Genomic DNA, 57,171 nt, shown 5'->3' with positions numbered 1-57,171 from the left:
CGAGCTGCCCGCGTTCATCGGCGCGTCCCTCGGCCGCCTGGAGCGGGCCGCGCGGGAGGCGTGCGGGGGCGTCGCGGACGCGCCGTTCGTGCAGTACTACGCGGAGGTCAGCCAGGAGAGCGACGGGCCGGCCGAGTCCTGCGTACCGGTCGTGGACGCGGCGGCGGCGCGGGCGTGGGCGGAGACGAACGGGCACGGCGGGCGGTCGCGGACGGTGCCGGCGGCGCGGCTCGCGCTGACCCGGATCACCAAGGCGCAGGTCGAGCACCCGCAGATCAACTCGGCGTACGAGGCGGTCGAGGCGTGGATCGCGGAGCGGGGCCTGACGATCGCCGGGCCGTGCCGGGAGGTCTACTTCGCGGACTGGGACGCGGCGGGCCCCGAGGACGAGGTGTGCGACGTCGCGTTCCCGGTGCGGCAGGGGTGACCTGCGCTTATGCCTGAGGGGGAGCCCGGGTGGCCCGGGCTCCCCCTCCTGCGTGTGGCGTGCGCTGCTCAGCCGATGCGGGTCAGCTTGGCTCCGAAGGGCGGTTCCTTCAGGTCCTCCTCGAGGGCGACCGGCACCTTCACCGCACCCTCGGACCCGTCGCCGACGCGCAGGACGCCGACCTCGGTGCCCGCGTTCGCGGTGTGCGGCACGGGCTTGCCGTTGCCGCCGACGGCCAGGTCGACGGTGAGGCCGGGCCAGCCGACCGCCGAGACGTCCTCCGTGGCGACGACCGGGGTGGTGCCGCCGAGGCCGTCGTCGACGTGCCCGACGACATCGCCCTTCTTCACCACGGTGCGGGTCTCCAGGAGTTCCTGGGCGCGCAGGATCAGGTCCTTGCTGCGGGCGGTCGCGGTGTCGATGATCGGCGGCAGGTGCTGGCCGAAGACCGCGCCGATGATCAGCTGCCGCTCGCCGTCGATCTCCTTCTCCGCGGCGAAGAGCAGGTTGCCGCCCGCCTTCGTCGTGGAGCCGGTCTTGATGCCGACGACGCCGAACAGCGGCACCAGCTTGTTGAAGTTCCGCTCGTCCTGCGGGCGCTGGGACGTCGTGGAGTCGAACCTCGGCAGCCGGACGATCTCCTTGAACAGCGGGATCTCCATCGCGGCCTTGCCGAGCTTCACCTGGTCGACGGCGGTGCTGACGGTCGTCTCGTCGAGCCCGGACGCGTCGGTGTACGTGGTGTTCTTCATGCCGAGGTCCTTGGCGGCGGCGTTCATCTTCTTGACGAACGCGTCCTCGTCACCGCCGCTGTCCCAACGGGCGAGCAGCTTCGCGATGTTGTTCGCGGACGGCAGCATGACGTCCTTGATGGCTTCCTCGACCGTGATGACGTCGCCCTCCTTGACGTCCACCACGGACTCGTTGTCCTTCTCGCCGCTCTCGAAGTGGTCGGCGGCGGCCTTGTCGACCTTCAGGGTCTCCGTCGCCTTGTGGTCCTGGAGGATCAGATAGGCCGTCATGACCTTGGCGACGCTGCCGATCGGGATCGGCTTCTCGTCCCCGTACGTGCCGAGGCTGCCGATGCCGTCGACGTCCACGACCGCCTGCCCCTCGGTGGGCCACGGCAGGCTCGGCTTGTCGCCGTCGAAGGTGTACTTCTCGTCGGCGGTCAGCGCGAGCGTCGGCGTGGGCAGCGGACGCACGGTCTGTACGACTGCGAACACGATCAGGAGCAGCAGGACGAGCGGCGTCCAGATCTTCACGCGGCGCACGGCGGTACGCAGCGCCGTCTCCGGCGGCTTCGGCCGGTTGGTCAGCTCGGCGAGCAGGTCGAGCGGCGGCTTCGGCGGCAGGGGCTGCTGCGTGGTCCGCTCCGGCGTGGTGACGGAGGGGGCCTCGGGGGGCAGCTCGGCGGCGGCAGCGGTGGCGGCAGCGGCAGTCGCGGGCTTGGCCGGGGCCGACTTGGGGGCCGAACTCGGCTTCTCCGGCTGCCCGTTGGACGCCTTGGGCTTCGGCTCGTCGAGCGGCTTGAGCGCCACGAACTTGCTGGTGCGCTCGGACTCGGTCTCGGCGGCGGGCTTTTCGGCGTCGGGCTTCGCGGTTGCGGGCTTCGCGGTTGCGGGCTTCGCGGTTGCAGGCTTCTTGGCGTTGTCGCCGTCGCTCGGCTCGTCGGCGTCGGCGTCGGCGTCGGCGTCGGCGTCGGCGGGCAGCTTGAGCATGGCCGTCGGGCTGTCGACCTTCGGCTGCGGGGCCTTGAAGACGGCGGTCGGCTGGTCCACGGGGCCTGCGGACGCTTCCGCCGCGGGGTCGTCGTCCGGCTCGTCGTCCGGGTCCGCGTCGCCCTCGTCGTCGGTGGAGGGGTCGTCGGCGTCCTCGTCGCCCGAACCGGCTTCGTCGTCCTCGGCGGGGCTGTCCTGCTCGGAGGCCTCGGCGGCGGGGGCGTCTTCGGCGTCGGTGTCGTCGGCGTCGGCGTCCGCGTCGACGTCGGCATCGGCGTCTTCGGGCTCGGGCTCGGGCTTGTCGGCCGGCTCGTCCTCGGCTGCGGGTTCGGAGGCGTCGTCGGCGTCGGACTCGGCCTCGTCCGCCTCACCGGCCTCCGAAGCCTCAGCCTCCTCCGAAGCCTCGACCTCCTCGGACACCTCAGACGCCTCGGACGCCTCGGACGCCTCAGCCTCCCCCTCAGCCGCCTCCGGCTTCTCCTCGGGCTCTTCCGAGGCCTCGGCCGTCTCCTCGTCCTCCAGTGGCCGAGAATCGCCGTTCCCGTCCTTCTCGTCGGATCCGGCGACCCAGGCGGCAACCGCGGCGCGCAGGCGGGCGTCCTTGGAAGAGTCGGCCTCCCCCGCACCCTCCGACTCCGACTTCGACTCCGAGACCTCCGGCTTCGCGGCCTCGTCCTCGGCGGACTCCCGCTGCTTCGTGACGGCGATCCGCGGATCGGCGGGCTTCGTCACCGCTTCGCCCGAGGACTTCACCGCACCGTCGCCCGAAGAACCGCCCGAGGACATCCCCGAAGACTTCTGCTGCCCCGACGTGTCGGGGGTCTCGCCCGCCACCCATGCCTCCTCGAATACGCCTTGCGCCCGTGCTGCGCGCTACGCCAGTGCCCCGCGGGTGACCCCGTAGGACGGATTCGGTGTCCGAACCATGTACCAGTGTCCTGTGTGCGGGATTGACCCACCGGCTAGACGAGAACGACATACCTGCCGGTTCCATTACGAACCGGACACGCACTCTCGACAGACCAATGTGAGAGGGGTCACCCTGTCATTCATCCACGCGGGGAGGCATGGATGGGCAGGAGCCGCAGAACAATTCCGGAGGAGCTTCTGCTGCTCGCTCTGGACCCGACGACGGGTACCACAGCGCAGCCGCAGTCGCTCGACCTCGGTCTGGCCGGAGCACAGCTAGTAGAGCTGGCGCTGGCCGGACGGATAGCCCCAGACGGGGATCGTATCGCCGTGGTCGTTCCACGGCCGACCGGAGATCCGACTCTGGACTGTGCACTGGAACTACTCCGCAGGCGCGGAGCCCCGGTGCGCGCGGTCCACTGGATCGGCGGGCCCCGGCTGGGGCTGCGCCAGACCTATCTCTCGCATCTGGAGCGGTGCGGCATGGTGCATGCCGTGGCGGGCCAGATGTGCGGAGTGCTGCCGACGACTCGCTACCAGGCGACGGACACGGCGATCAGCCGGGAGATCAGGGCCCGGCTGGACTCAGCGATCCGCACCGGCGTACCACCGGACCCGCGGACCGCGGCGCTCGCCGCGCTGGCCCATGCGGTCGGCCTCGGCAAGCACCTGTATCCGGGCAACGAGGGACGATCGTCCCGCTCCCGGCTGCGGGATCTGATCAGGCACGACCCGATGGGCGGTCTCGTGGCGCACGCCGTCATGGACGTCCAGAACGGAGTGGCGGCGCAGCCCCGTCGCTCGCCGGCCGCGGCCCGCAAGGCGGACCGTGCCGCCGCACCGGAGGCCGGAGCCAAGGGCATTCCGATGCAGCCACGCCGGGGTTCGATGGCGCGGGCCGTCGCCCACTGAGGCACAGCCCGTAGCGCGCAGCACCACAGCCCCATGCACCACACGCACCACCCGCACCACACGGCACGACCCGCACCACACGCACGACGCATGCGACAACCGCAGCACCCGCGCCACTCCGCACCGCAGTCCCTGAGACCGGTTCGGGAGCCGCTGAGGAGCGCGGGGCGATGACCGGCCGTCAGGGACGACGGGCCGGCCACCGCCCCGCGCTCCCGCATGTCCGCACCCGCTGCCCGTACGGGCCGGCCGCACCGGCCGCCCGCACCCGCACAGCACGTACGCAACCGGCCGTGGCCTCCGGATATCGGCTGTTTCCCAGCGCTGCGCCACTCGTTGGTGGCACTCTGCTGAGCAGTAGATACGCAAAGTAGAGGCAGTACGCAGCCGGAGGTGCACGTCCCGTGGCGTCCAATGTCAATCCCACCGTCAGGCGACGCCGTTTGGGCCAGGAGCTGCGCAGGCTCCGCGAGCTCAAAGGCATGACGGCGGAGGAGGTGGCGGACAAGCTGCTCGTCTCGCAGTCGAAGATCAGCCGCCTGGAGAACGGTCGGCGCAGCATCAGCCAGCGGGACGTCCGCGACCTGTGCGGCGTGTACGAGGTCGAGGACCACCGCGTCGTCGAGTCGCTGATGCAGATGGCCAAGGACAGCCGGCAGCAGGGCTGGTGGCACGCCTTCGGCGACATCCCGTACAGCGTCTACATCGGTCTGGAGACCGACGCGGCCTCGCTGCGGGTGTACGAGCCGCAGGTCGTGCCCGGACTGCTGCAGACGCGGGCGTACGCGGAGGCGCTGATCGCGGGCGCGCTGCCGGAGACCGCGAACACGGACATCGAGAAGCGCGTCCAGGTGCGGATGCGCCGCCAGGAGCGCATCAACTCCGGCGAGGCCCCGCTCAGGCTGTGGGCCGTCCTCGACGAGGCCGCGCTGCGCCGCCGGGTCGGCGACCGGCAGCTGATGATCGAGCAGTTGGAGCACCTCGTCGAGATGTCGCACCAGCCGCACGTCACGGTGCAGGTCATGCCGTTCACGATGGGCGCGCACCCGGGCGTGAACGGGCAGTACGCGATCCTGGAGTTCCCGGACGCCGCCGACTCCAGCGTGGTCTACATCGAGGGCGTCACCAGCGACCTCTACCTGGAGAAGGCGAACGACGTGCAGAAGTACAGCGTCATGTACGAGCACCTGCGCGCCCAGGCCCTGAATGTGGACCAGACCCGGGAATTCATCGCAGAGGCGGCCAAGTCCTACGCGCGCGAACAGGTCTGAACAGCCCGGAACAGCTCTGCCGAACTCGCCTGAGCGGGCCGGTAAGGGGCACATTCGGAAGGGCCGGTTCTGTGGGTGCGGCAAGGTACACCCTCGCCTCGTCAACAGGGAAGGCCAAACCGGAATATGCCATCCGGTCGAGTGAACGCCCCCCTCGCACCCGGATGTTGGCGAGTAGCGTCGATCACGCCAACATGAACAAGCCGTTGGCATCGCACCCCCACTTATCCGGCGATACGCAAGCGGAGCAAAAATGGCAATTCAGCAAGGCGCGACGGACACCTGGACCAAGTCCTCGTATTCCACCGGAAACGGCGCATGTGTAGAGGTCAAGTCCCCGGCGATGCACGCGATCGACGTGCGTGACTCGAAGGTCCCCGAGGGCCCGTCGCTGGCGTTCGCCCCTGACTCCTGGAGCGCGTTCGTCGGACAGGTCACGCGGGGTTCGTGGGACGCCTGATCCGCAGCACGACAGCACCACCGGTACAACGAGTACCACCAGCACGACAGCACCACGTGAAACAACAGCACCACCAGCACCACAGAAGAGCCCTCTCGACTGGTCCGCCGTCCCGGCCGAGGGGGCTCGGCCTTTCCCGCACCCCGTGAGCCCTACCGCAGCTGGTCCACGTAGAGGTCCGTGCCCGGCACCGTGGGAATGAACGGCGCGGCCAACTCGACCCTCCCCAGGCCCGATTCGGCCACTTCCTCCTCGCGCCCGGCGAAGAGTTCCGGCCAACAAGGGCGCGGGTCGGACTGCAGGAACCACAACAGCGTCACCCGCTCGTCGACGCCCTCGACCTGCTTCACGTACGACATCCGGTCGCCCGGCAGCGGGGTCGGGCGGAACAGGACGGTCATCGCGGCCGGGGATCCGGCGAGCTTGCCGGGCAGATGCTCCGAGCGCAGCCACTCCACCAACTCGGCGCGCTGCTCTGGCCCTTCGGCGTCGATCACCTCCAGGACGAGGCCCTGGTACGGGTGGTCGAGGGCGTGGAAGTCGCGCGGCCCCGAGGCGCCGTCGCGGTAGACCGTGCCCAGGTGGTCCTGGAACGACGTGAAGACGTGCGTGCGGTCCTGGTGGACGCGGCCGTCCCGGTTGAGGCGCTTGTTGATGCCGACGGTCCACCGCATGTGGTCGTCGTAACGGCCCTCGGTGATCCAGTACGTGGACAGATAGCAGCCGGCCGTGACGGGCCGGGCGACCGCCGACTTCTCCGGGCGGCGCAGCAGTTGCAGATCCCGGGTCGCCACCCAGCGGCGGCCCGCGTACATCCACGGCATGGCCATCGCGCCGGCGTAGTAGTGGTCGTCCTCGTACCAGCGGTTGTAGGCGTGCTCGTGGCCCGGGTGCGGCTCGACCATCGTGATCAGGGCGTGCCCGGGGCGCACGCCGTACGGCCCCACCGCCGCCAGCTCCGCGTAGGTCTCGCTGCAGGTCTCCTCCGCCATGACGCTCCCCTTTCCTCCTCCGTGCGACGCGCATACTCTGACGCCCCGTCAGGAAATCCACCAGAGTCAGGCCGTAGTCAGGGCCGAAGCCGCGGAGGCGCCGATGCTGCTCGACGGAAAGACCGTGATCGTCTCGGGGGTCGGCGCCGGACTCGGGCACGAGGTGGCCGCGGCCGTGCTGCGCGAGGGCGGCAACGCCGTACTCGGCGCCCGCACGGAGGCCCGGCTCGCGGAGGCCGCCGCCGCGCTCGACCCGGGCGGCCAGCGGGTCGCGCACCGCCCCACCGACATCGCCGACGAGGAGCAGTGCCGGGCCCTCGCCGGGCTCGCCGTGGAGCGGTTCGGGCGGATCGACGCGCTCGTCCAAGTCGCCGCCCTGGACACGCACTTCGGCGGCCTGGAGGACGCGGACTTCGCCGCCTGGCAGGGCGTCGTCGACGTGAACCTGCTCGGCAGCCTGCGGATGGCGCGCGCCTGCCTGCCCGCCCTGAAGGAACGCGGCGGCGCCCTCGTCCTGGTCGGCACGCAGTCCTCGGTGGCGGCGCCCACACAGGTGCGGCAGGCGGCGTACGCGGCGTCGAAGGGGGCGCTCGTCTCCGCGATGTACTCCCTGGCGCGCGAGCTCGGCCCGCACCGCATCCGGGTCAACACCGTCCAGCCGGGCTGGATGTGGGGCCCGCAGGTCGAGGCGTATGTCCGGTCCGCGGCGCGTGCCGAAGGGGTTCCGGAGGAGGCGGTGAAGGGGCGGATCACGGCGCGGATGGCACTGCCGGAGCCGGCCACGGACGGGGACGTGGCCGATGCGTGCGCGTTCCTGGCCTCCGACCGGGCGCGGGCCGTCACGGGACAGTCGTTGCTGGTCAACGCGGGTGAGGTGATGCGGTAGGCGCGGCCGCCAACTGCCTTTCCCCGCCCTGAAGTTGTCCATGTACATGAACGGAGATCCTCAACTGGAACGATTTTACTCGTACTTGACTCTCCAGCCGGTTGTCCGCGCCGCTCGCCCGTACCCAGGATGAGCGCACTCGGCGACCCCTGGAGTGAGCATGAACACCCTCGACTGGGCCGTGCTCGGCGGCTACTTCTTCGTGATGGTCGGCATCGGACTGTGGTCGAAGACCCGCGTCCACAACGTCGCGGACTTCTTCACCGCACGCGGCCGCATCCCCTGGTGGCTGTCCGGCATCTCGCACCACATGTCCGGCTACAGCGCCATCATGTTCGTCACCTTCGCGGCCGTCGCGTACGACTACGGCATCACCGTCTACTTCTGGTGGCCGCTCACCATCGGTATCGGCGTCGGCATCGGCGCGTTCGTGTTCGCGGCGCGCTGGAACCGGCTGCGGGCCAAGCACGGCGTCGACTCGCCGCTCGCCTATCTCGCCGTGCGCTACAACCTGCCGACGCAGCAACTCCTCGCGTACAGCGGGGCGTTGCTGAAGGTCGTCGACATCGCCGCCAAGTGGGTGGCCATCGCCGTGCTGCTGCAGGGCTTCGCGGACATCCCGCTGGTCTGGGGCATCACGCTGACCGGCGTGTGCACCATGTTCTACATGGCGTTCGGCGGGCTGTGGGCCGATGTCCTCACCGACTTCGGGCAGTTCGTCATCCAGGCCGTCGCCGGGATCGCGATGCTCGTCGCCGTGATGGCGCACCTCGGCGGGGTCTCCTCGCTGTGGACCATGTGGGACGAGCTGCCCGCCTCGCACAGCGACCCCGTCAACGGCACCGTCACCAGCGGCCTGATCATGGCGTTCCTGCTGGTCAAGACCTTCGAGTACAACGGCGGCATGTGGAACCTGGCGCAGCGCTACATGGCCTCGCCGTCCGGCAGCCGCGCCCGGAAGTCCGCGCTGCTGTCCAGCGCGCTGTGGCTGCTCTGGCCGCTCGTCCTGTTCATCCCGATGATCGCCGCCCCGCTGATCGTGCCCGACATCGGCAACGCGGAGCGGTCGTACATCATGCTCGCCCAGGAGCTGCTGCCGTCCGGCCTCATCGGGCTGCTGCTCGCCGGGTTCTTCTCGCACACCATGGCGATGGTGGCCTCCGACTCCAACGTGATCACCGCGGTCATCACCCGGGACCTGGCGCCCGTCCTCGTACCGAAGGTGCGGCGGTTCACGGAGCGGCAGAAGCTGCTGTTCGCGCGGATCACGACCGTCGCGTTCGTCGCGGTGTCCATGTCGATCGCGCTGAGCGCCGACCCGAACGGGTTCATCATGACCGTCGTGGTGAGCGTCGTGGCCGCGACGATGGGCCCGATCTCCATCCCGCTGATGCTCGGCCTGCTCCCCTGGTTCCGGCGCACCGGCCCGACCGCCGCGATGGTCTCCTGGGCCGGCGGCCTCGCCGTCTGGGCCTGGCTCTACTGGGGCGCCGAGGGCACCAGCGAGACGGTCACGGTCGGCGCGCCGGTGCTGACGTCGCTGGTGTTGTACGTGGGGGTCGGCCTGCTCAAGCCGGAGGGGTCGCCCGCGCGGGCGGCGCTGGTGGAGTCGTTGAGTTCGGACCCCAGCGAGGAGGGCTCCCGGGACTCCGCCCCGGACCCCGTCTCGCGCTGAGCACGCCTTCTCCCGAGCCGCTGATGTCGCAGCCCCGCGCCCCTGACGGGCTACGCCCTCGGGTAGCGGGCCAGCCACCCGGGCGAGGAACCCGCCGGGCCGTGCAGCGCCGGGCCCTGCGTCATCTCCATCGCGAAGTCGTCCGCCAGCTCGAGGATCGCGGCACGGCCCTCCAGCTCGGACAGCCACCCGGGCGGCAGGGCCGTCTCGCCGTGCAGGGCGCCGAGCATCGCACCGGTCAGGCACGCCACCGCCGACGAGTCGCCGCCCTGGTTCACGGCCAGGCGCAGGCCGTGCCGGATGTCCTCGCAGACCGTCGCGCAGTACACCGCCGCCCCGAGCACCGCGTCCGCCGTGCCCTCCTCGGCCAGCGACTCCACCCTGGCCGGGGTCGGCAGGCCCTGGCGGACCGCGCCGAGCGCCTGCTTCAACGCGTCCGTCACCGGCTGGTGGCCCGGCCGGCCGGCGAGCAGGGCCAGGGCCCGCTGCACCGCCGCGTCCAGGGACTCGCCGCGCGCCAGGGCATGCACGATCAGCGCGTGCGCGCCCGCCGCGAGGTACGCCGAGGGGTGGCCGTGGGTCTGCGCGGCGCACTCGACGGCCAGCTGCAGGACGAGCTGCGGCTCCCAGCCGACGAGCAGCCCGAACGGCGCCGACCGCGTGACCGCCTCCGGGCCGCGCTCGGCCGGATTACGGGGCGACTCCAGGGTGCCCATCGTGTCGTCGCCGAAGCCGGTGAGGCAGGCGCGGGGCGGCTCGCGGCGCGCGTACAGCCACTCCTCGCGGGCCAGCCAGCCGTCCTCCTTGCGGCGCTCGTCCGGCCCCCACTCGGTCTGGGTGAGCGCCCAGCGGCGGTGGGCACGGTGGATGTCGGTCGGCGGGTGCCAGGCGCCGGTGTCCCGGCGGACCTGGGCGCGGATCAGTCCGTCCACGGTGAACAGGGCGAGCTGCGTGGCCGCCGTGATCGCGCCGCGGCGGCCGTACGCGGGTGCCAGGTCGGTGAGGCCCTCCGCGCCGTGCTCGGTGCGGATCGCCTCCAGGTCGAGCTGGGCGACGGGGGCGCCGAGGGCGTCGCCGAGGGCGGCGGCGAGGAGGGAGCCGCGGACGCGGCTGCGGAAGTCCTGCTGTTCGGCGCGGCCCCAGACCGCTGTCACACCTGCGCTCACCGCGCCTCCTCCCCCGACCGTACGAGTGCTCCGCAGCACTGTAATCGACTCGGAACGACCAGTTCAGGCCCTTCCGCAAGACCTCCACGCACCCCCAGGGGGCTCCGCCCCCGGCCCCCCGCTCCTCAATCGCCGGAGGGGCTCCCGGGGGGCCGTCGTTCGGCTTCCCCGTCGCCCCGATAGGGGCGCGGGGAACTGCGCGAGCAACCACGACGGCGCCGCAGGCTTTCGGGAAGGGGCGGGGAGGGGAACAGATCGAGCCCGAAGGGCGAGACGAATCGGACGGATTCGAGGCCCGACGGGCCTCAGTCGACGTCCACCACAGGCAGCAGCTCCGGCAAGTGCCCGTCCGACGCCTCCGCCGCCCGGCGGCGTTCCTCCGGCACCTCCCCGTACAGCGTCGTCCGCGCCCGCGCAGGCCGCCCCGCCGCCGAGGCGATGGCGACGAGGTCCTCGATCGACCGGTACGAGCCGTAGGAGGAGCCCGCCATCCGGGAGATGGTCTCCTCCATCAGCGTCCCGCCCAGATCGTTCGCCCCCGACCGCAGCATCTCCGCCGCCCCCTCCGTACCGAGCTTGACCCAGCTGGTCTGGATGTTGGGGATGTACGGGTGGAGCAGCAGCCGGGCCATGGCCGTGACCGCGCGGTTGTCGCGGGTGGTCGGGCCGGGGCGGGCGATCCCGGCCAGGTAGACGGGCGCGTTGGTGTGGATGAACGGCAGCGTCACGAACTCGGTGAAGCCCTCGACGCCGCGTGCGAGGGCGTCCCGTTGGATGCCGGCCAGTGTCCGCAGGTGCCCGAGCCAGTGCCGGGGCTGGTCGACGTGCCCGTACATCATCGTGGACGAGGAGCGGATGCCCAGCTCGTGCGCGGTGCGGATCACCTCGATCCAGGTGGCCGTCGGCAGCTTGCCCTTGGTGAGGATCCAGCGGACCTCGTCGTCGAGGATCTCCGCGGCCGTCCCCGGGATGGAGTCGAGGCCGGCCTCGCGGGCCGCGGTGAGCCACTCCCGTATCGAAAGCCCGGTGCGGGAGGCGCCGTTGACGACCTCCATCGGCGAGAAGGCGTGCACGTGCAGGCCCGGCACGCGTTCCTTCACGGCCCGCGCGATGTCGAAGTACGCGCTGCCCGGCAGGTCCGGGTGGATGCCGCCCTGCATGCACACCTCGACCGCGCCGACGTCCCACGCCTGCTGGGCCCGGTCGGCGACCTGGTCCAGGGACAGGGTGTACGCGTCGGCGTCCGTGCGGCGCTGGGCGAAGGCGCAGAAGCGGCAGCCGGTGTAGCAGACGTTGGTGAAGTTGATGTTCCGCGTGACGATGTACGTGACGTCCTCGCCGACGACGGACTTGCGCAGGTCGTCCGCCACCCCGCACAGCGCGTCGAGGGCGGGCCCGTCCGCGTGCAGCAGGGCGAGGGCCTGGTCGTCGGTGAGCCGGGTCGGGTCGTCGGCGGCGACGCGCAGGGCGTCCCGTACGTCGGCGTCGATGCGGGAGGGGACCATGCCGGGGGCGGCGGCCTCGCGCAGGGACTCCCAGTCGCCGTACACCTCGTCGAAGTCGTCGCGGCGGTCCGCCGTACGGCCCTCGGTGTCGATGGTGCGGTGCAGGTCGGTGCGGCCGGTCGGGGTGAAGGCGTCCTCGGGCTCCTGCCAGGGCAGGCCGCGCACCTCGGCGTCCGGGTTCGCGAGGCCGGTCTCCGGGTCGGCGAGGGCGCGGACGTGCGGCAGGACGCGCGGGTCGATCCACGGCTCGCCGCGCCGGATGAACTCCGGGTAGACCGCGAGCCGTTCGACCAGCCGGAAGCCCGACTCGGCGGATTTCGCGGCGAGTTGTTCGATCTGCGGCCAGGGCCGCTCCGGGTTGACGTGGTCGGGCGTGATCGGTGAGACGCCGCCCCAGTCGTCGACGCCGGCGCCGATGAGCCGCGCGAACTCCGCGTCGACCAGGTTGGGCGGGGCCTGCAGGCAGGCGGAGGGGCCCATGATGTGCCGGGCGACGGCGACGGTCGCGACCAGGTCGTCCAGCTCGGCGTCCGGCATGCCGCGCATCGCCGTGTCCGGCTTGGCGCGGAAGTTCTGCAGGATCAGCTCCTGGATGCCGTGGTAGGCGCGGGAGATCCTGCGCAGCGCGAACAGCGACTCGGCGCGCTCCTCGGGGGTCTCGCCGATGCCGAGCAGCAGCCCGCTGGTGAGCGGCACGGAGCTGCGCCCGGCGTCTTCGAGATGCCGCAGCCGTACCGCGGGAGCCTTGTCCGGCGACCCGTAATGCGGCCCGCCGGGCTCGCTCCACAGCCGCTCGGCGGTGGTCTCCAGCATCAGCCCCATGGACGGGGAGACGGGCTTGAGCCGCTGGAAGTCGGTCCAGGACATCACGCCCGGGTTGAGATGCGGAAGCAGCCCGGTCTCCTCGAGGATCCTGATCGAGATGGCACGTACGTACGCGATGGTGTCGTCGTAGCCGTGCGCGTCCAGCCACTCGCGGGCCTCGGGCCAGCGGTCCTCCGGCTTGTCGCCGAGGGTGATGAGCGCTTCCTTGCAGCCGAGTCGGGCCCCGCGGCGGGCGATGTCGAGCACCTCGTCCGGCGACATGAACATCCCGTGCCCGGCCCGGCGGAGCTTGCCGGGGACGGTCGCGAACGTGCAGTAGTGGCAGCGGTCCCGGCACAGTCGGGTGAGCGGCACGAACACGCTCTTCGAGTACGTCAGCACCCCGGGCCGCCCGGCCGCCTCGAGCCCCGCGTCCCGCACCCGCGCGGCCGACGCGGCGAGGTCCTCCAGATCGTCCCCCCGCGCCTGCAGCAGCACGGCCGCCTCGGCCACATCGAGCGCGACCCCGTCCCGGGCCCGCTTCAACGCTCTCCGCATGGAGTTGGCGGTGGGTACTCGACCTGCTGGGGCACCGTACTGATCCGTCATGACCCGAGGATACGAGCGGGGTGTGCGGGTGGGAGGGGCCGGTGAGTATGGGGAGTTGCACACGGGGTTGAGGAATGAACGCGGGGAGCCGCCTCAGGCCGCGTCGTGACCGTGTGCGGTGAAGGTGACTTCGGTGCTCTCGTCGTCAAGGGCGATGTTGAGGGACGCGTCGAGCGCACGGGCCAGCTTGGCGAGGAGAGGCAGCGTCGGGACGGTGTCGGAGCCCTCGACGCGGGAGATCTTCGCCTGAGTCAGACCGGCGCGCTCCGCCAACTCGGCCTGTGTGAGCCCGAGTTCGGACCGCCGTACGTACACGGCCTGGGCGAGCGCCATCGAAAGGCGGATCTCGCGCCGCGCCTCGGCCACGTCCTCCGGCTCCCCGAGCCCCTCGGCCGTCTTGCGCTCCTGGAGCGTCTTCCACCGACTGTGCGCCATCAGACCTCTCCCTTCTCGATCACTCGCACGAACTCGTCATGAGCAGGGCCGTGTTCGGCCGCGCAAGCCTTTTGTGCTCACGTACGCCGTCGCCGAGGTGCCGCGCAAACGGCTCCCCCAATGTCGCCGCGTGCTCCGCGAGCAGACCGACGTATTCGTCGATCTTGAGGAAGTGCTTGGCCGGAAGCGCCTCCAGCCAGGCGCGCACCTCGGGTTCGATCTCGACCGCGTACAGCTGAGCCACACCCACCACTCTATATGTCGCGAACGACATAATCACCCTCGCCGCCGAGCCCACCCCCTGCCGTGTGACCCCGGGCACTCTGGTCCAATGAGGACATGGAGACGCCGAATCGCACCGCACTCGTCGAAGACCTCATGGAACGTTTCCCGCACGTGCCGCGGGAGGCCGTGATCAAGGAGGACCTGCTGCGCGGCGGCATGGCCTTCGACGAGTCCGCTCTGTCCGGGGGTGACGACGGCGACGTCAAGCCGAAGTCGTACTTCATCTTCTCCTTCGACCACCGCACCCTGCCCGAGCTCGGCCAGGCCGCCCTGAACCGGCCGCCGGAGGAGATCGTGCTCACCGGCGGGCCGTACGAGCTGCGCCGCACCGTCGTCTCGGTGCGGGTGAACCCGGACTCGCCGTACCGCGTCAAGGGCGGGGAGGACGGGTCGCTCGGGCTCTACCTCGACGGCAGGCGGATCTCGGACGTCGGTCTGCCGCCGATGCCCGAGTACTACCGGCACAAGCTGTCCAACGGGAAGTCCGTGATGGAGGTGGCCCCGACGATCCAGTGGGGCTACCTGATCTATCTGACCGTCTTCCGGGTGTGCCAGTACTTCGGCGCCAAGGAGGAGTGCCAGTACTGCGACATCAACCACAACTGGCGCCAGCACAAGGCCGCCGGCCGGCCGTACACGGGTGTGAAGCCGTCCGACGAGATCCTCGAAGCCCTGGAGATCATCGACAAGTACGACACCGCCAAGGCGTCCACGGCGTACACCCTCACCGGCGGGTCCATCACCTCGAAGGTGGGCGGCAAGGACGAGGCCGACTTCTACGGGAGTTACGCCAAGGCCATCGAGGAGACCTTCCCGCGCCGCTGGATCGGCAAGGTCGTCGCGCAGGCCCTGCCGCTCGACGACGTGAAGCGGTTCCACGACTACGGCATCCAGATCTACCACCCGAACTTCGAGGTCTGGGACAAGCGGCTGTTCGAGCTGTACTGCCCGGGCAAGGAGCGGTACGTCGGCCGCGAGGAGTGGCACAAGCGGATCCTCGACTCCACCGAGGTGTTCGGCGCGCGGAACGTCATCCCGAACTTCGTCGCCGGCGTCGAGATGGCCGAGCCGTTCGGCTTCCAGACCGTCGACGAGGCCATCGCCTCCACGCAGGAGGGGCTGCGCTTCTTCATGTCGAACGGCGTCGTGCCCCGGTTCACCACCTGGTGCCCGGAGCCGACCACCCCGCTCGGCAAGGCCAACCCGCAGGGCGCGCCGCTGGAGTACCACATCCGGCTCCTGGAGACCTACCGCGCGACGTTGGAGGAGTACGGCCTGACTTCCCCGCCCGGGTACGGCCCGGCGGGCCCCGGGCGTGCGGTGTTCTCCGTGAGCTCGTTCATGGACAGCATCCCGGAGGGCGCGGAGGCCGAGGCCGCCGCCTCCTGACGCACGGGCGGTACGGGTGTCCGTACCCGTACCGCCCCCTTCCCTTGCCGCCCCGTTCACGGCTCAATACCAGGGTTGCGTACGCCACTTCGTACCGTCCGCCCCTGGGGAGCCGCCATGTGCAGCAAGGACGTACCGCCCACGACGCGCCGCATCGACCGGCGCGCCCTGCTCGTGACCTCGGCAGCGACCGCGCTTACGTTGAACGGCGTGAGCTTCGCGAGCGCCGAGAACCGTGAGGGACAGCAGGGACAACAGGGCGACGAGACGCGGACCGTGCGCGGCACCCTGCCGCCCGGCTCCCCCGACTTCGTCTACGTGCCCGTGGAAGTCCCGGGCGGCGTACGGGAGTTGCACGTCTCGTACCGCTACGACAAGCCGGCCGTGCCGCCCGGCACACAGGGCAACGCGCTCGACATCGGCCTGTTCGACGAGCGCGGCACCGGCCTCGGCGGGGCGGGCTTCCGCGGCTGGTCCGGCGGGGCCCGCAGCGAGTTCTTCGTCCGCGCCGACGACGCGACGCCCGGCTATCTGCCCGGCCCGGTCCGCCCCGGCACCTGGCACATCGCGCTCGGCCCGTACACGGTCGCGCCGGAGGGCCTCCCGTACGAGATCACGGTGACGCTGCGGTACGGCGCGCCGGGCGTCACGCCGCGGCCGAGCTATCCGCCGGAGCGGGCGAAGGGGCGGGGGCGGGCCTGGTACCGGGGTGACTGCCACATCCACTCCTGGTACTCGGACGGGCGCCGCACCCCCGGCGAGATCGCCGCGCTCGCCCGCGCGGCCGGGCTCGACTTCATCAACAGCGCGGAGCACAACACCCAGTCCGCGCACGCCCATTGGGCCGAGCATGCCGGGGACGACCTGCTGATCCTGCTCGGCGAGGAGGTCACCACCCGCAACGGGCACGTGGTGGCGCTCGGCACCGACCCGGGCACGTTCGTCGACTGGCGCTACCGGGCCCGCGACAACCGCTTCGGCCACTACGCCGACGCGATCCGCCGCGCCGGCGGCCTCGTCGTGCCCGCCCACCCGCACGCCACCTGCATCGGCTGCAACTGGAAGTTCGGCTTCGGCGAGGCCGACGTGGTCGAGGTGTGGAACGGCCCGTACACGCCCGACGACGAGGTCTCCCTCGCCGACTGGGACTCCACCCTGGAGGCGGCCGGGCGCGGCGGCCGCTGGATCCCGGCGATGGGCAGCAGCGACGCACACCGCGATCCGGACCGCGTCGGCGGCCCTCAAACGGTCGTCCTCGCCGAGGAGTTGAGCCGTACGGCGATCCTCGCGGGGCTCAGGGCCGGACGGTCGTACGTCGCCGAGTCGGCGGCGGTCTCCGTGGACTTCGCTGCGGTCGGCGGCCGGGGGCGGCGGGCCGGCATCGGGGAGCGCCTCGACGTCGACCGGGACGCCCCGGTCACGGTCCGCGTGGACGTCTCGGGGGCGCCGGGCTGCGTGATCCGGCTCGTCACCGACCAGGGCGTGCTGTTCACGGGGCCCCCGCTCCCGGCGTCGGGCTCGGGCAGCGCCGAGTGGCGGACGACGCCCGCGTACGCCTCGTACGTACGGGCCGAGGTGCGGCATCCGGCTGCTGCGGCGGGGCTGCCGGGGCCGCTGGCGGCGTTCACGAACCCGGTGTTCCTGGGCGGGGTGTGACGCCGTCATGTGCCTGCGGGGTGTGAGGCGCTCACTCGACCGGTCGTAGATCACGCCGCTCACCAGGCCTCACCCGCCGTCCGGCGCGGAGGATCGTCGCAGGGCGCCCCTACGTCGACGGCACCCGGCGCCCGGCGACGAAAGCGAGTCGGTGATGCTGGTCAGCCGTGTCTCACGGAGACTGCTCGGCGCCCTGTGCGTCTGCCTGGCCCTGTTCCTCTCCGCGGGCGCGGTGCACGCGCTGAGCGGGGGGAGCCCGAAGAACGCGGACCGGACGCGCGCGGCCCCCGACGCCCCGGGCTGGGAGCGGACCGAGAACGGCGGGAAACGTCTCTCCCTCGGCAGCTTCCGGGCGCCGGAGGCACCCGAGTGCGAGGTCGGGGCGTATCTGACGGATCTGTACGACGTGCACCCCGAGTCGAACGAGTTCTCCGTCCGGGTGTGGATGTGGTCGCTCTGCCCGACGAAGGAGGCGGACCCGCTGTCGACGGCGACCTTCCCGCAGGGCTACAGCCCGTGGAAGAGCGAGCCGGAGCACACGAAGGTCAAGGACGGCTACTACACCCTGATCGGGTTCGACGGGAAGTTCCGGCACTACTTCGACCGCAGGAACTTCCCGTTCGACGAACACGTCCTGGACGTCACCGTCGCGGCGGCGAAGAACGAGAAGACCTTCCGGATGGTCCCGGACAAGGAGAAGGGGCAGATCGGCTTCAGCCCCGAGATCGACACCCCCCGATGGGACATCAAGGGCTTCTCGGTGACGACCGAGACCCGGAACTACGCCACCGACTTCGGCGACCGGTCCAACTCCACCGGGGCGAGCTCCGACTTCAGCGAGGCGGTGCTGCACATCAAGGTCGCGAGCTCCGACACGAAGGTCTTCTGGGAGCTGGCCGGGCCGATCTTCATCGTCTTCCTCATCACGCTGCTCACGTTCCTGCTGACCTCCGCCGAGACCAGCGCGTTCGCCGGGCGGATCACCGCCCTGGGCGCGTCCCTGTTCGCGGTCCTGGTCAACTGGGGCAAGCTCAGCGGGCTCATGCCGGCCACGGCGGGCTTCTCGATGCTGGGCAAGCTGCACCTGCTGACCATGGCGTACGTGCTGGTCGGCATCGGGATCACGGTGCTGTGCTGGCGCTGGTCGGCGCAGGACAAGAAGAAGGAGAAGGTCAAGCGGCTCAACCACCTCGGCATCGCCATCGGCGTCGTCTTCTACGTGGGCATCGCCGCCTGGCTGGTCGTGGGCGCGGCGACGTCCCCGGCGTCCTGAACTGCCGCGGCCGGGGCGGACGCCCCGGATCAGCCGGATCGGCCGGATCGGCCGGATTTGGTGGTGCCCGCCCGGGCGCGGCAGGCTGAGCCCATGATTTTCATCGCCGTACGTTTCACTGTGCACGCCGACCGCGCCGACGAGTGGCTCGACCTCGTCGCCGACTTCACCTCCGCCACCCGGGCCGAGCCGGGGAACCTGTTCTTCGACTGGTCGCGGTCCGTCGACAACCCGAACCAGTTCGTGCTGTTGGAGGCGTTCGCGGACGGGGACGCGGGGGCCGCGCACGTGCAGTCCGAGCACTTCAAGGCGGGGCTTGCGGCGATGGCGGAGGCGGTCGCGGCGAAGCCGGAGATCATCAACGTCGAGATCCCCGAGGCCCAGGGGTGGGGCGAGATGGCGGAACTCACCCCGAAGCACCCGGCCTAGGCAGCTTCCCCCCGCCGACAGGGTCCCGCACCCCCGTGCACCAGTGCTGTCACGGACCCGGCCCCGCCCTGCTGCACCGGCCGCTCGAACTGATGGAATGGCCGAAACAAGTCGCCGTGCGTACCGCGCATCAGCCCGCTGGGCGGCGCGAGCAGGGGCACGGCAGGAGCCAGACCGGCAAGGGGGAAGTATGGCGCGAGCAAGGGCGCAGAGCCTGCGGGGGGCGGCTGTGGCCGTGGCCTCCGGGGCCGATCCGCGTCAGGTGGCGCAGGAGGAGCTTCGGCGGCACGCCACAGGCGCGGCCGGGACACCGGGCGAGGCGGCGGAGCCGTACGAGCCTCAGCAGGACGGCATCGATCCCGCCGACTTCCCGGCCGCCCGTGAACAGGGCGGTTCGATCGCCACCGTGATGGTGCAGAAGACCGTCTCGCTCGACGAGGCGGGTGAGGCGCTCAACCGGAGTGAGCAGCAGCGCGAGGGCAGGGAGAAGGTCCATGCCATCTGCCCCATGGTGCTGCCGAAGGGCCGCTCCTTCCTGAGCATGCTGCCGGTCCTGTCGCTCCTGTTGATCGGTGCGGTGGGCACGGCGGCCGTGGCGGCAGCGGACGACTCGCCGCTCACCAACCCGCTGTTCGGCCTGCACTACTGGGTGATCGCCGTACTCGCGGTCGCCTTCGTGTGGTGGCGGCAGGGCATGGTGATGGTCCCGGACGGCTGTCAGGCGTTGATCACCCGGTTCGGCAAGCTGGAGAAGGTCGTCGGGCCGGGCCGGGTGACCCTGATCAGTCCGTGGAAGCGGGTGTCGTACATCGTCAACACCACGCGTGAGTACCCGTTCAACGCGCCGGTGCGCGAGGCGCCGACCAAGGGAGGCGTGAACGCCTCGATCGACCTCTTCATCCAGTTCCGGATCAGCGACCCGACCGAGTTCGTGTACACCCTCGGTGCCGTGCGCGGCTTCGAGGAGAAGCTCAGCAACGCGGTCAGCGAGACCATCCGCAGCCTGATCTACGAGCAGGAGGCCGCGGGGATCTACGACATGGTCGGCGAGGACACCAGCCGCCTCCTGGACCAGCTCAACCAGCAGTTCCGGCCCGCGGTCGAGCTGACCAACGCCAACATCACACACGCCGAGCCGTCCGACCGCGCGTACCGCATGGACCTCGCGGCACCGGAGATGGTGCGGATGGCGAAGGAGGCGTACACACACGAGTACGCGCTGATGCTCCGCAAGGAGCAGGACGAGGGCGACCTCACCAAGGAACTGGCCACCAGCCACGAGACGTTGTCCGCGATCCAGGCCGACATCGCCCAGTACCAGGCGCAGATGGACACGGCCGTGGAGCGCGAGACCAACCGCGCCGAGGCCACCGCCCGCCAGCGCTATGTGCAGGCCGAGTCGGAGGCGAAGGCCAATGCCGCGCTTCTCGAGGCGCAGGCGCTCGACATCCGGGCGGTCACCGCGGCCGAGGCCCCGGAGATCCTCGAGTACCGCTACCAGCAGCAGATCCTCGACACCCTGGAGCAGGTGGCCGACCACCTGCCGCGCCTGGTCAGGATCGGCGGCGCGGACGGCGGTGGCGCCGCAGGCGTCGACTACCTGCAGCTGGCACGGGAGTTGGTGGGCGAGCACGGGGACGAGCTCTTCAGCGATTCCGACATGGCGGCCGTACGGGCCCGCCTGGCAGAGGTGACCGAGCGGATCGCCGGGCGCCAGAGCGAGATCGACGCGCTCCTCGCGGCGGAGCGGCCGACCGTGCCGTCGACGGACGCCCCGTCCGGACCGGCGGCGGCTCCGGTGCTGCCCGAGGCCGCCCCCGTGATCAGTGAGGCCTCGGGCGTGATGCCCGAGACCGCTCCCGTGCTGCCTGAGATCAGCGACGACTTCGAGGAGGCCGGCGAATGAGCACCGCCCGTAGCGACCGCAGGTCGGTCATCTCCGAGGCCGTGGCGCCCTGGAGCCAGATCGCCCAGCTCCTCAGGGGCGGCGAGGCCGGCACCCTGATCCCCGTCATCATCCCCCGCAACAGCCGCCGCCTGTGGTGGATGCTGCCGCTGTGGCTCGGCCTGTTCACGCTGCTCAGCGGCGTGATGCTGACGCTGCGCGAGGCAGGCTCGGGCGGCCTCGCGGACGCCGCGTACGGCGCGCTCGCCGGCCTCTGCTACGGGGGCGGCGTGCTGCTCCTGTTGATCGGTGCGCTCTGGTGGTGGCGCTCCTCGATCGTCGAGATCGAGCAGGGCACCCACGGCGTACTGACCCGCTACGGCGCCGTCAACCGCACTCTGGACGCCGGCCGGCACTACCTGTGGCATCCCTGGTCGCGGGTGGACTTCGTGGTCGACGTGGCCACCGAAATCCCGTATTCCGCCCCGGTGATGGCGTGCCCGACGCGGGAGAACGTGCCGCTGCGGTCGATCGAGTTCTTCCTCAAGTTCCGCATCACGGACGCGGTGCTGTTCGTCCGCACCATCGGCGCCGGCAACTTCGACCTGGTGCTTTCCAGCGCCGTCCAGGACGCCATCCGCCAGCGGGCCCGCCTGATGCACACCGAGCGGGCCTACGACCTGCGCGGCTCCGACGTCGCCGACATGCAGGACCTGCTCAACCGCCAGCTGGACCGCTACGGCGTCCGCATCACCGGCTGCAACATCCCGGACGTGCAACTGCCCGCGCAGTACCAGCAGCACCTCGCCACCCGGGAGCGGGTCGCCAAGGAGCGTACGGCCTACGAGCAGGAGTGGGGCCTTACCCGCAAGCGGCGCATCGACAGCCTGGGCATGGACATCGAGCGGGCCAAGAAGGTCCGCGACGCCCGCATCGTGGAGGTGAAGGCGGCGCTCAACCAGGCCCGCGAGCAGGTCGCCCAGCTCCTGGAGGAGCAGGAGACCAACGCGCAGCGGGTCCGCTTCGAGATCGAGACGCGCGGCCGCAGCGGACTGATCTCCGCGGAGAACGAGGCCCGCGCCCAGCGGGCCCTGGCGCAGGCCTACCGCGACAATCGTGCCGTGCTCCAGTACGAGCTGGCCCGGCGGCGCCTCGAAGTGGGTGCGGAACTGGCCTCCAAGGCGCCCAAGCCGGTCGTCGTCCGCACCGACGGCGGAGGGGGCGACAACTCGGCGCTCTCCACGCTGATCGCCGCCCAGCTGCTGCCCCGGATGGCCGCGCCGGCTACGGGCCCGGATGCCGCTCAGGCGCTGACCCGGTACGTCGACGGCAACGGTTCGCAGGCCGGGGCCTGACCCGTCCACCGCACCACCGCCCGCTGCCCGGTCCCGTTCGCGGGGCCGGGCAGCGGCGCGGAGACCTCGGACACGACATGCATCAGACCGACGCCGTCGCGCGCGAGCGCCGCACTGAAGTGGGGCGGCCTGCGGCTCCATGGCGGGTCGGTGGCAACGCGGCCGGCCCCCGGGGAAAACCCCGGAGGCCGGCCGATGCGAGCGGGAGAACGGTGGCTCAGTCCTCGACCACCAGCGCCGGCGTCTCCTTCGTCAGGATCTCGCCGCGGAAGAATGCCGGGCTCTTGCGCTGCATGACCAGCATCAGGACGAGCCCGAGCAGCAGCAGCCCCACGCCGATCACGAAGACCGAGCCGACGCCGAGGACGGACGAGCCGCTGCCGTAGGCCGGGTCCCACATGTCCTTCAGGGTCTGAACGAAGACCGCCGCGAGCATGAGGCCGCCGAGGCCCGGCAGCAGACCCTTGACCAGCAGGCCCCGCACCGAGCCGCGCAGTTCGCGGCGGAAGAACCAGACGCAGGCGAACGCGGTGATCGCGTAGTAGAAGCAGATCATGAGGCCGAGCGCGTAGATCGTGTCGACCAGGACGTTCTCGCTGAGCAGGGTCATCACCGAGTAGAAGACTCCCGTCGCGACGCCCGCCGCGATCGTCGCGCGGCCCGGCGTCTGGAAGCGCGGGTGCACCTTCGCGAAGGAGGCCGGGAAGGCCTGGTACGTGCCCATCGCCAGGGCCGTACGGGCCACCGGGATGAACGTCGTCTGGAGGCTGGCCGCGGCCGAGGCGAGGACCGCGACGAAGAGCAGCACGCCGAGGCCGCTGCCCATGATCGGCTCGGCGAGCACGGCGAACACGTTGTCGGCGGTGTCCGGGTTGCCGAGGCCGGTGCCCTTCTCGCCGATGCCCGCGTACATCTGGGTGGCGACGGCGACGAGCAGGTACGAGGCGACGATCACGACGATGGCGAGCATGGCGGCCCGGCCGGGCGTCTTGGCGCTGCCGATGCTCTCCTCGTTGACGGAGAGGCAGGTGTCCCAGCCCCAGTAGATGAAGATCGAGAGGGAGAGTCCGGCCGTGAAGGCGGCGAACGACTCGACGCCGAAGGGGTTCATCCAGGACCAGGAGAAGTCCAGGGAGCCGGCGACCTCGTCGGACTTGGTGACGGCCATGACGACGAACAGGGCGAGCACCGCGAGCTGTAGGCCCACCAGGGCGTACTGCACCCACTTGGTGGCGGTGATGCCGCGGTAGCTGATCGCGGTGGCGGCGGCGACGAAGACCAGGGTCGTCAGGATGTGGACGGCCTTGTTGCCGTCGAGGGCGGCCACGGCGTCGCTGCCGGTGACCTCGCCGGCGAGCAGCCAGAAGAAGGACGTGGCCACGCCCGCCAGGTTGGAGAGGACCACGACGGTGGCGATGAGCAGGCCCCAGCCGCACATCCAGCCGACGCGCGGCCCGAAGGCCTTGACGGTCCAGGTGAAGGAGGTGCCGCAGTCCGGAACGGCCTTGTTCAGCTCGCGGTAGGCGAACGCGACGAGCAGCATCGGCAGGAACCCGGCGAGGAAGATCGCGGGCATCTGCAGCCCGACCTCGCTGACGGTCGGGCCGAGCGTGCCGGTGAGGCAGTAGACCGGGGCGACCGTGGAGATGCCGATCGCTGAACCGCCGAGCAGGCCCAGCGAGTTGCCGTTGAGGCCCTTGCCCCGGACTCCGTCCCGGGCGCTGCTGTCCTGAGGTGTGCCGTCTGCGGCGGTCACGCCCCGTACCGTGTCTCCGCCCTGGGGGCGGGTTTCCAGCTGCGTCATGAACAGGACGTTAAGTGCTGCGGTTTCCACATCCGGAGGTTGTAACTCCGGGCAACCGTCCTTGATTTGAGCCATACAAACCGGAAGTCGACCATCGATTCCGAGGTCATTTACGCGCGGTAACCCGCCACATCCAGGTTTACTCCTGCGATTCCACGATGCGGGAATCGCAGGAGCACCCCAAATGTCCGTTTCAAAATTTTCCGTCCGTCGATTTCGCCGTCACCCGGCGGACACCCTCGGTCACCACACGATGGACTGCCACTCGCTGTACGCGTGCAGCGCGTACGAGCCCACGTCCCGGCCCACGCCGCTCTGTTTGAAGCCGCCGAACGGGGCCTCCATGTTGCGGCCCACCGTGTTCACGCCGACCCCGCCCGCCCGCAGCCGCCGGGCGAGCCGGAAGGCGCGGGACACGTCGCCGGACCAGACGTAGTCGATGAGGCCGTAGTCGCTGTCGTTGGCGAGACGCAGGCCCTCCTCCTCGTCGTCGAAGGGGATCACCACGACCACCGGGCCGAAGATCTCCTCGCGCGCGACCCGCATGTCGTTGCCGCAGTCGGCGAGCAGCGTCGGGGCGACGTAGAAGCCGCGGTCCATGGCCGGCCGCTCGCCGCCCGCGACGACCCGGGCGCCCTCCTTCCGGCCCAGCTCCACGTACGCCTCGACCCGGTCCCGGTGCGCCGCCGAGATCACCGGGCCGACCACGGTGCCCGCGGCGCGCGGGTCGCCGACCTTCATGAACCCGATGTAGCCGGCCAGCCGCTCGATCAGCTGCTCGTAGATCCCGCGCTGTGCGAGCACCCGCGTCGGCGCCGTGCAGATCTGCCCGCTGTAGAAGGCGTACGTCGTGCCGATGCCGCGCACCGCCGAGTCCAGGTCGGCGTCGTCGAGCACGAGGGCCGCGCCCTTGCCGCCCAGCTCCATCAGCTGCCGCTTCATGGACCGGCCGCACACCTCGGCGATGCGCTGTCCGACGGCCGTGGAGCCGGTGAAGCTGACCATGTCGACGTCCGGGGCGTCCACGGCCGCCTCGCCGACCTCGGCCGACGTGCCGGACACGACGTTGACCACGCCGCGCGGCACGCCCGCCTCCTCGAGCGCCCGCGCCATCCGGTACACCGACAGCGGGTCCTGCGGCGCCGGCTTCACCACCACCGTGTTGCCCATCGCGAGCGCCGGCGCGACCTTCCCCGCCGGGTTGGCCCACGGGTTGTTGTACGAGGTGATGCAGGTGACCACGCCGACCGGCTGCCGTACGGCGAGGGCGCCGAGGACGCTCGCCGGGCCCATCGGTCCGGCCTCCGTGACCTGCGGCGCGAGGGCCTCCTCGACCGGTTCCAGGGCGCCTTTCGCGTACCGCCGGAAGCGGGCCGCGGCGACCGCGACCTGCATGCCGCGGGCCGTGCCGGTCGTCGCGCCGGTCTCCGCCTGCGCGATCCTGGCCGACTCGGCCGCGTCCCGCCGGATCAGCTCGGCGGCCCGGTCGAGGACACCGGCCCGCTCCTCGGGGCTCGTGCGCGACCAGGTCTCGAACGCCTCCCGGGCCGCGGCCGCCGCCGCGTGCACCTGCGCCCGCGAGGCCTCGGGGGCGAGCCCGACCACGTCCTCGGTCGCCGGGTCCACCACCTCGTAGTGCCCACCGTCCGGCTCGACCCACTCGCCGCCGACGAACAGGCGCTCCCGGAGCGTCACTTGGTGCTCACCGTCCTGGTGTCGGTCCCGGAGCGCAGCACCTTGCCGGGGACCGCGCCGGTCACCACGTCCTCGCGGATCGCCTCGACGCCGTTGACCCACACCGCGTGCACGCCGATCGCCTTCGAGTCGAGGCGCGGGCTGTCGCCGGGCAGGTCGTGGACGAGGGTGGCCTTGCCCGCGTCGATCTTCTCCGGGTCGAAGAGGACGAGGTCCGCGTGGTAGCCCTCGGCGATCCGGCCGCGGTCGACCAGGCCGAAGAGCCGTGCGGGGTCGTCGGTCAGCATCTTCACCGCCTGTTCCAGGGAGGCCAGTTTCCGCCCGCGCAGACAGTCCCCGATGAACCGCGTCGTGTACGGGGCCCCGCACATCCGGTCCAGATGGGCGCCCGCGTCGGAGCCGCCGAGCAGGACGTCCTCGTGCTCCCAGGTCTGCCGGCGCAGCTCCCAGGACGCCGGGTCGTTGTCGGTCGGCATCGGCCAGAGCACCGTACGCAGCTCGTCGTTGGCGCAGATCTCGACCAGGCACTGGAACGGGTCCTGCCCGCGCTCGACGGCGATGTCGCGTACGACGCGGCCGCTGAGGCCCGCGTTCTCCGTGCTGTAGGTGTCGCCGATGACGTACCGCCCGAAGTCCGTGAGCCGCCGGAAGACGCCCGCTTCCTTGGAGTCGGCGCGGCGCAGCATCTCGGCCCGTACGTCGGGGTCGCGGAGCTTGGCGATCCGCTCGGGGACGGGCAGGCCCAGGATGTCGCCCCAGCCGGGGATCAGGTTGAGGGCGCAGAACGTGCCGAGGGACATGTTCATCGGCGTGAGGATCGGCATGGTCAGGGCGACGATCCGGCCGCCCGCCTTACGGGCCCGCTCGCTCGGCACGAGCTGGCGCGGGACGCGTTCGGGGACGGCGGCGTCGATGGTCAGCACGTTCCAGTTGAGGGGCCGTCCGGCGGCGGCGGACATCTCGACGAACAGGTCGATCTCGTCGTCGCTGAACTGGTCGAGGCAGCCCGCGACGATCGCCTCCAGCTGGGTGCCCTCGTGCTCGGCGACGGCCCGGGACAGGGCGAGCAGCTCCTCGGCGTCCGCGTGCCGGGAGGCGACGGGCTGCCCGTCGCCGTCCGAGTGCGTGGACGACTGCGTGGTGGACAGGCCCCAGGCGCCCTCCTCCATGGCCTGGTGGAAGAGGTCGAGCATGGCCTGGAGCTGTTCGGGGCTCGGCTTGCCGCCGACCGCGTCCGCGCCCATCACGTACCGGCGCAGCGCGCAATGGCCCACCATGAACCCGGCGTTGACGGCTATCCGGCCCTCCAGGGCGTCCAGGTACTCGCCGAAACCGGACCAGTTCCAGGGCGCGCCCTCCTCAAGGGCGACCAGGGACATGCCCTCGACCTTGGACATCATCCGGCGCGTGTAGTCGGCGTCGCCGGGCCGCTCCGGGTTGAGCGGGGCGAGCGTGAAGCCGCAGTTGCCGCCGGCGACGGTGGTGACGCCGTGGTTGAGAGAGGGGGTGGCGTACGGGTCCCAGAACAGCTGGGCGTCGTAGTGCGTGTGCGGGTCGACGAAGCCGGGGGCGAGGATCTTGCCGGTGGCGTCCTCGGAGGTGCGGGCGTCTTCCGTGACGGTGCCGGGTTCTGCGATCACGGCGATGCGGCCGTTCCGGATGCCGAGGTCCGCGCGGTACGCGGGCGCGCCGGTTCCGTCGACGACGGTCGCGCCCTTGATGAGGTGGTCGAGCATGGGGTCCCTTTCTGTGTGTTTTTCCCCAGTCCCGCCCCTTCCCGAAGTCCTGGCGGACAGCTCCGGGGCTCCGCCCCGGCCCCCGGTTGTTCTTCGTCTGCCGCGCCGTCGTGGTCGCTCGCGCAGTTCCCCGCGCCCCTGAAAGATCAGCCCCTCCGGCGTTTGAGGAGCGGGGTCCGGGGCGGAGCCCCGATTCAGGGGCGCGGGGACTGCGCGACCAGCCACGACGGCGCCGCAGTCGAACGAGGTTCCGGGGGCCCGGGGCGCAGTCCCGGAGCAGTCCGCTGAGGACTTCGGGAAGGGGCGGGAAGGGGAACAGCTACGCGGACTGGCGGAAGCGGGTCGTGCGGTGGACCGGGTCCGTGTCGATCTTCGGGATCACGTGCTCGCCGACGAGGCGGATCGTCTGCAGCGTGTCCTCCTTGGAGATGCCGATCGGCAGGCCGAAGGACAGCTGGTCCGCCCCGGCCCGCTCCCAGCGCCGGCACTGCGCGAGCACCTCGTCGGGGTCGCCGCAGATCAACAGCTCCTCGGCGATGAGGAGTTCGATGATCTCCTCGTTGAACTCGGGCAGGGTCTCCGGCCACACCGGGAACCCCTCGGGCCGCGGGAACGTGTCGTGGTAGCGGAACACCAGCGACTGCAGGTAGTGCAGCCCGCCCTGTGCCGCGATCCGCACCGCCTCCTCGTGCGTGGGCGCGCAGATCGCCGTCGACGTGACCATCACGTTGTCGTTGACGTAGTCCCCGACCGGCTCGGCGTCCTTGATCGCCCCCTTGTACTGCTCCAGGACCCACTCCATGTCGGACACCTTCTGCACGCTGAAGCCGAGCACCCCGAGCCCCTTCTTCGCAGCCATCGCGTACGAGGGCGGGGACCCGGCGGCGTACCACATGGCGGGGTGGGACTTCCCGTACGGCTTGGGGAGGATCTTGCGGGGCGGCAGGGACCAGTGCTTGCCCTGGAACCCCTGGTACTCCTCCTGGAGCCACATCTTGGGGAACTCGGCGATGGTCTCCTCCCACACCTCCTTGGTGAAGTTCATGTCGGTGACGCCGGGGATGAAGCCGAGGATCTCGTGCGAGCCGGCCCCGCGCCCGGAGCCGAACTCGTGCCGCCCCTCGGAGAGGTGGTCGAGCATGGCGACCTTCTCGGCGACCTTCACGGGGTGGTTGACCTGGGCGAGCGGGTTGAAGATCCCGGACCCGAGGTGGATGCGTTCCGTCGCGTGGGCCAGATATCCGAGGAACACGTCGTTCGCGGAGAGGTGCGAGTACTCCTCCAGGAAGTGATGCTCGGACGCCCAGGCGTACTTGAAGCCGGACCGGTCCGCCTGGATGACGTACTCGGTCTCCTCCATCAGCGCCTTGTGCTCGGCGAGCGGGTCGGTCTCGGCCCGCTTGCCGACGTATCCCTGAACAAAGAGCCCGAATTCCAAGGAGGTTCACCGCCTCTACAGTTTCTGACGCATCGTCAGGTGCGACTGCGGTCGACTTTTCCACCGTGCACGGGAGCCGTCAATACCTGACAGCACGTCAGAAACAGGCCCCACGAGGCGTCATACGATGCTCACCCCGGCCAGCCACCCGCCGTCGATCACGAACGGCTGGCCCGTGATGTACGAGGAGTCCGGGCCGGAGAGGAACAGCGCCAGGTCGGCCACCTCCCGCGGGCGGCCCACCCGGCCGAGCGGCACGAGCTTCCGGTACAGCTCGTCCAGCGCCGCCGAGGTCGCCTCCGGGTCGGCGTCCGGGTCGAGCTGGGCGGGGTTGGACATCGCGGTGTCGATCGCGCCCGGGCAGACCGCGTTCACCCGGATCCCGGAGTCGGCGAGCTCCATCGCCGCGACCCGGGTGAGGCCGAGGATGGCGTGCTTGGTCGCCGCATACGTGCCGACCGCCGCCATGCCGGTCATCGCGGTGTACGAGGCGGTGTTCACGATCGTGCCGCCGCCCGCCTCGGCGATGGCCGGTGCGACGGCCCGTATCCCCAGGAAGCAGCCCACCTGGTTGACGTTCACGACCTGCATGAACTCCTCCAGCGGGGTGTCCACGAGGGCGTTGAAGCGGAGGATGCCGGCGTTGTTGACCAGGCCGTCGACCTTGCCGAAGGCGTCCTTCGCGGCGGCCACGGCGGCCGTCCAGTCGGCCTCGCTGCTCACGTCGAGGTGGACGTAGCGCGCCCACTGCTCCCCCAGCTCCTTGGCGACGGCCTCGCCCTGCTCGTCGAGGACGTCGGCCAGCACTACCCGCGCGCCCTCCTCGGCGAAGAGCCGCGCCTCCTGCTCGCCCTGGCCGCGCGCGGCCCCGGTGACGATCACGACACGTCCGTCCAGCTTGCCCATGACTGCTCCTAGTCGTTGAGGTGAGGCGCCACTTCGGCGCCGAACGCGGCCATCTGGTCGGTGAGTTCGCCGCACGAGCGGCTGCGGAAGCGGACCTGGATCTGCCGCACGCCCATCGCCCGGTACTCGCGCAGCGACTCGGCGAGCGCCTCCGGCTTCCCGGAGAGCGTGCGGCGGCCCACGTCCCAGCCGGGCTCGCCCACGTACAACGGCTCGGCGATCGTGCCGAAGGTGAAGGACCCGGCGAGCCCGGCGGCCTCGCGGAGCTGCCTGATCCGGGCGATCTTGGCGGGCAGTTCGGCACGCCGGTCGCCCTGCGGCAGCCAGCCGTCGCCGCGGGTCGCCGCCCGGCGCACGGCGGGCGCGGACGAGCCGCCGACCCAGATCGGCACGCGTTCCTGGTCGGGGCGCGGCCGCTGCCCGAGCCCGCTGAACTCGTAGCGCTCGCCGCGGTGTTCGGGGTACTCCTCGGGCCCGAGCGCGGCTCGCAGCGCGTCGACGGTCTCGTCGAGCACGGCCCCGCGCCCCTCGAAGTCCGCGCCGAGCGCCTCGAACTCCTCCCGCACGTGCCCGGCCCCGACGCCGAGGATCAGCCGGCCGCCGCTGAGGTGGTCGAGGGTCGCGTACTGCTTCGCGGTGACGAGCGGGTGGCGCAGGCCGACGACGGCGACGTGACTGAGCAGCCGTACGCGCTCGGTGATCCCGGCGAGGAAGGAGAGCGTGGCGACCGGGTCGTACCAGACGGTGCTCATCGCGCCGGCGAGGCGGTGCGGGATCGCGACGTGGTCGCAGCAGGCGATGTACGCGAAGCCGCTGCGGTCGGCGGTGCGGGCGAGGTCGGCGAGCTCGGCCGCACCCGCTTCGGCCTCCCACGGCTCGGCGTAGAGCGTGCTCTGGGACTGGATCGGGAGTTGGATGCCGTACGACAACGTGCCCTGCGGGAACTCTTGCGCCATGGCCGCACCCCTTGATCTGACGGTCCGTCAAGTCTCGTTGATGGGGGTCATCGTGAGGGCTGACGTCCCATCAGGCAAGGGGTCGCCCCTCAGGGGCGCGGGGAACTGCGCGACCAGCCACAGGCGGCCCGCAGCGGCCGACGAAGGCAGTCCCGGCAGACGCGTCTGCCCACACCGGTTTCGTCGCCGGGTGCGACCCGGCGGGGGTCGCTCGCGCGGTTCCCCGCGCCCCTTTGGGGCTCAGGCCGACGGCCCCCACAAGCCGTCCTTCGTCAGGCCGAGGAGGTCGATCGCGTTGCCCCGCACCAACTTCTCCACGACCGCCGGAGGCAAGTGCCCCATCTGCTCCTCCCCCACCTCCCTCGACCTCGGCCAGGTCGAGTCCGAGTGCGGGTAGTCCGTCTCGTACAGGACGTTCCCCACGCCCACCGCGTCCAGGTTCCGCAGGCCGAACGCGTCGTCGAAGAAGCAGCCGTAGACGTGGTCCCGGAACAGCTCGGACGGCGGGCGGGTGACCTTGTCGGCGACGCCGCCCCAGGCGCGGTTCTCCTCCCAGACGACGTCGGCGCGCTCCAGGATGTACGGGATCCAGCCGATCTGGCCCTCCGCGTACATGATCTTCAGGTTGGGGAAGCGTTCGAACTTGCCGGACATCAGCCAGTCGACCATCGAGAAGCAGCAGTTGGCGAAGGTGATGGTGGAGCCGACGGCCGGCGGGGCGTCCGCCGAGGTCGACGGCATCTTCGAGGACGAGCCGATGTGCATCGCGACGACCGTGCCGGTCTCGTCGCAGGCCTGCAGGAACGGGTCCCAGTCGTCGGTGTGGATGGACGGCAGTCCGAGGTGCGGCGGTATCTCCGAGAACGCCACCGCCCGCACGCCGCGCGCCGCGTTCCGCCGTACCTCGTCCGCGGCGAGCTGTGCGTCCCAGAGCGGGATGAGGGTGAGCGGAATGAGACGGCCCTGCGCCTGCGGGCCGCACCACTCCTCCACCATCCAGTCGTTGTACGCCCGCACCCCGAGCAGCCCGAGCTCGCGGTCCTTCGCCTCGGTGAAGGTCTGCCCGCAGAAACGGGGGAAGGTGGGGAAGCAGACGGCCGACTGGACGTGGTTGACGTCCATGTCCGCCAGGCGCGCGGCCACGTCGTACGAGCCGGGGCGCATCTGCTCGTACGTGATCACTTCGAGTTTGATCTCGTCCCGGTCGTAGCCGACGGCGGTGTCGAGACGGGTGAGGGGGCGGTGCAGGTCCTCGTACACCCACCAGTCGCCGATCGGTCCGTCGTCGCCCTGCGCGCCCATGACCGGCGCGAACTTGCCGCCCATGAAGGACATCTCCTTCAGCGGCGCGCGCACGATGCGCGGTCCGACGTCCTGGTACTTGGCCGGGAGCCGGTCCCGCCAGACGTGCGGCGGCTCCACCGTGTGGTCGTCCACCGAGATGATCTTCGGGAATGCGTCCAGGCTCTCGTTGGTCTCCATGTACGCCACGGTAGCGCCGATCTGACGAACCGTCAGGTAGTCGTGCGGGGGCGAAATCCACTCACCTCCGGCACCACACAGAGTGCGGACCCTGTGAGAGGTGTCTCGGGCGGCTGACGCAACGGCACTGGACAAGGCAGACTGGCGGGGGCAAATTCCAGTACTCGGACCGGGTGGACCTCAAGGCGGCACGAAAGCCTCCCCTGCCGTCCGACCGACTCAGGGTTCAGGCACGTCCGGCAGGTTCGCCAGGGGGACAACGATGGACGGTGTACCGCGCGTACCCGGGCAGCGGCGCCCGGAGGCACAGCCGCTGCGCTTCAGCGTGCTCGGACCGGTCCGCGCCGCACGCGGGACCGAGGCTCTGACCACCGGATCTCCACAACAGCGCGCGCTGCTCGTGGCCCTGCTGCTGCGCGAGGGCCGCACCGCCACGGCGGCCGAACTCATCGACGCCGTCTGGGGCGAGGAGCCCCCGTCGCAGGCCCTCGCCGCGGTCCGTACGTACGCGTCGCGGCTGCGCAAGTCGCTCGGCGCGGACGTCCTCGCCAGCGAGTCCGGCGGGTACGCGATCCGGCTTCCGGTTTCCGCCGACGCGCTCGACCTGGCCCTCGCCGAGGAGCTGTGGGCCGACGCCGAGAAGGCCCGCAGCGCCGGCGACCTCTGCCAGGCCCGCTCCCTGCTGCGCAAGGCCCTCAGCCTGTGGGACGGCGAGCCGCTCGCGGGCGTCCCCGGGCCGTACGCGGAGACACAGCGGGTCCGCCTGGAGGAGTGGCGGCTCCAACTCGTCGAGACCCGGCTCGACCTGGACCTGGAGCAGGGCTGCCACGCCGAGGCCGTCTCCGAGCTGACCGCCCTGACCGCCGCGCATCCGCTGCGCGAACGGCTCCGCGAGCTCCTGATGCTCGCCCTGTACCGCTCCGGCCGCCAGGCCGAGGCCCTCGCCGTGTACGCGGACACCCGCCGCCTCCTCGCCGACGAGCTGGGCGTCGACCCCCGCGCCGGCCTGTCCGAGCTGCAGCAGCGGATCCTGCAGGCCGACCCGGGCCTCGCCGAACCGTCGGCCGCGCTCGCGGAAACACCCGCCGCGCCGGTCCGCCCGGCCCAACTCCCCGCCACCGTCCCGGACTTCACCGGGCGTTCCGCTTTCGTCGAGGAACTCGGCGCCGTGCTCGCCTCCGCCGAGGGGCGGGTCATGGCGGTCTCCGCGCTCGCGGGCATCGGCGGCGTCGGCAAGACCACCCTCGCCGTGCACGTCGCGCACGCGGCCCGCATCCAGTTCCCCGACGGGCAGCTGTACGTCGACCTGCAAGGCGCGGGCGCGCGCGCCGCCGAGCCGGAGACGGTGCTCGGGGCGTTCCTGCGCGCCCTCGGCACGGCCGACTCGGCCATTCCGGACACCCTGGAGGAACGCGCGGCCCTGTACCGCTCGTTGCTGGACGGCCGCCGCGTCCTCGTCCTCCTGGACAACGCCCGCGACGCAGCCCAGGTCAGGCCCCTCCTTCCCGGCACGGAAGGCTGCGCGGCGCTGATCACCTCGCGGGTCCGGATGGTCGACCTGGCGGGCGCGCATCTCGTGGACCTGGACGTGATGTCGCCGGAGGAGGCGCTGCAGCTCTTCACCCGGATCGTCGGCGAGGAACGGGTCGCGTCCGAGCGCGAGGCCGCCCTGGACGTGGTCGCCGCCTGCGGTTTCCTCCCGCTGGCCATCCGCATCGCCGCCTCCCGCCTCGCCTCCCGGCGCACCTGGACGGTCTCCACACTCGCCGCGAAGCTCGCCGACGAACGGCGCCGCCTGGACGAGCTGCAGGCGGGCGACCTCGCGGTGAAGGCGACGTTCGAGCTCGGGTACGGGCAGCTGGAGCCCGCCCAGGCCCGCGCGTTCCGCCTCCTCGGCCTGGCGGACGGCCCGGACCTGTCGCTCGCTGCGGCCGCGGCGATGCTGGACCTGCCGGTCGAGGACACGGAGGACCTCCTGGAGGCCCTCGTCGACACGTCCCTGGTGGAATCGGCGGCCCCGGGCCGCTACCGCTACCACGACCTGGTCAGGCTCTACGCGCGTGCGTGCGCGGAACGGGACGAACAGCCGCCGGTGGAGCGGGAGTTGGCGCTTTCGCGGTTGCTGGACTTCTATCTGGCGACGGCGGCGGAGGTCTACGCTCTCGAGCGGCCCGGCGACCGGCTGGTCGACCACCTGGAGCCGACCAGCCGCCCCGGCCTCAAGTTCACCGACGGCACGTCGGCTGTCGACTGGCTCTACACCGAGGCCCACGTACTGCTGGCCTGCGTCCGGCAGTCCGCCGCAGCGGGCGAGCTCCGGCGGGCCGTCGACCTGCTCTGGGCCGCCAAGGACCTGGCGGAGTCCGGCGCCAACTCACGCCAGTACGAGGCAGCAGCTGTGACGGTGCGGGACGCCGCACAGGCCGCGGGCGACGCACGCACCGAGGGCCGGGCACGGACGACCCTGACCAACGTGTACCTGGTCTCCGGCCGCTTCGACCAGGCGGACGAGGAGGCCCGCCTCGCCATGATGCTCGCCCGCTCGGAAGGCGACCCCGTGCCCAGCTGCTGGGCGGCCAACGACCGGGGCATCATCGCCATTTACCAGAGCCGGAACGAGGACGGCGAGCAGTACCTGCAGCAGGCCATCGACAACTTCCGCGCCATCGGGAACCAGGTGGGCGAGGCCAGCGCCTTGTGCAACCTCTCGCGCATCCACGTGTCCATGGGGCGCACCACCAGCGCCGTGGAGCTCGCACAGCGCGGCATCAGCATCTACGACGAGATGGGCCTGACCCTGCGTCTCGCCAATGGCAGGTTCGCCCTGGGCATCGCACTGACCAAGGCCGGGAGGCACGCGGAAGCGCTGGACCAACTCTCCGACGCCTTGGACATCTTCACCGAGAACCGCCAGCGGCTCTGGCAGGGCACGACGCACTTCCGGATCGCCGAAGCCCACCTCGCCGCCCGCCGCCCGGCTCAGGCCGCCCGGCATGCGGAGCAGGCGCTGGTCCTGAAGTGCATCGGCGGCGACTGGATGCTCGGGAACGTCCTCACCACGCTGGGCCGGGCCCTGTCCGACCTCGGGCAGGCCGACCGTGCACGGGCCTGCTGGCAGGAAGCCCTGGCCATCTACGAGCAGACGGGTGCCGCCGAGGCGGAAGAAGTGCGCGGTCTCCTCACCCCGATCGCGGCCGCCTAGCCCGAACTGCCGCGCGGAGCGGAGCCGTTCATCATTCGTTTATCGCTACACGGCAGTCTTCTGGTTGTCGATCCGTCGCGTCGGGGGGCAGACGGTTCGGCGAGGAGCCCCGCCGTTAAGGTAACGGCTCCATGTGCCCGTCCGGCGGTCCTCGGGGGAGTCGCCGGACGGGCAGTTGTTCCCGAATACGCCTGAGCCACCAGGGGGTTCTTTCCATGAGCGACGCCGACAAGAAGACCACCATCAAGCCGCAGGACAACCACGCCGGCAGCGAGCCCGCCGACGAGATCACCACCAAGGACAACCACGCGGGCAGCGAACCGGCCACGATCACCACGCAGGACAACCACGCCGGCAGCGAGCCCGCGTAACCGCCCTGCCCCCGCACGGGGGAATCGGCCGCGACGGCGCGGAGGGGGAGCCGTCGCGGCCGAGGCGTGTCGTTGGGATTCAGCCGAGTCCTGGCGCGATCCTTTCACCTCCTCGAACTGCAGATCGATTACAGATAGCGTTCCAGGCGTCCAACAGCACCTTTTCCTCCAGGAGTTGAAGTGACCCGCACCAAGAAGATCCTCGCCAGCTTCGCCATCGCCGCGGCCACCGCCGGCGCTGCGGCCGCCCCGGCCGTCGCCGACAGCCACGCGGGCATCGTGGCCCCGCAGGACAGCCACGCCGGCTTCACGACGCAGGACAGCCACGCGGGCGTCACGACGCAGGACAGCCACGCGGGCGTCACGCCGGAGGACAGCCACGCCGGCTGACCAGCCACCGCGCAGCGGGGACCGGCTCGTCGCCGGTCCCCGCTGTTGTGCGTGCAGGTCAGCTCGGCAGCCGCAGGCTCCCCACCACGTTCACCCCACCCACCCACTGAACCGTCGCGTTCGCGCAGCGCACCGCCAGACGCGGCTCGCTCGGGTAGTCCGGGTCCGGGAGGGCGAGGGCCAAGCGGTAGGTACCGGGCGGGAGTTGGGACTCGCCGAGGACTCCTCGTACCGTCGAAATCCTCGGCTCCGCGTGGTCGTCCGTGGTCTCCGCTCGGCCCTGCGGGCGCCAGTCGCGCCAGTCGGCGTTCGTGTCCGTGGACGTGACCGTGCGGCCGTCGGGGGCGAGGAGGAGCAGGCGTACGGGGCGCGGGTGTTTGGGTGGGGCGAAGCCGCGGTTGCGGAGGTCGACCTCGACCGTCAGGCCGTCGGCCGTCCGGTCCCAGCGGGCCTCCTGGAGCTCGATGCGGTAGCCCAAGTGGTCGCGGATGTACTCGAATTGGGTGCGGGGGACGGCCCGCCCCTGCCGGTCGCGGAAGTAGCCGTCGGACACCGGCAGCAGCGCCTCCCGGACCTCCCGCTCCGTCACGTCCGTCGTCCGCCACGCCGGGACCGTGACCGTCGCGTTGTGGACGATCGAGAGGGAGTCGAAGCGCAGCGTCTGCAGGCGGCGGGCCGCGGGGACGCCCGGGATGACCTTGCTCCACGCGTACGGGTCCGCGCTCTGCCCCTTGTCCCAGGGCATCTCCCCGTCCGTCATGCGGTCGGACGTGACGTCGAGATACGTCTGCCACTCGGGGTTGGACGGGACGTAGTAGTCCCACTGCCCCTCCCCCAGCGTCACGTAGTCGTTGTGGAAGCCGACACGGTCGAGGATCGCCTCGTTCTGGATCATGTTCCGCTTCTCCGCGTACCGCACCTGCGTGTGCAGCCCCGGAGGCAGCGCCTCGACCAGCGAGGTCATGATGGCGGTCACCGCGTCGGGGTACGTCTCGTGCCGGTAGTAGCTCCCGTGCCACTCGCCCCACGCGCCCAGGAACCCGGCCTGCCACACGGCGATCACGTCCCGGTTCCGCCGTACCAGCGGGGCGAGTTGGGCGATGTGCCGCTGGATGTGCTGCACGGTGTAGCGGCGGTTCTCGCGCACCCCGTCGTCGTACACGAACCGCAGCACCGCCGCGTACCCCTTGCGGCGCAGGCCCGCGAAGACCTTCTCGATGTTGTCGAGCGCACTCTGCGGGAGGTCCGTGGTGGCGTACTCCCAGAGGTAGAAGTACAGCTGCGTGAGGTGCGCGCCCGCGCCGTACTCGCGCTCCAGGAGGTCGAGCGTCGCCGCCGAATCCGGGCTGTGGTCGGCCTCGTTGGCCCACGGGCTGCTCAGGTCGCTCGCGTTGTACGACATCTCGTACCGGAACCCGCGCCGCGGCGTCCGCAGCGGGGCCCGGCCGTCGGGGTCGTCGGGGCGGATGCCGCGATGGACCGTGCGGCCGGCGGTGGCCGGGGCGGGGCGGGGTGCGGCGGCGGCAGTCGTGGAGCCCAGGCCGCCGAGCAGGGGCACGGCTCCTGCCGCGGCCGCCAGGACCCGGCGTCTGCTGGGCGAACTTCCGTGCGGGGCAGGCAGGTTGAGGCTGAGGTTGGCGTTCTCTCCGGGTACGGGCATCGGCGGCTCCCTCGGTGTGGTCGCCGCGACCGGTACGCGGCGACCCACCGGAGTGTCCAGGCGCCCGCATCCGGCGGCCATGGACGGAACCCGCCGACAGGTGGACTTTCCGCCCGCCAGCAGCTCCGGCCGCCCGCCCGCCAGCAGCTCCGGCCGCCTAGAACCGCAGCGCCGCCGCGATCCGCCCGCTGTCCGCGAGCGAGTCGTCCGGTACGAACGTGACCTCGCCGCCCGCCTCCAGGACGCTCTCGACCACGTCGTCGACGATGTCGGAGATCGCGTCGATGTCGTCGTCGGCGGCCGGGGTGAGGTGGCCCTCGCCCGCGCGTACCGTCGTGCGGAAGTGCTCCTCGACGACGAGGTGCTCGACCCGGCCGCTGGTCGCCGCGTCCCACACCTCGTCGAGCCCGGCGGCATACGCCTTGCGACCGCGTGCCGCGTCCAGCTTCTCGTGGGCCGCCGCGACCTCCCGCTGAGCGGCAGCGGCCCGGGCCGGGGCGACCGCCTCGGCGACCGCGGCGGCGGAACCGTGCCCCATGCCGCCGTGCGGGATCTGCTCGGCGCCCTTCGCGGCCGTACCCGACTCGTCGAGCAGGGCGAGCGCCGCGGGCTCCCCGGCGACGTACAGCGGGCGCGACTCCTCGCCCAGGACCTCGGCGAGAGCGGCGTCGGCCTCGCGGAAGAAGCGCTTGGCCTGCTCGTCGCGGTAGGTGCTGGCGATGTCGCCGACCTGCTCCTTCCGCTCGACGTCCGGGTCCTCCAGGCTGCGGGTGCGCGGGAAGCCGTGGCCCTCGTACTCCGTGAGGTCGTCGCCGCGGCCGTCCCACAGGGCGATGCGGTCGGCGGCCACGGTCAGCACCCAGTACGGGCGCTGCGCGGCGGCGGACGCGACGAGGTTGCGGGTGAGGAACGTGTCGCCGAGGACCACGCGCGCGGGCACGTCCCGGCACAGCGCCCAGGTCTGCAGCTCGCCACGCGCTGCGAAGATCACGAGGCCGTCGCCGGCCTGCTGCAGGTCGGTCTCCGTCACGGCCTCCCGCAGCCGCTCCTCGATGTCCTCGGCGTTGCCCGCGGTCACTGCCGGGTCCGCCTCCAGCTGCCGCACGGCCTCGGTCACGAGGTTCTTCAGCCGGATCGCGTCCTGCTCGTTCTCCGGCCGCCGCCGGTGCGTGGGCAGTACGACGGTCACCGCCGGGTACGGGCGCTGTTTGCGCAGGTCGGAGAGGAGTGCGGGGGTGAGCGTGGACTGCATGGCGCTGCCTTCCGTACGGTGCTGCGGGGCTCTCCGTCCAGGTACTGCCGCCCCCGCCGCCCCGAAATCCGCCCCCTCGGCCATGCTCCCCCCATCGGCCCACCCCCGCACGCGGAACGGTCGCCTCGGGCAAGAGCCGGGCCACTACCGCCCTCGGTACGGCCGCCCGGGCGCGGGCGGGGCTTGCGGGTGCGGCATCTGCGACACCGCGCATTGCTGGCCGGGGTCCCGCGAACACCCCCTCACCGGGGGGGCTCTCAGTGACCGAATGGCCCGTACCGCCGCGCACACCCCCGTCTTGCGCTCGCCTCGACCTATCGATCACGGCCCTCGGGCACGTCCTGGACCTTCCGGCCCCTGCTCCACAGCTCCTCGGCTGATTCCGTGAAGCGGTCGAACATGCCGCCGGTTTCGGCCCTGCGCAGGTGAAGCAGCGGGGAGTCGTGGCCGACCAGACGTGGCAAGTGCGGTGTCACGAGTACGTCGTCGTCGAAGCGGAACGTCGAGAGCGACACGTGGTTGACGGCGTCCTCCGCGGCGCTGAACCGCACCTCCACGCCGTCCTGCGGCCCGAGCCGCGCCACCTCGTCGAGGGTCATGCGGATGCGCGTGGAGACGGTCAACGCCACGTCCTCGATCGTTTCGCGGTCCCGCGTGGTCCGGCCCTCCGGGTCGCCCAGCAGGATGCGGATACGGCAGCCCTCGGCGGCCTTGGCGCGGAGGGTGTCGTTGAAGTGCGGCTGCTGGGTCCAGAGGAAGTAGTTCGTGTAACCCGCCAGGTAGATCTCGGACTTGGCGCCCGCCACGAGTTCCCCCCAGAGCGTCGAGGGTGCGGCTGAACGGTACGGATACGTCCGGACGATCTCCCGGTCCGCCCCGGTCTTGATGCGGTCCGTCACTGCTTGAGGCCACAACATCTCTTCGTCCACTCCCAGTGCCCTTGCGGCGTCCATGCGGCTCTGGCGGTGCGGCTGGGAGGTGTCGTCCAGCCAGCGCTTGACCGTCCTTGGGGAGACCCCGATTCTCCTCGCCAGTCGCTGAGGTGTCATCCGGGCTTCGGCCATAGCCGACTCTAGCCGTTCGTTCAAGACAACCCCCGTGGACACTTTGGACATTGTCACCGTAGTGAGCGACGCCCCAACTGTCCTTGGAACGTGGCCACTTGTGACTCGTCTGCCGCGCCAGCATCCGTCGACATGCGCGACGAAACGAAGGAGAGCCCGGCGATGCGTTACGGAACCGAAGACGTGGTCATGGACGTCGAACGCTGCCTCGTCGGCCAGGTCAAGGGCTGCGCCGAGGACAGGGTCGTGCTGGAACGCCCGAGCGGGGCCCGCTGGACCCAACGGATCGCATCGGTACGGACCGCGAGCCCGGAGGAGGCGGAGACGCTGGACGTCCGTGGCACGGTGCGCGCCCTCAGCCAGTGGTGCGACGGGGATGCGGGGTGAGACGGCCCGCCTGACAGCCCCGGAGCCGACCCGTGTTCACCCCTTGTGCGTCACCCACAACGCCTCCGCCGGCCACCGGTGGCCCCAGTCCGACGGCTCCGTCTCGTTGTAGCCGTTGAGGGCATCGGCGGCGGGGCGGGGTTCGATGAGGTCGTCGATGATCAGGCCCGCACTCCGGAGGACCCTGATCCAGTCGCCGTACGTGAGCTGGTAGCTGGTCGCGTCGTCGTCCTCGGCGATCGCGTGGAGGCCGAAGTAGTCCCGCTGCAGTGTCGTCGTCGCGCAGCCCGCGTCCTCGTCGTAGCAGGCCTCGAACCAGGGGCTGGCGACGTTGAAGACCAGGCGGCCGCCCGGGCGCAGGACGCGGGCGGCCTCCGGGACGGCCAGGTGCGGGGGCGCCCAGCTGAGGCCGCCGAAGTCGCAGAAGACCAGGTCGAAGGCACCGTTCGCGAAGGGGAGTTGTTCTGCCGCGCCCTGGACCAGGGGGTAAGGCTCTTGCCCCATCTCCCTTGCCGCCGCTGCGAGTTGCGCCTCCGACAGGTCCAGGCCGACCACCCGCGCCCCCTCCGCCGCCAGCGCCCTGGACCACTGGCCCGCCCCGCAGCCCAGCTCCAGGACGCGATCACCCGCAACATCGCCCAGGGCCTGCAACCGCTCGTCGGGGATCGAGTACATGCCCCACAGGCGGGGGGCCGCGCCGATCCGCGGGTCGTGCTGCCGCTGGTACGCGCCGCTGATCCGGTTCCAGAGCCGCCGGTTGGCGGGGATGCTGTCCACGCGCCGACTTCAGCACCGCGCGCCGCCCCGGTCAACGCGAATATCCGGGGCTCCGCAACTCCCCCTTCACCACCTTCCCGCTCGCGTTGCGCGGCAGCGCGGAGACGAACTCGACCGTCCTCGGCACCTTGTAGTTGGCCATCTCGCGGCGGGACCAGGCGATCAGGTCGTCCGCCGTCGTGACCGCGCCGGGCCGCCGCACCACGTACGCCTTGCCGACCTCGCCGAGGCGCGGGTCCGGGACGCCGACGACCGCGACGTCGGCCACGTCCGGGTGGAGGCCGAGGAGTTGCTCTATCTCGGCGGGGTACGCGTTGAAGCCGCCGACGATGAACATGTCCTTGATGCGGTCCGTGATCTTCAGGTTGCCCGACTCGTCGAGGACGCCGACGTCGCCAGTGCGGAGCCAGCCGTCCGGGGTGAGGGACTTCTTCGTCTCCTGCGGGTCCTCGAAGTAGCCGCTCATCACGTTGTGGCCGCGGACCAGGACCTCCCCGGGCCGGCCGGGCGGCAGCGGGTCCCCGGCCGGGTTGACCACCCGTACCTCCGTGTCCGGGATCGCGCGGCCCGACGTCTCCGCGACGACCCGCGCCGGGTCGTCCCTGCGGCACATCGTGACGATCCCGCTCGCCTCCGACAGGCCGTACGCGGTGAGGACCGTGCCGATGCGCAGTTCCTGCCGCAGTCGCTCGACCAGCTGGAGCGGCACCACCGCCGCGCCCGTCACCACCAGCCGCAGCGCGCTCAGGTCGTGCTGGTCGCGGGCCGGATGGTCGAGGAGCGACTGGTGCAGCGTGGGCGGGCCGGGGAGCACCGAGATGCGTTCCGCCGCGATGTTCGCGAGGACCGTGTCCACGTTGAACACCGGCTGCGGCACCATCGTCGCGCCCCGCATCAGGCAGGCGACGATGCCCGCCTTGTAGCCGAAGGTGTGGAAGAACGGGTTGACGATGAGGTAGCGGTCGCCCTCGCGCAGGCCCGCGAGCTCGCTCCAGATCGCGTAGCAGCGGAGCGTCTGCGCGTGCGTGATGACCGCGCCCTTGGGCCGCCCCGTCGTGCCCGACGTGAAGATGATGTCCGAGGGCGACGACGGGGCCACCGCGCCCGCACGCCGGGCGACCTCCCCGGGCGACACTTCCGCGCCGCTCGCCAGGAACTCCTTCCACGTACGGAAGTTCTCCGGGGCGTCGTCCGCCAGGACCACCACCTGCTCCAGGTGCGGCAGCGCGGGCAGCGGCCCCGTCCCGGTCCCCTCCGCGGTCGCGCGCCGCAGCGACGCCACGTACGACGTGCCGAGGAACGTGCCCGTGACGAACAGCAGCTTCGCGCGCGAGCGGGCCAGGACGTACGCGGCCTCCGTGCCCTTGAAGCGGGTGTTGAGCGGGACGAGCACGGCCCCGGCGGTGACCGCGCCGAGCGCCGACACGATCCAGTCGAGGGTGTTGGGCGCCCACACCGCGACCCGGTCGCCGGGCTGCACCCCGTTCGCCATGCAGGCCGCCGCCGCGTGCTCGACGCGCTCGCCGAGTTCCGCGTATGTGATCCGGGTGCGGCCCTCGACGACCGCCTCCCGGTCCGCGTACCGCCGTGCCGCCGTCCGGACGAGTTCCGGGACGGTGCCCCACTCCAGGTCCCCGCGCATCGCAAGCCTCCCAGTGAGTAGCGCCCCTCGCGGGGGAGCCGGTCGCCGAACCGGCCGCCACCTCGCAGCTGACTATCCGTCAGATTAGCTGTAGCCTTCCCCGCTGTCAGCACTGGCGGAGCCGTACGCAGCGCACGGAGGTGACGATGGCGTCGTCGAGTCTCAAGGACGCTACAGCGATAGTCGGGATCGGCCAGACCCCGTTCGCGAAGCAACTCCCCGAATCCGAGAAGACGTTGGCGGCACGGGCGATCGTCGCGGCCCTCGACGACGCCGGGATCGCCCCCTCGGAGGTCGACGCCTTCGCCTCGTACACGATGGAGGAGACCGACGAGGTCGAGATAGCCAAGGCGGTCGGCGCGGGCGACGTGACCTTCTTCAGCAAGGTCGGCTTCGGGGGCGGAGGCTCCTGCGCGACGATCGCCCACCTCGCGGCCGCCGTCGCCACCGGCCAGGCGAACGTCGGCGTCGCCTGGCGGTCACGGAAACGCGGCAGCGGACCGCGCCCCTGGAAGAACACCGCCGTCCAACTCCCCACCCCCGCCCAGTGGACCCGCCCCTTCGGGCTGCTCCGCCCCGCCGACGAGATCGGCATGCTGGCCCGCCGCTACATGCACGAGTACGGCGCGACCCGCGACCACCTCTTCAACGTCGCCCTCGCCTGCCGCAACCGCGCGAACCAGAACCCGGCGGCGATGATGTACGAACGGCCGCTGACCCGCGAGATGTACATGACGGCCCGCTGGATCAGCGAACCCCTCTGCCTCTTCGACAACTGCCTGGAGACGGACGGCGCCCTGGCCTGCGTCATCGTCTCCGCCGAGCGCGCCCGCGACTGCCGACACAAGCCGGTGTACGTGCACTCCGTCGCCCAGGGCCTGCCCGCCCAGCACCACGGCATGGTCAACTACTGGAACGACGACCCGCTGTCCGGCCCCGCCTGGACCGCCGCCCGACACCTGTGGAAGCAGGCCGACTTCGGCCCGCAGGACGTCGACGTCGCCCAGATCTACGACGCGTTCACCCCGCTCATCCCGCTGTCCCTGGAGGGGTACGGCTTCTGCGGGCGCGGCGAGGGCGGCGCGTTCACGGAGGGCGGCGCCCTGGAGATCGGCGGCCGGCTGCCCCTGAACACGGGCGGCGGCGGCCTCAGCGAGGCGTACGTGCACGGCTTCAACCTGATCACCGAGGGCGTGAAGCAACTCCGCGGCACGAGCACGGCCCAAGTCCCGGACGCGGCCACGTGCTTGGTGACGGCGGGAGAGGGAGTCCCGACATCGGCGGTACTGCTGCGCGCCCCATAGGGGCGCGGGGAACTGCGCGACCAGCCACGACCAACCGGCAGCCGGCAAAGGACAGAAGATGGCAGACGCGACCCGGACCAGCGACCTACTGAAACCGCACGTGGACGACGACGGCAAACCCTTCTGGGACTACGCAGCCGCAGGCGAACTCCGCATCCAGGCCTGCGCAGAGTGTGGAGAGCTCCGCTTTCCACCGCGGCCCTGCTGCCCGCACTGCCAGTCCTTCGACAGCACCTGGCGCCGCATGAGCGGCAAGGGCAGGATCTGGTCGTACGTCCTGCCGCACCCCCCGCTGCTGCCCGCGTACGCGGAGTTCGCCCCGTACAACGCGATCGTCGTGGAGCTGGCGGACGCGCCGCGGATACGGCTCGTCGGGAATCTGGTGAGCGAGGCGGGGGCGCCGCCGAACTCCGTGGACCCGGCGCGGCTCAGGATCGGGGCGCGGGTGCAGGTCGTCTTCGGCGAGGTCGGCGGCCAGGTGCTGCCGCAGTGGGTCCTGGAGCGGCCGTGACGTCGGCCGAGGGGCTGCGGGTCGAGCGGGACGAGGCGGCCGGGGTCGCCGTCGTGACCCTCGACCGGCCCGACCGGCACAACGCGATCGACCTCGCGACGGCGGCCCGACTCAGCGCTGTATGGCGGGAGTTGAGGTTCGACGACACCGTGCGCGCGGTCGTCGTGACGGGCGCCGGGGACAAGGCGTTCTGCACCGGCGTCGACCGCGCCGTGGACGTGCCGCAGCCGCCGTCGCCGTACGCGATCGACGACCCGCTGATCGCGATCGGGCCCAAGGCCAACGACCTGTGGAAGCCGGTGATCGCCGCCGTCAACGGGATGGCGTGCGGCGGCGCGTTCTATCTGCTCGGCGAGGCGGAGTTCCTGGTGGCGGACGAGCGCGCCACGTTCTTCGACCCGCACACCACGTACGGCATGGTCAGCGCGTACGAGTCCATCGCCATGGCGCAGCGGATGCCGTTCGGGGAGGTCGCGCGGATGTCGCTGCTCGGGACGGCCGAGCGGATGTCGGCGGCGCGGGCCCACCAGATCGGCCTGGTCAGCGAAGTCACCCCGGACGGCGGGGCGTTGGCGGCAGCGGTGGAGTGCGCACGGACCGTCGCCGGGTACCCGCCGGGCGCCGTGGAGGGCACCGTACGGGCGGTGTGGGCGGCGAAGGAGGCGGCGCGCACGCAGGCTCTCGCGCACGCGCCGCACCTCATCGCGCTCGGCAACCTGCCGCCGGAGCAGCAGGCGGGCCTCTTCGGAAAGCGGGCCGGGGGCTTCCGCCTCCGCTGACCCGGACTCCCGGGAGGCTCTAGAGCGAGGGGATCTTCGTGATCGAGCTGACCTCGCAGCGGCCCTGGAGCGAGGCCGCGTCGGCGCCGTAGATGGTGTCCTCTTCGGTGCCGTCGTAGGACTGGCCTGCGGCGATGTCGTCGTGGCTGATGATCGCGAGGGCGGAGCGGCCGGTCGCGGAGTCCTTGAAGTCGAGCGTGCCGCTGTAGTCGGCGGTGCCGCTCGCGTCACCGTTGGTGATGGTGTACTTCCAGGTGATCTTGGCCTCGGTCGAGCTCACGCCGTTGATCACGCAGTCGGTGATCCGGATGTCCGACTCGGCCGCGGTGGTGGGGCCGGCGGACGGGGTGCTGCCGTAGTCGCCGGTGGACGACTGGTAGTCATCGTCGTCGTAGTCGCTGGAGCCGCCCGTGCTGTAGCCGCCGGACGAGCTGGAGCTGGAGGACGAGCTGGAGCTGTCGTCGCAGCCACCGCCGCCGCTGCGCCGGGCGCCGGTCAGGGCGACCACGACCACGGCGGCCACCGCCACGGCACGTACGTGACGCATCTTCATGTCTTTGCTCCCCCGAAATTGCATACGTTGACGGCGCACTGACAGCGCGCGAAATGGGCCCGTCCCTGACAGGCGCACGTCACCCTAGCAGTGGCACTTACACAACCTTTATAGGGCTGCCCTGGACCCCAAAACGCCCCAGGGGCCGCTCCGTTACAGGGTTGTCGACGTGCCGTGCCCGGCTGTTGCGCGCGGCACTTCCGGGCCCCCGTCGCCGCGTGGCGCCGCACGCCTACCCGGCGTAGCGTCAGGACCGAGAGCCCCGTGTGTGGCTTGGAGGTCACCCGATGATGCGCACCCTGCGTAACGTGATCGGATCGATCCTCGCTCTCGCCGGAGCGACGGCCGCCGTCTGGAGCCCCTTCCGTATCTGGTACGACGGCCGTCACGGGCGGGACTACCGCCTGGGCGAGCTCTTCACGGGTACGGGCGTGACCGAGGCCCGCGCCCAGTTGCTCGGTTCGCTGTTCCTGCCGTTCGTGTTCGCCGCGCTCGTCACCCTCGTCGGGCTGCTGCTGCGGTCGCGGCTCCTGGTGGCCGTGGCGGGCCTCGTCGTCCTCGCGTTCACGGTGCTGTGGATGGTCCGCGTCGGCCAGGCCGAGGGCTCCCTGAGTGTGGACGGCGCGGGCAACGGCCTCGGCGCGGGCGCCGGGTACGCGCTGGTCGGCGGCCTGGTGCTGCTGCTCGCGGCGCTCGTCCTGCCGGGTCGGCGGGGACGCGTGCGCCGCGAACCCGAACCCGAGCCCTACGCCCGGGACGAGCAGGGGCAGAGCCCGTACGGCCCGGACTCCGCGTACGGCCCCGACGACACCCGCCCGTACGACCCGCCCGGGGACGTCCGCCCGGGCGACAGGCCCGGGGACACCCCGCCGTACGGATCCGGCCCGTACGACCAGGGGCCCGGCGGCAGGGGCTAGCCGGAGGGGTCAGCGGGAGGAGCCCGTTCCCTTGACCGCGTCCAGGGCGTACACGCAGCGGTCCTTGCTGCAGGCGTAGACGACGCCCGCCTCGGCGACCGGGGAGCCGGTGATCTCGCCGCCCGTGGCGAGCTTCCAGCGGAGCTGACCGCCGACCGCGTCCAGGGTGTAGAGGCAGTGGTCGGCCGAGCCGAAGTGGATGCGCCCGTCGGCGGCGACCGGGGAGCCGACGACCTCGCCGCCCGCCTGGAAGCGCCACTTGGGCGTGCCCGTGACCGCGTCCAGGGTGTACAGGCCGTTGCCGCTGCCCACGTGGACGTGGCCGCCGGTGACCAGGACCGGCTCGACCGACGAGCGGGCCTCGGTCGCGATCCGCCAGCGGTCCCGGCCGTCGGAGGCGTCGACCGCGTACACCGTGCCCAGGTAGTCGGCGAGGTAGACGCCGCCGCCGGTCACCGCGGGGCCGGGCGCGAAGGCCGGCGGAGAGAGGAACACGGCCGGGGCCTCGAACCGCCACGGCACGTGCCCGCCCTCGATGTCGATGGCGAGCACGCGGGTCCCGGCGGCCACGTACACGAAGCCGTCCTCGGCAGGCGTGATCCGGACCGGCACTCCGCCGCAGGACGCCGCGTCGCCGACGGGGTACGACCAGCGCTCCACGCCCGTGCGGGCCTCCAGGGCGCGCAGCCGGGCGTCCTGCCAGACGAAGACCGTGCCGTCGTGGACGACGGGGCCGGCCTCGGGCGTCTCGAAGTCGGTCTGGACGCCGGTGATCTCCCACAGCTTCTCGCCGCCCGCCGCGTCGACGGCCTGGACGCCGCCGCCCCGGGTCGCGGTGACGACGGTCCCGCGGTCGGCGCGCAGCGCGTACACCCAGGCGTCGGAGCGGCTGCGCCACAGGTCGGTGCCGTCGGCGGCGTCGAGCGCGTACACGGTGGGGCCGTCGGAGGCGTGGATGCGGCCGTCGGCGACGGCCATCGACCAGGCGACGTCCCGGGTCTTGAACTGCCGCCTGCCGGTGCCCACGTCGAGGGCGTGCACCTCGAACGACGTGACGTAGACGCGGTCGCCCGCCACGTGCGGGGTGCCCCACACGTCGTTGGACATCCGGAACCGCCAGGGCCGCCAGGGCGCGTCCGGCGCGGCCTGCGGCGGCACCTCGGGCGCGCGGGGCGTGCCGTTCGCGTGCCCGGTGCGCGCCGGGTCCTGCGGGTCGGCGGCGCCGGAACCGCCGACCCACGAACCGGCCAGGGCGGTGGCGGGCGAGGGCTGCGCGGCGACGGCGCGGGCGTCGGCGACCCGCGGGCCAGGACCGATCGGCACGGCCGCCCCGGGCAGGTGGACGGGGCCGGAGTCCGGGCGGCCCGGCGTACGGGCCGGGTTCGGGGCGGGCAGCTCCCAGTCGTCCTCCTGCGCGAAGGCCGGGCCGGGCGTGCGGGGCAGCGGCGCGGGCTCCGCGGCCGGCGGCGGCTCGACGGGCGGGGCCGCGGGCGCGCGCGAGGGCGGCGGCGGGACGGGCGGCGCCGGGGGCTGCGCGGCGGCCCGGCCCGCGCTGCGACCGGAGCCGGACGCGGCGGGCTTGGCGGCGGGCCTGCCGCCGCGGCGGCTCTCGATCAGGGCGACGGCCCGCTCCGGCAGCCAGGCCGATGCGGTGCCGGAGTCGTCGGAGCCGGAGGAGAACAGGTGCGGGGCGAGCTGGGCCTGGAGGTCGGCGGGCGAGGGCCGCATCGCGGCCTCCATGTGCATGCAGGTCTCGATCAGCGGCCGCAGCTCCTCGGGCAGCCCCTCCAGGTCGGGCCCCTCGCGCAGCAGCATGAAGACGGTCTCGACGGGGTTGGCGCCGTGGAACGGGGCGTGCCCGGTCGCGGCGAAGGCGAGGGTCGAGCCGAGCGAGAAGATGTCGCTGGCGCCGGTCACGCTGCGGGAGTCCTTGGCCTGCTCCGGCGACATGTACGCGGGCGTGCCGACGGCGACGTTGGTCATGGTCAGGCGGGTGTTGGAGACGCCGGACGCGATGCCGAAGTCGATGACGCGCGGCCCGTCCTCGACGACCAGGACGTTGGACGGCTTCAGGTCGCGGTGGACCAGGCCCGCGCCGTGGATGGACTGCAGGGCCTCGGCGACGCCCGCGGCCAGCCAGCGCACGGCCTGGGCCGGCAGCGGCCCGCACTCGTTCACTATCTCTTCGAGGCTGGGCGCCGGTACGTAGGCGGTGGCGAGCCAGGGCACGGCGGCGCGCGGGTCGGCGTCGACGACGGCGGCGGTGTAGAAGCCGGAGACGGCGCGGGCGGCCTCCACCTCGCGCGTGAAGCGGACGCGGAACAGCTGGTCCTCGGCGAGCTCCGTCCTGACCGTCTTGATCGCGACCCGTCGGCCGGAGGCCGAGCGCGCGAGATAGACGAGCCCCATGCCGCCGGCACCGAGCCGGCCAAGCACCTCGAACGGCCCGATCCGCCTCGGATCGTGCTGCGTCAGCTGCTCCACCACTTGCCTGCCACCTCCCCGTACGAGACCGCGACGTCCCGCGTCTGCGTCGCATGAGTCGCGTACGAAACAAACCGAGCGTGCAACCGCTTCCGGTCAGCGTCTCACCAAGGAGGCGCGGCGGCGGCACGCACCCCGATTCTTCCGGTACTGGGCGATGGTTGCGAACCCGGGGGCGAATCTGGATGTCTCGCCCGAACAGGGCCATATCAGGCCAAACCAGGCGCCTTTCTCTGCCCCGAAGCTGCCTGTACGTGACGGTGACCACGCGCCGCCGCGCGGGCCTAGGCGGGCGGATCCTGGAGCACGGCGAAGACGGCGCCCTGGTCGTCGGCGATCACGGCCATCCGTCCGTACGGGATGTCGAAGGGCTCGGCGCGCAGCCGCCCGCCGAGGCGCCGGGCCGTCTCGGCGACGGCGTCACAGTCCGTGACGTTGAAGTAGACGAGGAAATGGGCGGGCATCTCGGCGGGGAACTTCCCGGCGACGAGGGAGCGCCCGCCGATCGCGGTGTCCGGGCCGGGTTCGCTGCCGGCGGGCGACCAGGTGCGGAAGTCGTCCCCGGCGTCGGCGAGGTCGGTGCCGCCGTAGCCGAAGACGGTCTCGTAGAAGGGGTCGACCAGGGCCGTGTCGCGGGAGTACACCTCGGTCCAGCAGAACGAGCCGGGCTCGCCGCGCCTCCCGAAGCCGGGGTGCGTGCCGGCCTGCCAGAGCCCGAACACGGCGCCCTCGGGGTCGGCCGCGAGCGCCACCGTGCCGTACGTCCCGACGGGCGCCGGGTCCGAGACGATCCGGCCGCCCTCGGCGCGGATCCGGCGGGCGAGGGCGTACGCGTCGGGGGTCGCGAAGTAGACGTTCCACACCGTCGGCATGCGGCCGTCCAGCTTGGGGGCGAGCGCGGCGACGGCCCGGCCCTCGCTGTACGCCTGCGTGGAGCGCGGGTCGGGCGAGGTGGGGCCGGCGCCGTCCTCGAAGGTCCAGCCGAAGAGCTCACCGTAGAACCGCTTTCCGGCCGCCACGTCCGACAGCTGGGCATCCACCCAGCAGGGGACGCCCTCCGCGAAACCGGACACCGGGGTGTCTGCCATGTGCCAGCCCTTTCTCGGGAGCCTTCCCCCTCAACGTAAGACTGTGTCCAGAAGCAGGCGAGCCCACACAGAAGGGTCCTCGCGCCGCCTTCCGGGCCTTCCGCCCCATTTGCAGTCGGCCGAATCGCGCTCCGATCACCCCTCGGTAAGCTGACGGCATGACAGGACAAGTACGCACCGTCGACGGCCGCGTTGCCGGTCGACGCGGTCAGGCGACGCGTCAGAAGTTGCTCGACTGCCTCAGCGAGATGCTCAGTTCTTCGCCGTACCGGGACGTCAAGGTCATCGATGTCGCCCGTAAGGCCGGGACTTCGCCCGCGACCTTCTACCAGTACTTTCCGGACGTCGAGGGCGCGGTCCTCGAGATCGCCGAGCAAATGGCCGCCGAGGGCGCGGGGTTGACCGATGTGCTCGCCGAGCGCTCCTGGGTCGGCAAGGCCGGCTGGCAGGCGGCGCAGGAACTCGTCGACGGATTCCTGGACTTCTGGCGCAAGAACGACGCCATCCTGCGCGTGGTCGACCTGGGCGCCGCCGAGGGCGACAAGCGGTTCTACAAGATCCGCATGAAGATCCTGAACTCCGTCACCAACTCCCTTACGGACACGGTGAAGGAGCTCCAGGCGAAGGGCAAGGTCGACAAGGACGTCAGCCCCGCGGCGATGGCAGGCTCCCTGGTCGCGATGCTCGCGGCGGTCGCCTCGCACCAGAAGGGGTTCCAGAGCTGGGGCGTGAAGCAGGCCGAACTCAAGCCGAATCTGGCGCTGTTGGTGCATTTGGGGATCACTGGCAAGAAGCCCACGAAGTAACGGACAGGGGATTTCCCCCTGCCCGCCCCTGTCCTGTCACGAGGCGACGACCTGTTCTTCACGTCAACGGGTCGTCGCCTTCGGCGTACCTGCACTTCTTTCGTCTGCGGCTTTCGTCGTGGCTGATCGCGCAGTTCCCCGCGCCCCTATCGGGGCACGTCTCCCGGTCGCGCCCCGCGGCGGAGCCGCTGATGTCACAGCCCCGCGCCCCTATCGGGGCTCCAGGCGGAAGAGGCGGATCTGGCGCTCGACCCTCGCCTGGTACGTCGCGTACGGGGGCCAGAATCGCAACGCCTGCGTCCACGCCTCGGTGCGTTCCTCGCCCTCCAGGAGTCGTGCCCGTACCGGGATCTCCTCGCCCTTCCAGCTGATCGACGCCTCCGGGTGGGCAAGGAGGTTGGCCGTCCAGGCCGGGTGGCCGGCGCGGCCGAAGTTGGAGCCGATGAGGAGCCACGTGCCGGTGTCCGGCTCCGGCATGCAGGCGAGTGGCGTACGGCGTTCGAGCCCGCTCTTCGCGCCGCGCGCCGTCAGCACGACCCCGGGCAGCATCTGCGCGCTGAGCAGCACCTTTCCTCGGCTCAGCCGGTGCACGGCACGGTCAAGGGCCGGGATGATCCGCGGGGCGACCTTCGCGAAGGTGCGGGTCGACGAGAACTTCTGCACGAGCCGCGTGCCGCGCGAGGCGGGATTCACCGGGGCCATCAGACCGCCGCCCCCGCCCGTGCCGCCGTCGGAGCCGCCGCGAACAGCCCGGCCCGTTCCGCCGCCTGGGCGCGGAGCCGGGGTACGGGCCCGAAGAGCAGCTCGTCGCCCGCGGCCCGCTTGAAGTACGCCTGCGCGTCCCGCTCCCCCGCCGCCTCGCCGCGCAGCTGAACGGCCTCCGCGGCGGCGGTGCGCAGCGCTTCCAGGGCCTGCGCGAGGGCCAGCGCCCCGCCCCGTTCCCCCTGCTCGTCCGCGTCCGCCGCCCACGCCGCGCAGTACGCCGCCGAGCGGGCCGCCCGTACGACCGCGTACACGTCCGCGAGCCGGCCCTTCACCGCCTGGAGGGGCACGGTCGCGGACAGCCCGGACCGCTCGCGGCGGCGGACGTGCTCGACGGTCCGGGCGAGCGTCGCGTCCGCCGCGCCCACGGCCTCCGCGGCGAGCACCGCGGCCGCCGCGTCACCCGTCGCGGTGAGTGCGGTCGTCACGGCCCGCGCGTCGTCGGGGCCGAGCAACTCGGCCCGCGCGTCGCGGAGTTCGACCTTCGCCTGCGGCCGGGTCGCGTCGAGCGCGGACTGCCGTACGGCCGAGACCCCGGGGGCGTCGGCGCGTACGAGGAAGAGGAGCGCGCGGGAGCGGGCGAAGCCGCCGGTGTGGGCGGCGACGACGAGCAGGTCCGCGCTGTGCCCGTCAACGACCTGCTCGGCCTGCCCGTACAGCCGCCAGCCGTCGGCGTCGCGGCGGGCCTGCACGCCACCGGCGCGACCGCCGCCCGCCCAGTCGCCGGTGGCGTCCCCGGCGAGGCCGAGCGCGGTGGCGAGGGAGCTGCCTGGGACGGCGAGCGCGGCGGTGGTGCGGCCCGCGGCGAGGTCCGGCAGGTGGGCCCGCCGCTGGGCTTCGGCGCCGAGGCGGACGAGCAGCGGGGCGGCGAGCACACCGGTGCCGAGCAGCGGCAGGGGCGCGAGGGTACGGCCCAACTCCTCGCAGGCGGCGGCGAGTTCGGCGACGGTGCGGCCGGCGCCGCCGTACGCCTCGGGGACCGTGAGGCCGGGCAGGGCGAGCCGCTCGGCGAGGGCCCGCCAGAGCGCGGCGTCGTGACCGGCGGGTGTGCGGGTGGCGGGCGCACCGACGGCGTCGGGCGCGTCCGGGCCGCCGGGTCCGGAGACGTCGGCGACGAGTTCGCGCAGGGTGCGGCGGATCTCGTCCTGCTCCGCGGTGAAGGCGGCATCCATCGGCGGGCTCCTCCCCTCGGAGGCGGGTACGGTTCCGGCCCCCGATCTGACGGGCCGTCATGTTAGGTCGGCGGCGGCGAGATGCCCAGGGGTCGGAGGGGCGAGAGAGCCGGAGGAGCCGGAGGGCTCCGGGGACTTCGAGGACTCCGGGGGCTTCGAGGGCTGCGAGGGCTGCTGCGCGCCCAAGTATCTGATGTACCGTCAGATTCATGTCCTCAGCCTCCACTTCACGCAAGGTCGCCGTCGCCGGCGTCGCCCTCTCGGACTGCGGGAAGGTCGACGACGCCACCCCCTACGCCCTGCACGCCCAGGCCGCCCGCCGTGCGCTCGCCGACGCCGGGCTCGACCGCGGCGTGATCGACGGCTTCGCCTCGGCCGGGCTCGGCACGCTCGCGCCGATCGAGGTCGCCGAGTACCTGGGCCTGCGGCCGACCTGGGTCGACTCGACCTCCGTCGGCGGCTCCACCTGGGAAGTCATGGCCGCGCACGCCGCCGAGGCCATCGCCGCCGGGCACGCGCGGGCGGTGCTGCTCGTATACGGGTCGACGGCACGGGCGGACATCAAGGCGAAGCGGCGCACGTCCAACCTGTCGTTCGGGGCGCGCGGGCCGCTGCAGTTCGAGGTGCCGTACGGGCACACGCTGATCGCCAAGTACGCGATGGCCGCGCGCCGCCACATGCACCAGTACGGCACGACGATCGAGCAGTTGGCGGAGGTCGCCGTGCAGGCGCGGGCCAACGCGGCGCACAACCCGGACGCGATGTTCCGGGAGCCGGTGACCGTCGACGAGGTGCTGGCGGGGCCGATGATCGCGGACCCGTTCACGAAGCTGCACTGCTGCATCCGCAGCGACGGCGGGGCGGCGGTGCTGCTCGTCGCCGAGGACCTGCTGGCGGACTGCGCGAAGCGGCCGGTGTGGGTGCTCGGCGCGGGCGAGCACGTCTCGCACACGACGATGTCCGAGTGGGACGACTTCACGGTCTCCCCGGCGGCGGTGAGCGGCCGGCTCGCCTTCGAGCGGGCGGGCGTACGGCCGGACGAGATCGACCTCGCGGAGATCTACGACGCCTTCACGTACATGACGCTCGTGACGCTCGAAGACCTCGGCTTCTGCGCCAAGGGCGAGGGCGGCGCGTTCGTGGAGAAGGGCCGGCTGACCCGGGACGGGGAGCTGCCCGTGAACACGGACGGCGGCGGCCTCTCGGCCCAACACCCGGGCATGCGGGGCCTGTTCCTGCTGGTGGAGGCGGTACGGCAGTTGCGCGGCGAGGCGGGCGCGGGGCAGGTGCGCAAGGCGGGCGCCCGCCTTCCGGAACTCGCGGTCGCGTCGGGTACGGGGGGATGGTTCTGTTCGGCGGGGACGGTGGTGCTGGGGAGGGGGTGAGCGCGGGGCTTTCCCCGCCCGGCCCCTTTGCGGGCCTGCAGAGCTGATCGTTCGTCCGACCCGCCGCCGTGGTTGCTCGCGCAGTTCCCCGCGCCCCTGACGGGCCCGAAACGGCCCCCTACCGGCGCCCGCTCAACCTCGCCTCGATCTCCGCCAGTTGCGCCTCGAGGAGCTCTTCGAACGCCGGGTCGCGGTCCTCTCCCAGGGGGCGGAGGTCGCGGGCGAAGTGCGAGAGGGCCGGGAAGCGTTCCGGGTCGGCGCCGAGGACCGCGACGCGGAACAGCTCCATGCCCTGCTCGTGCTCTGCGGGCGTCACCGTACGGACACCCGCCTCGGCGGCGATCAGGGCCGAGATGAGCACCGCGAGCCGGTGGTAGCGGGCCGGGATCTCCGCGTCCGGCAGGCCTGACGCACGCAGGGCCTGCAGGACTTCCTCCATGACGAGCCGGGAGCCCGTACCGCTCGACGCGTACCGGCCCCACACCGCCGCGAGCTGTGGGTGCCGGCCGAACGCGTCCCGTACGCGCCGGGCCACGGCCGTGATGCGCTGCTTCCAGTCGCCCTCCGGGCGGTAGCCGTCCATCGCCGACTGGATGATCCGGTCCGCGACCGCGCGCAGCAGCTCCGTCTTGCTGCGGAAGTGGCGGTAGAGGCTGGACGAGTCGGTGCCGAGCACCCCGGCGAGCTTGCGCACGCTGAACGACTCCGCGTCGCCCGTGCGCAGCAGCTCCGCCGCCGCGTCCAGGATCTCGTCCGTCGACCAGCGCCTCCTGCCTGCCATGCGCTGCTCCTCCCGCTCCGCCGTCCTCGTCGCCGTACCCGTGCACCCTAGCTGTGCACTTGGCGTTGCACGCACCGCGTGCATAATGAGGACATCAGCGAGAGGACGGTCGTCATGAGCAACCCCATGGATCCCGCAGCGCTGCACCACGCCATCGAGAACGTCCACCGCGCCGGCGTCCCCGGCCTGTTCGCCGAGGTGTGGGACGGCGACCGGGTCTGGCGCGGCGCGGCCGGAGTCGCCGACGTCACCACCGGCCGCCCGGTCACCCCCGACCTGCGGCACCGCGTCGGCAGCGTCACCAAGACCTTCACGGCCGCGGCCGTCCTCCGGCAGGTCGAGCGCGGCCGGATCGGGCTCGACGCCCCGGCCGGGCGGTACCTGCCGGAGCTGCTCCCCGGCGAGCGCGGGCGGACGATCACCGTCCGGATGCTCCTCGACCACACGAGCGGCCTCGCCGAGTACCTCCCGTACGCCTATCCCTCCCTCAAGCCGTTCCCCGACCTCGCCCGGACCGGGCCGGAGAGCCTGGAGGAGAACCGGTACACGCGGTTCGACCGCATCGAGCTGATCGAGCTCGGCCTCGCCGCACCCCCGGCCGGAGCGCCCGGCAGCACCCCCGGCTTCTACTCCAACACCAACTACCTGCTGCTCTGCGAACTCCTGGAGGCGGTCACCGGCACATCGGCCGAGGAGTGCATCACGCGGGACGTGATCGAGCGCGCCGGGCTCCGGGACACCGAACTGCCCGCCTCGCCGCGGATCGACGGTCCGCACTCGCGGATGTACGAGTCCTGGTTCGGCATGCTCGAACCGCCGCGCGACTTCAGCGAGTTCGACATGTCGTGGGTCGGCCCGTCCGCCTCGCTGATCTCGACCGTCGGCGACCTCAACCGCTTCTACGGGCTGCTGTTCGCCGGGGAGATCGTCGCCCCGTCGACCCTGGCGGAGATGCGGCGGACCGTGCCGGTCGTCTCCCAGGAGCTGCGGACGATCCCGTACGGCCTCGGCCTGCACCCCATGGACCCGGCCCCCGACCCGTCCCGCACCGGCGACTTCTGGGGGCACGGCGGCTCGGCCTGGGGCGCCGGGACGCTGGCCATGGGCACCCTGGACGGGCGGCGGCGGATGTGCGTCGCGGTCAACCTGCAGCGGTGGAACGTGCTCGACGCGTCCGGCCGGCCGCAGCCGCACGCCGTCGACGCCGCGCTCACGGCCCTGTACCGCGCGGCGCTGTGCGGCTGACGTACGGCCGAGGGGTCCGGGGCTGCCCAACCGCCGTTCCGGAACGGTGACATGGGCTCCCCCGGCCTCCCTGCCGTCCGCCCGCGCCGGAGGGCTAGGCTCCCCTTCATCGGCCCGCAGGTGAGCAGGCCACAGAACATCCGCACGGGGGTAGCCGATGAGCTCGAACGACGACGTACGTCCGATATCCGCGCCGAACGACGGGCCCGATCCGCGCATCGAGGCGCCGGTCGCGGACAACCAGGGGTTCGACCCCAACATCGTGGCGCCGATCGCCGAAGGCGACAGCCTCGTCGACCGGCCCTCCCTCACGAACCCGGGACCGACCGTCCCCGACCCCGGGTTCACCATGCCGTCCGAGCCGCACCGCATGCCCGCGCCGGACGGGAACCTGGACATCCGCAACCCCGGGCCGACCGTCGCCGACCCCGGGTTCACGTACGGCGGGCTCGCGCCGATGACCGCCGCGGACGCGGCCGGCGGGGCGCCGCCGGTGCACGGGCTCGAACGGCCCGACCGGGGCGGGAGCCTGCCCGACCCCTCCCCGACCGCGCCCGACCCCGGCTTCGCGTACGGCG

At 71.8% G+C, this 57,171-nt stretch carries 48 protein-coding genes and 1 pseudogene (2 of these 49 only partly in view); 24 read left to right on the top strand and 25 right to left on the bottom strand.

Going from position 1 to position 57,171, the window contains the following annotated elements; all coding sequences use genetic code 11:
- A protein-coding gene (locus ACIDOF_RS09585; protein ID WP_409005305.1) for a MerR family transcriptional regulator crosses the window boundary here: on the top strand, window positions 1-427 show its final stretch. The gene continues 437 nt to the left of window position 1, outside the view; only the last 427 of its 864 coding nucleotides appear in the window; its start codon lies beyond the left edge, outside the window; it ends in the stop codon at window positions 425-427.
- A 68-nt stretch (window positions 428-495) separates the two neighbouring features.
- Here the strand turns inward: ACIDOF_RS09585 and ACIDOF_RS09580 are convergent, their stop codons facing one another.
- Window positions 496-2,982, bottom strand: a complete 2,487-nt coding sequence (locus ACIDOF_RS09580) for a D-alanyl-D-alanine carboxypeptidase (RefSeq protein WP_409005304.1) — start codon at window positions 2,980-2,982, stop codon at window positions 496-498.
- A gap of 237 nt (window positions 2,983-3,219) precedes the next feature.
- Here ACIDOF_RS09580 and ACIDOF_RS09575 point away from each other — a divergent pair, with 237 nt between their 5' ends.
- From ACIDOF_RS09575 to ACIDOF_RS09565, 3 genes are all read left to right on the top strand, one after another.
- A complete protein-coding gene (locus ACIDOF_RS09575) occupies window positions 3,220-3,969 on the top strand; it encodes a GOLPH3/VPS74 family protein (RefSeq protein ID WP_409005303.1) in 750 nt (249 codons plus the stop codon).
- 404 nt (window positions 3,970-4,373) lie between these two features.
- A complete protein-coding gene (locus tag ACIDOF_RS09570) occupies window positions 4,374-5,240 on the top strand; it encodes a helix-turn-helix domain-containing protein (RefSeq protein ID WP_409005302.1) in 867 nt (288 codons plus the stop codon).
- A 253-nt stretch (window positions 5,241-5,493) separates the two neighbouring features.
- Entirely contained in the window at window positions 5,494-5,700 is a 207-nt protein-coding gene (locus ACIDOF_RS09565; RefSeq protein ID WP_409005301.1) for a DUF397 domain-containing protein, read from the top strand.
- 152 nt (window positions 5,701-5,852) lie between these two features.
- Here ACIDOF_RS09565 and ACIDOF_RS09560 read toward each other — a convergent pair whose 3' ends face one another.
- A complete protein-coding gene (locus ACIDOF_RS09560) occupies window positions 5,853-6,692 on the bottom strand; it encodes a hypothetical protein (protein ID WP_409005300.1) in 840 nt (279 codons plus the stop codon).
- A gap of 103 nt (window positions 6,693-6,795) precedes the next feature.
- Between ACIDOF_RS09560 and ACIDOF_RS09555 the strand changes: the two genes are divergently transcribed.
- Together ACIDOF_RS09555 and ACIDOF_RS09550 are read left to right on the top strand one after the other, a co-directional pair.
- On the top strand, window positions 6,796-7,578 hold the full coding sequence (locus ACIDOF_RS09555) for an SDR family oxidoreductase (protein WP_409005299.1): 783 nt from the start codon (window positions 6,796-6,798) through the stop codon (window positions 7,576-7,578).
- Window positions 7,579-7,738: 160 nt separating this feature from the next.
- On the top strand, window positions 7,739-9,253 hold the full coding sequence (locus ACIDOF_RS09550; protein WP_409005298.1) for a sodium:solute symporter family protein: 1,515 nt from the start codon (window positions 7,739-7,741) through the stop codon (window positions 9,251-9,253).
- A gap of 50 nt (window positions 9,254-9,303) precedes the next feature.
- Here the strand turns inward: ACIDOF_RS09550 and ACIDOF_RS09545 are convergent, their stop codons facing one another.
- The 4 genes from ACIDOF_RS09545 to ACIDOF_RS09530 form a co-directional block, all read right to left on the bottom strand.
- Window positions 9,304-10,419, bottom strand: a complete 1,116-nt coding sequence (locus ACIDOF_RS09545) for an ADP-ribosylglycohydrolase family protein (RefSeq protein WP_409005297.1) — start codon at window positions 10,417-10,419, stop codon at window positions 9,304-9,306.
- A gap of 305 nt (window positions 10,420-10,724) precedes the next feature.
- Complete coding sequence (locus ACIDOF_RS09540; protein ID WP_409005296.1) at window positions 10,725-13,337, bottom strand: bifunctional FO biosynthesis protein CofGH; 2,613 nt, start codon at window positions 13,335-13,337, stop codon at window positions 10,725-10,727.
- A gap of 93 nt (window positions 13,338-13,430) precedes the next feature.
- Window positions 13,431-13,772 carry a helix-turn-helix domain-containing protein gene (locus tag ACIDOF_RS09535; RefSeq protein WP_409005295.1) on the bottom strand — a complete coding sequence of 114 codons (342 nt, stop codon included), beginning with the start codon at window positions 13,770-13,772 and terminating at the stop codon, window positions 13,431-13,433.
- A gap of 19 nt (window positions 13,773-13,791) precedes the next feature.
- A complete protein-coding gene (locus ACIDOF_RS09530) occupies window positions 13,792-14,016 on the bottom strand; it encodes a hypothetical protein (protein WP_409005294.1) in 225 nt (74 codons plus the stop codon).
- 95 nt (window positions 14,017-14,111) lie between these two features.
- On the opposite strand from ACIDOF_RS09530, the gene ACIDOF_RS09525 reads away from it, so the two are divergent.
- The 6 genes from ACIDOF_RS09525 to ACIDOF_RS09500 all read left to right on the top strand — a co-directional run bounded on the left by ACIDOF_RS09525 (window position 14,112) and on the right by ACIDOF_RS09500 (window position 22,044).
- Window positions 14,112-15,446 (top strand): radical SAM protein, encoded by a 1,335-nt coding sequence (locus ACIDOF_RS09525; protein ID WP_409005293.1) that lies wholly within the window; start codon window positions 14,112-14,114, stop codon window positions 15,444-15,446.
- A 117-nt stretch (window positions 15,447-15,563) separates the two neighbouring features.
- On the top strand, window positions 15,564-17,102 hold the full coding sequence (locus ACIDOF_RS09520; RefSeq protein WP_409005292.1) for a CehA/McbA family metallohydrolase: 1,539 nt from the start codon (window positions 15,564-15,566) through the stop codon (window positions 17,100-17,102).
- 154 nt (window positions 17,103-17,256) lie between these two features.
- Window positions 17,257-18,375, top strand: a complete 1,119-nt coding sequence (locus ACIDOF_RS09515) for a hypothetical protein (protein ID WP_409005291.1) — start codon at window positions 17,257-17,259, stop codon at window positions 18,373-18,375.
- A 93-nt stretch (window positions 18,376-18,468) separates the two neighbouring features.
- Complete coding sequence (locus tag ACIDOF_RS09510) at window positions 18,469-18,804, top strand: putative quinol monooxygenase (RefSeq protein WP_409005290.1); 336 nt, start codon at window positions 18,469-18,471, stop codon at window positions 18,802-18,804.
- A 190-nt stretch (window positions 18,805-18,994) separates the two neighbouring features.
- A complete protein-coding gene (locus ACIDOF_RS09505) occupies window positions 18,995-20,710 on the top strand; it encodes an SPFH domain-containing protein (protein WP_409005289.1) in 1,716 nt (571 codons plus the stop codon).
- A complete protein-coding gene (locus ACIDOF_RS09500; RefSeq protein WP_409005288.1) occupies window positions 20,707-22,044 on the top strand; it encodes an SPFH domain-containing protein in 1,338 nt (445 codons plus the stop codon). The genes ACIDOF_RS09505 and ACIDOF_RS09500 overlap by 4 nt, the downstream gene beginning before the upstream one ends.
- 217 nt (window positions 22,045-22,261) lie before the next feature.
- Here ACIDOF_RS09500 and ACIDOF_RS09495 read toward each other — a convergent pair whose 3' ends face one another.
- The 7 genes from ACIDOF_RS09495 to ACIDOF_RS09465 all read right to left on the bottom strand — a co-directional run bounded on the left by ACIDOF_RS09495 (window position 22,262) and on the right by ACIDOF_RS09465 (window position 32,043).
- On the bottom strand, window positions 22,262-23,848 hold the full coding sequence (locus ACIDOF_RS09495) for an APC family permease (protein WP_409005287.1): 1,587 nt from the start codon (window positions 23,846-23,848) through the stop codon (window positions 22,262-22,264).
- A 243-nt stretch (window positions 23,849-24,091) separates the two neighbouring features.
- Complete coding sequence (locus ACIDOF_RS09490; RefSeq protein WP_409005286.1) at window positions 24,092-25,543, bottom strand: aldehyde dehydrogenase family protein; 1,452 nt, start codon at window positions 25,541-25,543, stop codon at window positions 24,092-24,094.
- A complete protein-coding gene (locus ACIDOF_RS09485) occupies window positions 25,540-27,279 on the bottom strand; it encodes an N-acyl-D-amino-acid deacylase family protein (RefSeq protein ID WP_409005285.1) in 1,740 nt (579 codons plus the stop codon). Before ACIDOF_RS09485 ends, ACIDOF_RS09490 begins: the two co-directional genes overlap by 4 nt.
- A gap of 319 nt (window positions 27,280-27,598) precedes the next feature.
- On the bottom strand, window positions 27,599-28,717 hold the full coding sequence (locus ACIDOF_RS09480; protein WP_409005284.1) for an LLM class flavin-dependent oxidoreductase: 1,119 nt from the start codon (window positions 28,715-28,717) through the stop codon (window positions 27,599-27,601).
- A gap of 120 nt (window positions 28,718-28,837) precedes the next feature.
- Window positions 28,838-29,623, bottom strand: a complete 786-nt coding sequence (locus tag ACIDOF_RS09475; RefSeq protein ID WP_409005283.1) for an SDR family NAD(P)-dependent oxidoreductase — start codon at window positions 29,621-29,623, stop codon at window positions 28,838-28,840.
- A gap of 8 nt (window positions 29,624-29,631) precedes the next feature.
- Window positions 29,632-30,579: an LLM class F420-dependent oxidoreductase gene (locus ACIDOF_RS09470; protein ID WP_409005282.1), complete on the bottom strand. Its 948-nt coding sequence runs from the start codon at window positions 30,577-30,579 to the stop codon at window positions 29,632-29,634.
- A gap of 240 nt (window positions 30,580-30,819) precedes the next feature.
- Window positions 30,820-32,043 (bottom strand): amidohydrolase family protein, encoded by a 1,224-nt coding sequence (locus ACIDOF_RS09465; protein WP_409005364.1) that lies wholly within the window; start codon window positions 32,041-32,043, stop codon window positions 30,820-30,822.
- Window positions 32,044-32,323: 280 nt separating this feature from the next.
- Between ACIDOF_RS09465 and ACIDOF_RS09460 the strand changes: the two genes are divergently transcribed.
- From ACIDOF_RS09460 to ACIDOF_RS09450, 3 genes are all read left to right on the top strand, one after another.
- The gene (locus ACIDOF_RS09460; protein WP_409005281.1) at window positions 32,324-35,263 is read left to right on the top strand and encodes a BTAD domain-containing putative transcriptional regulator; all 2,940 of its coding nucleotides are present in this window, start codon (window positions 32,324-32,326) and stop codon (window positions 35,261-35,263) included.
- A 215-nt stretch (window positions 35,264-35,478) separates the two neighbouring features.
- Window positions 35,479-35,634, top strand: a complete 156-nt coding sequence (locus ACIDOF_RS09455; protein ID WP_409005280.1) for a sigma-like protein — start codon at window positions 35,479-35,481, stop codon at window positions 35,632-35,634.
- Window positions 35,635-35,814: 180 nt separating this feature from the next.
- Window positions 35,815-36,024: a hypothetical protein gene (locus ACIDOF_RS09450; RefSeq protein ID WP_409005279.1), complete on the top strand. Its 210-nt coding sequence runs from the start codon at window positions 35,815-35,817 to the stop codon at window positions 36,022-36,024.
- A gap of 58 nt (window positions 36,025-36,082) precedes the next feature.
- On the opposite strand, the gene ACIDOF_RS09445 is transcribed toward ACIDOF_RS09450, so the two are convergent.
- The 4 genes and pseudogenes from ACIDOF_RS09445 to ACIDOF_RS09430 all read right to left on the bottom strand — a co-directional run.
- Complete coding sequence (locus ACIDOF_RS09445) at window positions 36,083-37,684, bottom strand: DUF4874 domain-containing protein (protein ID WP_409005278.1); 1,602 nt, start codon at window positions 37,682-37,684, stop codon at window positions 36,083-36,085.
- Between the two features lie 157 nt (window positions 37,685-37,841).
- Window positions 37,842-38,936: a chemotaxis protein gene (locus tag ACIDOF_RS09440; RefSeq protein WP_409005277.1), complete on the bottom strand. Its 1,095-nt coding sequence runs from the start codon at window positions 38,934-38,936 to the stop codon at window positions 37,842-37,844.
- Between the two features lie 314 nt (window positions 38,937-39,250).
- A complete protein-coding gene (locus ACIDOF_RS09435; protein WP_409005363.1) occupies window positions 39,251-39,835 on the bottom strand; it encodes an XRE family transcriptional regulator in 585 nt (194 codons plus the stop codon).
- 78 nt (window positions 39,836-39,913) lie between these two features.
- Window positions 39,914-40,051, bottom strand: a pseudogene (locus ACIDOF_RS09430) (helix-turn-helix domain-containing protein); the annotation flags it as partial.
- An 81-nt stretch (window positions 40,052-40,132) separates the two neighbouring features.
- Here ACIDOF_RS09430 and ACIDOF_RS09425 point away from each other — a divergent pair.
- A complete protein-coding gene (locus ACIDOF_RS09425; protein WP_409005276.1) occupies window positions 40,133-40,387 on the top strand; it encodes a hypothetical protein in 255 nt (84 codons plus the stop codon).
- Window positions 40,388-40,423: 36 nt separating this feature from the next.
- Here the strand turns inward: ACIDOF_RS09425 and ACIDOF_RS09420 are convergent, their stop codons facing one another.
- Complete coding sequence (locus tag ACIDOF_RS09420; protein WP_409005275.1) at window positions 40,424-41,164, bottom strand: class I SAM-dependent methyltransferase; 741 nt, start codon at window positions 41,162-41,164, stop codon at window positions 40,424-40,426.
- A 31-nt stretch (window positions 41,165-41,195) separates the two neighbouring features.
- Window positions 41,196-42,806, bottom strand: coding sequence for a FadD3 family acyl-CoA ligase (locus ACIDOF_RS09415; protein WP_409005274.1), 1,611 nt, complete (start codon window positions 42,804-42,806; stop codon window positions 41,196-41,198).
- 146 nt (window positions 42,807-42,952) lie between these two features.
- Between ACIDOF_RS09415 and ACIDOF_RS09410 the strand changes: the two genes are divergently transcribed.
- The 3 genes from ACIDOF_RS09410 to ACIDOF_RS09400 are packed head-to-tail and all read left to right on the top strand — an operon-like array spanning window position 42,953 to window position 45,400.
- Complete coding sequence (locus tag ACIDOF_RS09410; protein ID WP_409005273.1) at window positions 42,953-44,110, top strand: lipid-transfer protein; 1,158 nt, start codon at window positions 42,953-42,955, stop codon at window positions 44,108-44,110.
- Window positions 44,111-44,168: 58 nt separating this feature from the next.
- Window positions 44,169-44,621, top strand: coding sequence for a Zn-ribbon domain-containing OB-fold protein (locus ACIDOF_RS09405; protein WP_409005272.1), 453 nt, complete (start codon window positions 44,169-44,171; stop codon window positions 44,619-44,621).
- Window positions 44,618-45,400: an enoyl-CoA hydratase/isomerase family protein gene (locus tag ACIDOF_RS09400; protein WP_409005271.1), complete on the top strand. Its 783-nt coding sequence runs from the start codon at window positions 44,618-44,620 to the stop codon at window positions 45,398-45,400. The genes ACIDOF_RS09405 and ACIDOF_RS09400 overlap by 4 nt, the downstream gene beginning before the upstream one ends.
- Window positions 45,401-45,419: 19 nt before the next feature.
- Here the strand turns inward: ACIDOF_RS09400 and ACIDOF_RS09395 are convergent, their stop codons facing one another.
- Entirely contained in the window at window positions 45,420-45,953 is a 534-nt protein-coding gene (locus ACIDOF_RS09395; protein WP_409005270.1) for a hypothetical protein, read from the bottom strand.
- A gap of 308 nt (window positions 45,954-46,261) precedes the next feature.
- Between ACIDOF_RS09395 and ACIDOF_RS09390 the strand changes: the two genes are divergently transcribed.
- Window positions 46,262-46,870: a hypothetical protein gene (locus ACIDOF_RS09390; protein ID WP_409005269.1), complete on the top strand. Its 609-nt coding sequence runs from the start codon at window positions 46,262-46,264 to the stop codon at window positions 46,868-46,870.
- A 9-nt stretch (window positions 46,871-46,879) separates the two neighbouring features.
- Here the strand turns inward: ACIDOF_RS09390 and ACIDOF_RS09385 are convergent, their stop codons facing one another.
- Both ACIDOF_RS09385 and ACIDOF_RS09380 read right to left on the bottom strand, forming a co-directional pair.
- The gene (locus ACIDOF_RS09385; RefSeq protein ID WP_409005268.1) at window positions 46,880-49,357 is read right to left on the bottom strand and encodes a PQQ-binding-like beta-propeller repeat protein; all 2,478 of its coding nucleotides are present in this window, start codon (window positions 49,355-49,357) and stop codon (window positions 46,880-46,882) included.
- 281 nt (window positions 49,358-49,638) lie between these two features.
- A complete protein-coding gene (locus ACIDOF_RS09380; protein WP_409005362.1) occupies window positions 49,639-50,427 on the bottom strand; it encodes a VOC family protein in 789 nt (262 codons plus the stop codon).
- Between the two features lie 173 nt (window positions 50,428-50,600).
- Between ACIDOF_RS09380 and ACIDOF_RS09375 the strand changes: the two genes are divergently transcribed.
- Complete coding sequence (locus tag ACIDOF_RS09375; protein ID WP_409005267.1) at window positions 50,601-51,248, top strand: TetR family transcriptional regulator; 648 nt, start codon at window positions 50,601-50,603, stop codon at window positions 51,246-51,248.
- 210 nt (window positions 51,249-51,458) lie between these two features.
- Here the strand turns inward: ACIDOF_RS09375 and ACIDOF_RS09370 are convergent, their stop codons facing one another.
- Window positions 51,459-51,950 (bottom strand): nitroreductase family deazaflavin-dependent oxidoreductase, encoded by a 492-nt coding sequence (locus ACIDOF_RS09370; RefSeq protein WP_409005266.1) that lies wholly within the window; start codon window positions 51,948-51,950, stop codon window positions 51,459-51,461.
- A complete protein-coding gene (locus ACIDOF_RS09365) occupies window positions 51,950-53,182 on the bottom strand; it encodes an acyl-CoA dehydrogenase family protein (protein ID WP_409005265.1) in 1,233 nt (410 codons plus the stop codon). The genes ACIDOF_RS09370 and ACIDOF_RS09365 overlap by 1 nt, the downstream gene beginning before the upstream one ends.
- A gap of 209 nt (window positions 53,183-53,391) precedes the next feature.
- Here ACIDOF_RS09365 and ACIDOF_RS09360 point away from each other — a divergent pair, with 209 nt between their 5' ends.
- Complete coding sequence (locus ACIDOF_RS09360) at window positions 53,392-54,567, top strand: thiolase C-terminal domain-containing protein (protein WP_409005264.1); 1,176 nt, start codon at window positions 53,392-53,394, stop codon at window positions 54,565-54,567.
- Between the two features lie 118 nt (window positions 54,568-54,685).
- On the opposite strand, the gene ACIDOF_RS09355 is transcribed toward ACIDOF_RS09360, so the two are convergent.
- Complete coding sequence (locus ACIDOF_RS09355; RefSeq protein ID WP_409005263.1) at window positions 54,686-55,348, bottom strand: TetR/AcrR family transcriptional regulator; 663 nt, start codon at window positions 55,346-55,348, stop codon at window positions 54,686-54,688.
- A 114-nt stretch (window positions 55,349-55,462) separates the two neighbouring features.
- On the opposite strand from ACIDOF_RS09355, the gene ACIDOF_RS09350 reads away from it, so the two are divergent.
- Window positions 55,463-56,593, top strand: coding sequence for a serine hydrolase domain-containing protein (locus ACIDOF_RS09350; RefSeq protein ID WP_409005262.1), 1,131 nt, complete (start codon window positions 55,463-55,465; stop codon window positions 56,591-56,593).
- A 157-nt stretch (window positions 56,594-56,750) separates the two neighbouring features.
- On the top strand, window positions 56,751-57,171 hold the 5' portion of the coding sequence (locus ACIDOF_RS09345) for a WXG100 family type VII secretion target (RefSeq protein WP_409005261.1). The gene runs 533 nt beyond the window's last position; only the first 421 of its 954 coding nucleotides appear in the window; it begins with the start codon at window positions 56,751-56,753; its stop codon lies beyond the right edge, outside the window.

This window comes from Streptomyces sp. Da 82-17, from assembly GCF_046098215.1.
Classification (GTDB): Bacteria; Actinomycetota; Actinomycetes; order Streptomycetales; family Streptomycetaceae; genus Streptomyces.
Note: the sequence above shows the minus strand (reverse complement) of the source record. Positions and strands in the feature narration are given on the sequence as shown.

Bases quoted from the DNA above. Each gene is read 5' to 3' on its own strand.
- ACIDOF_RS09575 (WP_409005303.1), top strand. From the start codon at position 3,220: ATGGGCAGGAGCCGCAGAACAATTCCGGAGGAGCTTCTGCTGCTCGCT.
- ACIDOF_RS09565 (WP_409005301.1), top strand. From the start codon at position 5,494: ATGGCAATTCAGCAAGGCGCGACGGACACCTGGACCAAGTCCTCGTAT.
- ACIDOF_RS09560 (WP_409005300.1), bottom strand. From the start codon at position 6,692: ATGGCGGAGGAGACCTGCAGCGAGACCTACGCGGAGCTGGCGGCGGTG.
- ACIDOF_RS09555 (WP_409005299.1), top strand. From the start codon at position 6,796: ATGCTGCTCGACGGAAAGACCGTGATCGTCTCGGGGGTCGGCGCCGGA.
- ACIDOF_RS09550 (WP_409005298.1), top strand. From the start codon at position 7,739: ATGAACACCCTCGACTGGGCCGTGCTCGGCGGCTACTTCTTCGTGATG.
- ACIDOF_RS09540 (WP_409005296.1), bottom strand. From the start codon at position 13,337: ATGACGGATCAGTACGGTGCCCCAGCAGGTCGAGTACCCACCGCCAAC.
- ACIDOF_RS09535 (WP_409005295.1), bottom strand. From the start codon at position 13,772: ATGGCGCACAGTCGGTGGAAGACGCTCCAGGAGCGCAAGACGGCCGAG.
- ACIDOF_RS09525 (WP_409005293.1), top strand. From the start codon at position 14,112: ATGGAGACGCCGAATCGCACCGCACTCGTCGAAGACCTCATGGAACGT.
- ACIDOF_RS09520 (WP_409005292.1), top strand. From the start codon at position 15,564: ATGTGCAGCAAGGACGTACCGCCCACGACGCGCCGCATCGACCGGCGC.
- ACIDOF_RS09515 (WP_409005291.1), top strand. From the start codon at position 17,257: ATGCTGGTCAGCCGTGTCTCACGGAGACTGCTCGGCGCCCTGTGCGTC.
- ACIDOF_RS09510 (WP_409005290.1), top strand. From the start codon at position 18,469: ATGATTTTCATCGCCGTACGTTTCACTGTGCACGCCGACCGCGCCGAC.
- ACIDOF_RS09505 (WP_409005289.1), top strand. From the start codon at position 18,995: ATGGCGCGAGCAAGGGCGCAGAGCCTGCGGGGGGCGGCTGTGGCCGTG.
- ACIDOF_RS09500 (WP_409005288.1), top strand. From the start codon at position 20,707: ATGAGCACCGCCCGTAGCGACCGCAGGTCGGTCATCTCCGAGGCCGTG.
- ACIDOF_RS09495 (WP_409005287.1), bottom strand. From the start codon at position 23,848: ATGACGCAGCTGGAAACCCGCCCCCAGGGCGGAGACACGGTACGGGGC.
- ACIDOF_RS09485 (WP_409005285.1), bottom strand. From the start codon at position 27,279: ATGCTCGACCACCTCATCAAGGGCGCGACCGTCGTCGACGGAACCGGC.
- ACIDOF_RS09475 (WP_409005283.1), bottom strand. From the start codon at position 29,623: ATGGGCAAGCTGGACGGACGTGTCGTGATCGTCACCGGGGCCGCGCGC.
- ACIDOF_RS09470 (WP_409005282.1), bottom strand. From the start codon at position 30,579: ATGGCGCAAGAGTTCCCGCAGGGCACGTTGTCGTACGGCATCCAACTC.
- ACIDOF_RS09460 (WP_409005281.1), top strand. From the start codon at position 32,324: ATGGACGGTGTACCGCGCGTACCCGGGCAGCGGCGCCCGGAGGCACAG.
- ACIDOF_RS09455 (WP_409005280.1), top strand. From the start codon at position 35,479: ATGAGCGACGCCGACAAGAAGACCACCATCAAGCCGCAGGACAACCAC.
- ACIDOF_RS09445 (WP_409005278.1), bottom strand. From the start codon at position 37,684: ATGCCCGTACCCGGAGAGAACGCCAACCTCAGCCTCAACCTGCCTGCC.
- ACIDOF_RS09440 (WP_409005277.1), bottom strand. From the start codon at position 38,936: ATGCAGTCCACGCTCACCCCCGCACTCCTCTCCGACCTGCGCAAACAG.
- ACIDOF_RS09425 (WP_409005276.1), top strand. From the start codon at position 40,133: ATGCGCGACGAAACGAAGGAGAGCCCGGCGATGCGTTACGGAACCGAA.
- ACIDOF_RS09415 (WP_409005274.1), bottom strand. From the start codon at position 42,806: ATGCGCGGGGACCTGGAGTGGGGCACCGTCCCGGAACTCGTCCGGACG.
- ACIDOF_RS09410 (WP_409005273.1), top strand. From the start codon at position 42,953: ATGGCGTCGTCGAGTCTCAAGGACGCTACAGCGATAGTCGGGATCGGC.
- ACIDOF_RS09405 (WP_409005272.1), top strand. From the start codon at position 44,169: ATGGCAGACGCGACCCGGACCAGCGACCTACTGAAACCGCACGTGGAC.
- ACIDOF_RS09395 (WP_409005270.1), bottom strand. From the start codon at position 45,953: ATGAAGATGCGTCACGTACGTGCCGTGGCGGTGGCCGCCGTGGTCGTG.
- ACIDOF_RS09375 (WP_409005267.1), top strand. From the start codon at position 50,601: ATGACAGGACAAGTACGCACCGTCGACGGCCGCGTTGCCGGTCGACGC.
- ACIDOF_RS09370 (WP_409005266.1), bottom strand. From the start codon at position 51,950: ATGGCCCCGGTGAATCCCGCCTCGCGCGGCACGCGGCTCGTGCAGAAG.
- ACIDOF_RS09365 (WP_409005265.1), bottom strand. From the start codon at position 53,182: ATGGATGCCGCCTTCACCGCGGAGCAGGACGAGATCCGCCGCACCCTG.
- ACIDOF_RS09360 (WP_409005264.1), top strand. From the start codon at position 53,392: ATGTCCTCAGCCTCCACTTCACGCAAGGTCGCCGTCGCCGGCGTCGCC.
- ACIDOF_RS09355 (WP_409005263.1), bottom strand. From the start codon at position 55,348: ATGGCAGGCAGGAGGCGCTGGTCGACGGACGAGATCCTGGACGCGGCG.
- ACIDOF_RS09350 (WP_409005262.1), top strand. From the start codon at position 55,463: ATGAGCAACCCCATGGATCCCGCAGCGCTGCACCACGCCATCGAGAAC.